Origin of the sequence: Paenibacillus marchantiophytorum, from assembly GCF_014640555.1 — a bacterium.
GTDB lineage: Bacteria > Bacillota > Bacilli > Paenibacillales > NBRC-103111 > Paenibacillus_E > Paenibacillus_E marchantiophytorum.
In genome coordinates, this window is record NZ_BMHE01000020.1 from 1 (window position 1) to 57,671 (window position 57,671).

Below are 57,671 nucleotides of genomic sequence, written 5' to 3' on the forward strand. Positions count from 1 at the left end.
GTTGGGTTGGGTTGGGTTGGGTTGGGTTGGGTTGGGTTGGGTTGGGTTGGGTTGGGTTGGGTTGGGTTGGGTTGGGTTGGGTTGGGTTGGGTTGGGTTGGGTTGGATCAGTCGGATCGGTTCGATGCTCCTCAACCTTACGAACTCAACAAGCCTTATTTGCTCAAAATGAAGCAATTTGAAATTGTTATGAACTCCAGATGCGTTATTGACAACAATTTGCCTTCATTATGCCCTGATTTTGCTGTATAACGCCAATTGAGTTCATTAGACCAAAAAAAAGGCTATTTTGGCGCGTATAAGCATGTTGAAGTTCGTTAGCCCGATCATGTGGACATGGCCCCGCCTATCTTGCTTATTCACCCAAAACATGAGCAATTGGGACAATTAAGCATTTTCAACTCTTTCAGCTGCCCTATTTTCGAAATCGAACCACAAAAAAGAGGCCCCACTCAAGGTTTTCAGCCTTCAGGGATGCCTCTTCTCATCGAATCAGAATCTGTTCCATCTACTAGCCCCGGGAAATGGGCAATTTTTCTCCTTGAGTTTCGCTGCGACTCGCACGATGCACCCACAGAACGAGCAAGTTGTGCCGCCGAGCAGCTTAGGACACGCGCTACACATTCGCAATCGCTCCAGGTAGACGCTTTCTGGAACACAGCTATCGCCTTGAAACATAGGTGAGCTTAGCATCCTATCGATTTGCGCTTCCGTAATCTTGTATTCTTCGCGACAACCTTTGCAAGACCGATCGCTTTGATTCATCGCAATTAATCCGTCATTAGTTCAAGTACGGTTACCGACATTGGAGACAGGTCTACTTTTAGCAGCTTGCCATCCCATGCAAACGAGGTGAAAGGCGCAGGCGCTACCCGATCCGGATTCTCAAATGTATTGTGACCATCTACTGAATCAGCGGTTAACGTGGTCCCACTCACACGAACATTCTCATTCGTCAAGCCACGAAGATCGAGATCAACTTTTGCGCTGGCCAGGTGATCCAAATTACACAAGCTGATATGAATTTTACCAGAAGCGTCGATGGAAGCTGAACTTGAAATTTGCGGAATCGCATCATCGATATCGCTCTTTAATTCTTTGGTTGTCAAATGGATATCGAGCAGTTGTGCATCCTGATGAACTTTGAACATGTTGAAAACATGATAAGTCGGCGTCAGCAGCATCTTCTCGCCTTCCGTCAAAATCACAGCCTGCAGCACATTGACTAACTGAGCAAGGTTTGCCATCTGCACCCGATCGCAATGCTGGTTGAACAAATGAAGGGTAATACCCGCGACGAGCGCATCACGAATCGTATTTTGTTGATAGAGAAAGCCTGGATTCGTTCCTGGCTCTACATCAAACCAAGTCCCCCATTCATCGACGAGCAGACCGATCCGTTTCTCGGGATCATATTGATCCATGATGGCGGAATGCTTCACGAGCAGCTCTTCCATATAGAGCGCTTTCTTCATCGTACGGGCCCACAATTGTTCCGGGAAGCCGGTTGCCGCCCCTTTTTCTTGCCAAGAGTCGCCTGTAATTGTGTAATAATGCAGCGTCGTTGAATCCATAAAGCGATGGGCTTGCTTCATCAAAGTTTCCATCCAATGATAATCATCACTGTTTGGTCCGCAAGCAATTTTGTGTATGCGGTTATCGCCATAATTACGCACATACGTCTGGAATTGGCGATATAGATCCGCATAGTATTCAGGACGCATATTGCCGCCGCATCCCCAGTTTTCATTCCCTACACCAAAATATTTAACCTTCCACGGCTCCGCTCTCCCGTTCAATTCACGAAGTTCGGCCATCGGGGAAACGCCTTCGAATGTCATATACTCCACCCACTCGGACATTTCCTGAACCGTCCCGCTCCCCACATTTCCATTGATGTAAGGTTCACACTCCAGCATCTCACACAACATCAAGAATTCATGAGTACCAAAATGATTATTCTCCACCACACCACCCCAGTGTGTGTTAATCATCCGCTTTCGTTGCTCGCGAGGACCAATTCCGTCTTTCCAATGATATTCATCGGCAAAGCAGCCACCCGGCCAGCGGAGAACAGGTATTTTCATCTGTTTTAACGCCGCGACGACATCATTGCGAATGCCTTTCGTGTTAGGAATGGGGGAATCTTCCCCAACCCATAAACCTTCATATATACAGCGTCCGAGATGTTCGGAAAAATGCCCGTAAATGTTGCGATTAATAGTACCTTTTATCCTGTCAGCATTAATTGTAAGGCGGTTTGTCATAGGGCAGCTGCTCCTTTAAATTAACAATAATATAAATCGATAAGTTTATTCATTAATCCATACTTTTATAATAAAAGCATCAACCAAATATTGCAACCGTTTTATTCACGAAAATAACATCGATGTGTGGGACAGATTCAATTGTTTACATGAAAAAGGAGCCAAGCGGCTTGTGTGCGCATAGCTCCTTTAGTTGCTTACAAAGGTTTGGGACCCCACCATAATGGATGCATGAGATTGCAGGGAATAAGTAGCTTGCCTATTCATCCCCTGGGATTAGACGCCTAGATAACTCAATCAATAAGCCAGGTTTTAATCTCATAAGGCATAATCTCACAAGTAATCGTCCCTGTCATGACGTCGCCGATCGGCTGTTCTCTTAAATCGGTTTCCTGCCAAGATGATACAGGGAATCCGGTTTCCACCGAAAGAGTGCCTCGCGCTCCGGCATATTCGTGAACACGAACAATCAAGCCGTGCCCATCCTCTGCCCATTTTACCGCATCAACCATGACATTCGGCAGCGATAAGCGCAGCAGAGAAAAGCTTTCTTGGGAAGATCTGCCGACCATGCTCGTAAGCGGATTATTCAATGCCCAAGCTTCCTGAACAGTTCCACCGGCATACCAGTCACCCAGATGTGGAAGCAACGAATACGTAAATACATGCTCCCCTTGATCCGCTATGGGGTCAGGAACCATCGCTGATTTAATAAGTGTGAGCCGCATGACATAGTCCTTGATATCATAGCCGTATTTGCAATCATTCAGCAGGCTTACGCCATAATCCCGCTCTGACAAATCGGCCCACTGATGCCCGACCGTTTCGAAACGCGCATAGTCCCAGCTCGTATTCCAGTGCGTTGGCCGCTTCACATTGCCGAATTGAATATCATAAGTCGCTTCCGTCGAGCGGACTACTACGGGAAAAGCCACCTTCAACAATTGCCGCTGTTCGTGCCAGTCTATGCGTGTCTCAAAATCAATGCGCCGTGAATGCGCATAGAGCCTCATCTGCTGCTCAATCGTCGAGTCGCCATATCCCCAGGTGAACGCAATGGTAGCTCGCAACGGGCCTGATTCGATGAGCTCGATACTGCGGCAGTCTTCTACAACCCTTTTCTTTTCTGTATAGAAAATGTCAATGTCCCACGCCTCATGCCGCCCTTTTGGCTTATCTTCGAACACTTGCAATTCGTTGCCCCGCTCGCCGCTCGCCAGTACTTCCCGCTGAGCCTGCTTGTCATACAAACGAGTCAAACTACCGTTGTCATCCCAATTCAGCACATAGAAAGGAGTCTCCAAACCGTTCATTATCGGCTGAAAAACTTCATCTTGGGATGCACCACTCCAAGCTTCAGCGGCAGTCAGCGTCAAATATCCCATCGCCGGCAGTTCCGGTGTCAACACAAGCCAGCCATTCTCTGTCCGCTGCGCATCGCACCGATCGCCAGTCGACGTTGCCCAGACGTCCTTATCGCTCGCCGCACTTATTTCCACAAGATCAGTTCGTGTCCAAGGCGAGCTGTTCAGCACAGTAATACAGGAATCTTCGCCATTGTTCGCCCATGATAACGCACGAACATCTCGCGCAATTTGTTCAGCCTCGTGATATTCCACCCAGCTGTCTTCGTAGACTTGGCGAATGGATGAACCTGGGATTATGTCGTGGAACTGATTGCGTAAAATGATTTTCCAGCCTGCTTGCAGCCTCTCAATGGGCTGCTGCTCTGCGATTGGAGAACCGGCTTGCAAGGCTGTCATCGCCTGAAGCCACTCCGTTTCCCGATACAACAGCTCCAGTTTGCGATTCATCCGTTTGTTGTAAGCTTGACTCGTATAGGTGCCGCGGTGCAGCTCTAGATACAATTCGCCATCCCACGTATGCACATAAGCATCGGACGCTTCTACGGTTTTCTCTAACTCGGCGAAAAAGGCATCTGCACGCCCCGTTGTCACCTGCGGCAGACCTGGCAGCTCATCTAACCGCCGCCTCATCTCAAGCATCTCGCGATTCACACCGCCTCCACCGTCACCGTAGCCATAAGCCAGCAGCAAGTTGTGATTCAAGTTCTTATCGCGATAGCCTTCCCAGATTCCATTCACTGAGTAAGGGGTAATTGCCCCATTATACGTATAGTAAAAGGCACCTTCACCTCCTCCTGGATCAGGCGTCGTGATGAAGTGCGTCAGCACCTCAGATCCGTCGATGCCCCGCCAACGAAATGTGTCGTGCGGCATTCGGTTGTACTGATTCCAGCTGATTTTCGTCGTCATAAACATCGTGATGCCGCTCTTCTTCAATATCTGCGGCAGCGCCCAGCTGTAGCCAAACACATCCGGCAGCCACAAATACGTGCACTCGACGCCGAATTCCTCTTTTAAAAAGCGAGTTCCATACAAAATTTGACGCACCAGAGACTCCCCCGAGGATAAATTGCAATCCGCCTCCAGCCACATCGCACCGCCGGCTTCCCAGCGTCCTTCCGCGATTCTTTCCTTCATTTGTGCATAAATATCCGGATAATCCTCTTTGATGTAGGCATATAGCTGAGGCTGGGTTTGCAGGAAAACATAGTCGGGAAACTGCTCCATCAGTCTCAATACCGTGGAGAATGAGCGGGCTGCTTTCTCTCTCGTATGCGCAAGCCGCCACAACCAAGCTACGTCAATGTGCGTATGACCGATACATTGAATAACAACGGGACTTGTTTTCTGCTGCTTCTCCAACCCTTCTCGCATAATCGCTCTGGCTGCGCAGATAGACGAATAAAATGTTGATGATCCAGGCCGTGACCAGTCTAATTGAAGAAAAGCTCTATCAACTATAGAGAGTAAACTATGCTTTTCAGGTTGATGTTCAGACAGCAAGCGAATCGTGTCAATGACTGCCTTCGCAGTAAAATACAAATCATCGGTTTCCTCATCCAACCAGCATAGCTGTGCTGTGTGCAACCAATGCTCCAAAGGGTCTGGCTTTTGCTGATAACCTCCTAGGCCAGACCATAGCCGAAACGAAAGATCCAGCTCTTCTCCAGCCAACGCCTCGGGTAGAAAAACCTCCTGATGATTGCTGTCCACCCCTTGGAAGGGCTGACCATTCACAAAAAGCAGCGATTCGAAACCGCTATTATGTCCGCCCCCCGTCGTGCCGAAATCAAAAAGACCGAGCACTTTTTTCCCCGACCAATGGGCTGGAATCTGCACAGATGCCGCTAACCAGGCGTATTGGTCATAGCCTCGCCAAGTATCGCCAAGCCGAATCGTTCCCCACTCCCCTTGCTCAGAAGGGTACTCTCCAATATGTCCATCTGCATCCAGAGCGAATCGGAATTCATTCAGTTGAACCGCATCACGATAGCGGTAAGGTTGAAGCTCCTCGACGCGTTTGGCAATCTTCTCATAAGTCCAGAGCATCTCTTTTCCTCCAAATCATTCTTTGATATAACGTGTTATCATTTAGGATGAGGCCTTAACCTCATTGTTCTATCACCTAGTTTTCACGAATTTCCAGGCGGCAAGGCACACGAATTGTCGTGGTATCTGCAAGAGAAACGTCACCGGTCACGTATTGCAGCAGCCTTTGTGCAGCAAGCTCCCCCATTTGTCTGTACGGAACTTCTACTGCGCTGAGCGGTGGTATCATGTATGCGTTGACTTGTTCCGTATTATCCGCCGCCATTACATAAACGTCTTTGCCAATCCGCAAATGTAATTCATGACAGGCTTCATAGATACGTCTAGCACCGTAAGACCAATTGCACACTACAGCGGCTGGCAGTTCCATTTCACGTAAAATGGACACCCATTCGCTCCGATTAGGTTCCCGATCATTTCTCATCCTATTCATCGTTGTCGGATTCAGTCCATGTTCTATCATCCATTCTTCGTAGCCTAATCGGCGCTGACGATCCCCCCAATTCAGCGAATATGCGGGACCGCTATATACTTCCATGTAGATTGGAGAAGAGGATGTTTTTTGCCAAATATGGTCTAAAGCGATTTTCATGCTTGCTTTGTAATCCATGAGTACCGAACAAACAGCTTCATTCTCGGCATAACCGTCAACGCTGATATACGGAATTTTGTTCTCCTGGATCGCCTGAGCCCAAGCTTCATCCGCGTACTGCGTCGCATCTTTGGACACGATCCCGTCGATACGGCGTTCTCGAAACATTTCGAGCAGTTCATAGCGAGCCGCCTCATCTTGATCCGTTCCATACAGCAAGACATGATAGCCAGCTTGTGTGCAATGCTTTTGAAAACCTTGAAGCATCTGAAGGAATAGTGGATTATCCATGTTGCCAAATGCAGCAAAACACTGACTCCGTCCGAGCCGCATCCCCCTCGCTTGGACATCGACGCGGTAGCCCAGCTCCTCAATCGCCTGCAAGACAGCAGCCCGCGTTTCTTCACTCACGCGAATGCCTGCCGTTTGGTTCAAAACGGCGGAAACCACGCCTCGCGAGACGCCGGCCTTACGAGCGACATCAAAGCTTGTAACTCGTTTTTGCATGTTAACTTCACTCCTCATAGAAACATATTAACACGTGTTATCAATAGGTGGGAAGAGGTAAGACCACGGAACGTGCTTATCTGCTGCAATGGTGCCACTCACCACCGGGTTAAGCCTCACTAAACCCAAGAAAACACCACCTGATCTAAGTGCACAAGCGGTGTTACTCAGGTTGCTTAGCCATCAATCACTACCTAGTCGCCTCAAAATCAAACTGACATTCGCTAACGAACTGTATGATGCTTATAGACCCGAAAATGGCCTCTTTGAAAATCAAACGAACTGAATCGTCCTTATGAAGCAGAATATTGCTGGAATCGTGATCTTTTACGTGAAATAACGCTTCTGGAATTCATTATTTTCCAAATTCAATGATTTTAGGTCAAATAAGCGTTATTGAGTTCCTTAGTCAACTTCGCTCAAAGTCACTGACAGCGCTCACCGGGTCCAATCGGCTTGCTTGGCGCACTCTTAACTCAGGCAGCAGCCGTTGCCGATTTTCTGGCAATCCGGATCGCCATCAATGCGGCAATCAGGCATATGAGCCCTGCGCTAAGGAATGGCAGCGTATAACTGCCCAGCCATTCACGAACAACACCGCCGCTATAGGCTGCGACAGAAGCACCCACCTGATGAGCCACGACGACCCAGCCAAAAATCATCCCCGCCTTTTCTCTGCCGAACTCTTTCGAGGCTAGTTTGACCGTAGGAGGAACCGTTGCAATCCAATCCAACCCATAGAAGACGGAGAAAATAATTAAAGATGTAGGACCTGACTCTAAGGCAAAAGGCAAAAACAACAGCGAAAGTCCGCGCAAGCTGTAATACCAGAATAGCAGCCAGCGATTGTCGAACCGATCTGACAACCATCCGGAAAGCGTAGTGCCGATTAAATCAAACAAACCCATCATCGCCAGTAATCCGGCTGCCATAATTTCAGGAATCCCATAATCGCCGCAAGCCGGAATCAAATGTGTTCCGATTAAGCCGTTGGTCGAAAATCCACAAAAGAAAAAGGTCCCCGCGAGCAGCAAAAATGTTTTATTTTTCAATGCGGAAATTAAGGTCTGAATCGGTGTTATGAAAATATTGCCTTTGAACACATCCGGTTTGGCAACTTCATCGGAGCCGTAAGCGGCGATTCCCAGATCATAAGGATGATTCCGCATCCATATGGCGACCACAACAACAAGAACAAGAATAGCAGCTACGGAGGTATAAATCGCATATCGCCACCCGATATCCACGATAATTTTGGCCAGCAGCGGCAAGAATAGAAGCTGTCCTGTAGCAGCGCTGGCTGTCAGCATCCCAACTACCAATCCTTTGCGTTTTACAAACCACAGATTCGATACAGTAACGCCTAGCACATTGGCCATCATCCCCGTTCCAAGCCCTGCAACGACACCCCACAGAATTTGAAATTGCCATAAGTGCGTCATGAGCGGCGTAATGGAAAGACTGCTTGCCAGAACGATCAGGGAGATCATCATGATTCTTCGAATCCCGAATTTCGCTAATAAAGCCGCAGAAAAAGGACCAACAAGGCCATACAGGAAGATCCCGACAGAAATAACACCCGAAATACCGCCACGCGACCAGCCAAACTCTTTTTCGAAAGGAAGCATTAAAATACTTGGCATCGCCCTGATGCCCGCGGCAACTAGCAAAGTCACAAAAGTGATCAATACGACCACCCAGCCATAAAATAGTTTGGGCGACCTGGTCCCCGTCTGCATTTGGTTCATTTGAAAGATCTCCTTTATTTTAGTTGTACATACAACAAAAGAATTAGCAACAATACAAATTTATTTCTCCAGTTGATCACTGGTTATCTCCAAGTTTTGAGACAATAACACCGCTGTTTCCTCGCCGAGGATCTCGCAATACCGTTGATGCAGGCGCTTCGAGGCTTTGCGAATTTCGGTTTCAAGTTCCGTCCCTTTGGGAGTTGGGTATACGAGCACTGTTTTACCTTGTACTTTACGTTCTACTAACTGTTTGCCTTCCAACTTATCAATGAAACGCGTTAACGTAGATGCTGCAATAGATAATTTCTCCGCTAATTCCTTTTGGGAGATTCCGGGCGTGTTGTTCACTAGTCGAATCAAATAGCCATACATCGGCGTTAAGCCCGTTGGCGCGAATTCCTCTTCGGCCATCTTGGTAATCAATCTGCTTAATCGATTCGTTGTGAAAAAGAGACAAGTGTGCAAGAAATCTTCATCCAAGGCGATTACTCCTATCTAAAATTAATATGTGCATGGGACAGGATTATTATTTACCATTCTGTATTTTGTATGTACAACTAATATATGTTGAACAGTTCATTTTGTCAACACAGAATTTCCACGTAAAGCCAAACAGACTCACTCCTATATTTCGCCAAGAATCATCACAATTCTACAAATGAATCATTGACTTTGCGTGAAATAAAGCTTATGATTTTCCCATTATTAAAGAATCTTAATTTAAAGATAAATAGGAGTGTGACCTTATGACTGATTTTGCATCCGTAGTGAAAGAACGTCGTTCCGCCAATAAATTTCTGCCTGATATCGAAATCTCGAATGAAGAACTCAACGATATTTTTAATACCGTTAAATTCGCTCCATCCGCCTTTAATCTGCAGCATACTCATTATATTGTAGTGAAAGATCCCACAACCAAAGACGCGGTTTATAACGCCGCTTATAAACAGTACAAAGTACAATCCGCTTCTGCGGTTATTGTTGTCTTAGGTAATCTGAATGCCTATCAAGACGTTGCCAAAATAAATGAAGGCTTCCTGCAGCTCGGGGTATTCAGCAAGCAGGAATATGATATGACCGTGGAATCCGTGACACAGTTTTATGAAGATCGCGGCCAAGCTTTTATGCGGGATGAAGCGATTCGCAACGCCAGTCTTTCCGCTCAATTGTTCATGCTCGCAGCCAAAGAGAAGGGTTGGGATACCTGCCCGATGATCGGCTTCGATCCCGCATTGTTGAGCCAAACTTTGAATGTTCCTGCCAACTATGTGCCAGTCCTGCTGGTTGCGCTAGGTAAAGAAGATACGGTCAAACGCAGACCTCGCGGTTATCGCAAGCCGGTTGGCGAGTTTGTAAGTTTCGATAGCTTCTAAAAGGCTGCTACGAATCACGAGAGGATCCAACAATAGCCTTCGCTTGTTGAATCACTTCAACTACAATCTCTGCTGCCGATTGGTCAGGCGTCAACAGCCGCGTCCCTTGCCCAGCCCACAACGACATATATTCCGCGTTTTCTTGCTGCGCGGCCGCATTGCGAATCTCGCGTGTGAGCGTATTCTGGGTTGGAAAAGGGAGCGGTTCTGTTCCGCCCTCCGCCCATTGGCGGATAAACGCATTCTGAATTCCGCGAGCCGGGCGTCCAGAGAAAGCCTTCGTAAGTACTGTGCTTTCTTCCGTACTTGCCAGCAATGCCCGCTTATAGGCTGGATTAGCGCCGCATTCGCTTGCCGTCAGGAAGCGCGTCCCCATCTGCACGCCTTGCGCGCCAAGTGCTAATGCCGCAACAAGCCCTCTTCCGTCCATAATCCCGCCAGCCGCAATAACTGGAATAGTTAGCTTGTCTACGATTTGAGGCACCAAAGCAAATGTACCGATATTCGCCCCCATTGGATGAGTGGTCATATCAAATGTTCCCCGATGTCCGCCCGCTTCACTGCCTTGAGCCACAACCGCGTCACAACCAGCTTCCTGTGCCATAAGCGCTTCTTGAACCGTCGTCACCATCGATACCACCATTAGCCCAGCGGATTTGGCCTGCCTCATATACGATTCAGGAAGCAGCCCAAATGCGGTGCTGATCACTGGCACCTTTTCTTCCAATAGAACCTGGATTTGCTCATCAAAATCGTTCGCTGACTGAATATCCCCCGTTGTAAGTTCCGTAAGGCCCAGTTCTTTCCTTATCGGAATCATAGCATGTCTAGCCGCTTCAATTCTCCTCTTATCATCGTGCATCTGAAGGCTAAACAGATTAACGCCAAACGGCGCGGCTGTTTGCTCGCGAACCTCACGAATGGCTGCTCGAATGGCATCCGGCTTCATATAAGCCGCTCCAAGCGTCCCTAATCCACCCGCATTGGATACTGCGCTCGTCAAACGGACAGTCGACGGACCGCCGGCCATGCCCGCCAGAAAAATCGGATAACGAATGCCGAATTGCTGGCATAGCGGGGTATCAAGTTGTAATTTCATCTGGATTCCTCCTAGGAGATCGAATTACCCATATTCAACCGTTTGCGGCTGCGATAAAGCAATACATCGACATGAATAGCAACGCCTACCGCTACCCCTTTGGCCAAATCGCGCGTTATGACAGATATGGCTGCTGTCGCAATCATAATAAGACCATCACTTTTGGGCATTCTACGCATGTCCCCTACATATTTCCAGTCGAAAATTTCGTAGCAAACCATCAGCATCACAGCGATTAAAGCAAGCCATAGGAATGAGCGCTACTACGTTGCCAAATGTCACAATAAGCAGCATGCCTACCATCGGATTCACGCCAGCTATGAAGGAAAAAGCAAGAGAGTCCGGAATAAGCGCGAGTGTCGCCGTTAAACCAGCGAGAACATCCGCACGCACGTTGAACATCAATCCTTGCAACCCCTTTACGATAAAACAAAGTTATCAAATACCGGTAAGCCCGCTCATGCGGCGGTATTCTTTCAACGGAATCACGTTTTTTGCGCTTTTTCGATTGTACTATGTATTCCTTTGCTAGTACAAAGTTAATTTGGGTTTAGGAGAAACCTAGCCTCACGCTTGATGCCACAGATAAGAAAAACGACTTCGCCGCCCTGAGAGGATCAGCCTCTAAGTAGCGACAAAACCTGTTAAGGGAACTAGAGGACGCTATATAGGCAAATAGCAGGGATGCTATGGTATTAGCGGAACTACAGGGTCTTATTTCCAAGAAAAATGCTGAATTTGCCTTGAAACAGCAAAATAGCGGACTGTTGTTCCCGCACCCCCGCGATATGGATACTTTTGGCTAGAATAGCGGACTGTTGTTCCCTCCCTCTGTTCGCACAAGGCGGCTGGAGTAACTCCACGCTCACTCCAAAACATATAAACTCTTATATTAAAATCTAGCCTGCGGCTAGGTCACCAAGTCAATGAACCTTGAGGCTAGCCCAAGCCCCCTTACGAACTCAATACCATTTATTCGGCCATAATCACTCATTCTGAAAATCTAATGAATCCCAGATGCGCTATTTCAAGCAAAGGATCACCATTTCGCCAATAAAGTGCCGGGTAGCGCCAACTCCGTTCATTAAATCCCCAAAGCAGCCATTTTCTCGTCTTTAAGCATCATACCGTTCATTAGATGCCCTTTGAGATCGAAAACCTCCAAAGCAAAGAAGTTAGTGGTGATGTCAATAAATAAGAGTAAGCTTCGCTCAACCCAAAAACATATAAATTCTTATATGTACATAGATAAAACGCCCTCCAGCTTGCAAAGCATGCAAGTTGAAAGGCGTTTTTTAAGGCTAGGGAGAGACTAGGCATGCAAGCGCAGCCAAATCCCGCTCTTATCATCGGACATTTTGAATCTTGGGAACCGTATGCATTCCGGATCACCCTTTTCCACTTCAATGAGCCAATCTGCATAGCTTTGCAGGCCGCCTGCCGCGATACGCTCAACCATCTCTTCCTCTATTTGTCTGCTGCCGCTTCTTGCCAAACCTTCAGGCAGAAACAGCCCGTCTGTGACGAGAAACAGACTCTCCAGCATAATCCGGTTCAGCTTCCCGCTTTCGAAGTACAGTTCGGCCGCCGGGTCGCCGTTCATGACGGAATAGCCGATCTGCGTATTCATCTTCTCTTTATTCGCCGCAATGCGCGGTTTCACCCTAGCCAGCAGTTCGTCTTTCTTCTGGATGCCGGCAGCAATGCCTTGTTCCCACAGCAGCTTCGACTCATGATCAATGTGTGCCACATGATCTCGCGTTACGCTTCGCACGGAGCCATCTGCGTACTTCGCATAAATCATGCAATCACCCGTTTGAACATATTCAATATGGGTTTCCGTTACCCGAATGAGCGCTATGCCAGCCGTCCATAACTGTTCCTTGGCAGCAAGATTAATGCCGCTGTCCGCCATCTCTTGGCGGAGTCTCTCATTAGCTTGCTTGAGCAGCTGTTCCAAGCTTGCATCACTTGAAACCGCCTGAGATTCAAGAAAATGCTTCAATAATTGCGCAGCCAGCCGGCCTCCTGTTTCCAGGTTCGGACCACGGAATGGAACTAGTGAGGTCGCACCATCGATGACGGCGTACAAGCCTTGTGATTCGTTAATTACGATTGCATCTTCATTCCATGCGGCGGTACCTTGTATGGATATCCATTCCATTTGCATAACGAAACCTCCGTTTTTCAATTCCATTTTCAAGGCATATAAGGAAGCAACTGTTCAATTGCCTCACTCTCCTCGGCAGCCGGATCACCTTCTATCCGTCCGAGTATGTCTGAGATCATTCGAGCGCGAGGACGATCTTGCGAACTTGGTTGCCAATTGGCGAATGATAAAGGCTTAGCCAGAAGCTGATTGTATTTATCAGGCAGCGCTGCATCTTTACGAAGTTCCTCCAGCACGCTTTGAAGCACTGGCAAATAACCAGTCAGTCCCAGCATCTTTTTTTGATTGTCTTTGGCGATCAAGAACTGAATCATCTGAGCCGCATGCTTGCTTTTATATTCACCTGCTAGGACAGCAAAGGCTGTTAACTTAGGAACAAACTTGTGATTCGTCGTGCCTGGCAGCGGAAGCAGTCCATAAGCAAATTTCCCTGCAATATAGCGATCAAACCATTCCACATTCTCACTACCTGCAGCGTAAAATAATGTCTTGCCCGTAATAAAATCGCTGGCAGCTAGATTATGCTGAAGCGGCTTCATAACCTTCGAATCATAGACTAATCCTTTCCACATATGAAGCAGTTCGGATAAGCGTTCTGTTCGTGTCTCCCCCCTAGCACCCAACCACAAATTCAAGAAGAGCGAGGGTAAATCTTTATCCATGGCCAGCTCTTGCTGCCAATCTTTTGAACCTGCTGCCGTCCATTCTTCGATGGTTGATCCCAGGTCAGCCAAGCTGTTAAAGGCAAGCTGCTGCGCGGAACCCATCCGATTAACCAAATCTCGGTTATAAAAAAGGACAGGAACTGACACTCCGATAGGAACAGCCCATTCCTTCCCTTTATAACTGAAGGACGTCGAAAAAGAAGGATCAATCTCATCAGAAGCAGCTTCAACCGCTGCTGCCATATAGACGGATTTGGGCTGTAGAGCGCCCATCTGTGCTAATTCCGCTACGCCATAGGAACTATTCAGCTCAACAAGATCAGGTGCGGTATTGGCTGACAAGGAAGTTAGAAGTTCATCATACAAGTCTTCATAAGAACGGAATACACGAACTTTCACATCTACCTGTGGATGTTCATTCTGGAACTGTGAAAGGAATGGCTCCCAGGTTTTGTTGTATACCCAGCATTCCAACTGCTCAACCTCCGAACTTCGCTGTTCAGGAAAGCTGCGCACTTGGGAGAAGTAGGTCGAATAAACCGCAAGACTTGCCAACACCAACATGATTAACACGATCCATACAACGGCGTTCCTGTTCATTGCTTACTCCCCTAACGGATCCTGACTTTATTCGCTACCTTTAGTATATAAGGAGTTTAGCAAAAGCCAAAATCAAGATCCTTTTACAGTGATAATCCCTTACCACCGGAGAGTTTGCTAGCAATAATGAGGGAAATCAAAGTCGTCATCGTAAGAATGGAGGCAAGCGCTGCGCCCGTTCCAAAATTCGATGTAATAACTTCGCTATAAATCGTTACAGAGATCGTTGCTGTCGCTCCATAGTAGAGCACTAGCGTAGAACTTAATTCATTGATCGTCGTAATCCAGCTGAGAATAGCTCCAGATAGGACTCCAGGCGCCATAAGCCTGCCTGTTGTTTTAAAAAATGTTTTCATCGGCGGAACGCCTAAACTGATGGAAGCCTCTTCAACGCTGTGATCCAGCTGATGCAAGATCGCCGTGCTGGATCTAATGGTATAGGGAATTTTGCGTACTACATAAGCAATAACCAATATAAACCATGTCCCTGTAAGCACGATTGGCGGCTTGTTGAAAGCAATGATTAGACTAATTCCCAGAACAGTCCCTGGCATAACGTAAGGAATCATGATAATTCCATCCAGAAACGCTGTCACTTTGGACTTGCGGCGCACCAGGATGTAGGCGATCAACATACCGGCAACGACCATAATGATGATGGATAAAATGGAATACGAATACGTGTTAATAATTGCCCGCGGAACCCGAAACAGCACTTCTCTATAGCTCCCAAGGCTAAAGCCGCTCTGGAAAACCGGCCCTTTCGTTTTAATAAACGAAGTAATAATTACGGTAATCTGTGGGAGGATCGAAATACATGCTGGAATAAAAGCAAGAATCGTAAATACCCATTTAAGAACTGGCTTCAACTCTTTGACTTTTGGCGTTCTCATGCCTGTCATAGAAAAGTTTTTGCGGGATACAAAGTACCGCTGAAAGAACAGGATTAGCGTCGAACACAAGATCAATATGATACTGAGTGTGCTCGCCATCGCTGGATTTCCGCCCATTTCACTGATGAATTGCTCGTAAGCAAGGATCGGCAGCACCTTAAAGCCTTGTCCCAGCAGCATCGGTGTGCCGAAATCAGCGAAGGAAGCCATGAATACCATCAGTGCTCCGGCGGACAAGGTGGGGAAAATAAGCGGCAGCGTGATGGTGCGAAGCCGCTGCCAGCTATTCATCCCCAAACTTTCAGAAGCTTCTTCCAGCGACGTGTCAATCGTCTTCAGCGCTCCTGACACATATAGGAAGATGTGTGGATAGAATTGCAGGGCGAACACAATCACAATGCCATGCCAACCATAAATCGAAGGAATATTAATCCCTAAGCTATGAATGAACCGTGTAATATAGCCATTATTGCCTGTCAGCAAAATCCAAGAGTATGCCCCGATAAAAGGTGGCGACAACAGCGAGGTAATGACCATAATTTGCAGCAGACCCTTGAATTTAATGGCGTATCGGCTTGTGATATAAGCGAGCGGTACGCCAATTAGAATGGCGAACACCGTCGCAACAGATGAGACCATGAAACTATTGATGAGTGCGCTGCGATAATATTTCAGTTTCATAAACAAAATGTAATTCTGGATCGTAACTTGCCCATCCTCGCTCAGAAAGCTATTCATCAACAGCGAAAAAAGCGGATAAATAATAAAAGCAAACATAAACACGTAAACGAGCAGTGTGACGACTGTCCAGAAATCCCACTTGATTAGCAATAATCGTTGTAAGGTAGTGGGCGGTGACTTACGACCAAGACTCGACTGCACGATACACCACCTCCTCGCCAGAGCCGTTGTACATGACCGATTGCTCAAGCTGAAGATCAATGTAAACCATATCGTTTTCTTGCAACATTTTACGGCTAACCGCCAAATGTTGGTGTGCCTCAATGACCTGTCCATTGATCAGCTTTATCGTATAGCTGACCTTCTCTCCTAAGAACGTAACCGTCTCAACCGTACCCTCATAGGTGTAGTCTGGTGAAGGAAAGACGCTGAGTTTCACAAGTTCAGGGCGAATAGAGAAGAGTGCCTTACCGGAGTACGGCTTAGCCAAATGCAAATTGGTCTTTTGATTCAGCAGCGTCACCACAATCTCCTCTGCTGCTCCCTTGGCCACTTCGCAGCTGGCATCCAGAAAATTGGATGTTCCGATGAAATTGGCGACAAATCGGTTCTGCGGGAACAAATAGATATCTTGCGGCGTAGCTATTTGCTGGACGCGGCCTTCACTGAGAACCGCGATACGGTCGGAAACAGCCAGCGCTTCCTCCTGGTCATGGGTCACGTAGATGGTCGTAATATTCAGCTCTTTCTGCAGCTTCCGAATATCCGTACGCATCTTCACGCGAAGCTTGGCATCGAGGTTGGACAGCGGCTCATCCATGAGCAGCAGGGAAGGGCGAATAACGACTGCCCTTGCCAATGCGATACGCTGCTGCTGCCCGCCGCTCATATTAGAAGGAATGCGATCACGCAGATGCGTAAGTTCCACCATCTCCAACGCTTCCATGACGCGCTGCTCAATCTCCGCTTTCCCCACATTGCGGGCCTTCAAGCCATATGCAACGTTATCAAAGACGCTCATATGCGGGAAAATCGCATAATTTTGAAAAACCATCCCAATATTGCGCTCATGGGTAGGAATATCGTTAATGAGCCTATCCCCGAAATAAATGTCGCCTTCTTCTTGCCGGTAAAATCCGGCTATCGTTCGCAGCAGCGTTGTTTTCCCGCATCCACTCGGCCCCAATAAGGTGAAAAATTCACCATCCTGAATCGTAAAATGGGCATCATTAACGGCTTTGCTCTCGCCAAAATATTTGGTTACATGGTCAAATACGACTCGATTCATATAGGGATTCTCCCTTCTGCTGATTATTCTTGCCCTGTTGTAATTTTGGAGAATCTTTTGATCACTTCATTCTTGTTCGCTGCAGACCAGATAAAGTCGTAGTTCACAAGCTTGATATCTTTGGTTTGCGGCAGTCCTTCTACAGGAGCAACATCCTTACGCACGGAACGGCGTTTGAATTCTTTTTGAATCAACTCTTGCACATCTTTGCTGACAAGGAAATCAATGAATTGCTTGGCTTGACTTAAATTTTTGCTCCCTTTGATAATGGCTGCTGCATCTGGTACTGCTGATGTTCCTTCCGAAGGATACAGCACCCCGATCTTCGATCCGCCTTCAATATAGCGAATGGCGGCATCTTCCAATGTGATCCCGAGGGCAAATTCTTTGTCAGGCACCCCGCGCTGTACGAGGCTTGAGCTAGAGAGGAGCTTGCCATCCAAATTGGCGTTCAGCTTTTTCACATAATCCCAGCCTTTGCCGTCATCTCGGCCAAAAGCGGTTAACATCGTGATCAACTGTGTATAGGAGGAACCTGATTTAGCAGGATCGGCGTAAGCGATTTTGCCTTTCCACTTAGGGTCAAGCAAATCCTTCCATGATTTAGGAAGATCATTCTCGCTGACAAGCTCTTTATTATACGTAATGACCATTGGCAAAGCATTAAAAGGTGTCCATACGTTAGTAACATCCACATAGGCCGGTAGAATATTGTCGATTTCCTTGGTTGTATAAGGCTCAAAGAATTGTTTGTAAGCCTCAAGCGAGTCCGCGCCGCCTGCCCAGAACACATCGCCTAACGGATTCTGCGTTTCTGCCTGAACGCGCTTGAGCAGATCGCCGGTTCCTCCTGTAATTAGCTGTACTTCAATCCCTGTTCTGTCCTGAAATTCTTTAATAATCGGATTATTAATTTCAGCGGCATTCGGTGAATAAAGTGTCAACTTGCCCTTACCAGCAGGTGCCGCGGTTGCCTTCGTCGTTCCTGCGTCTTTGGCAGACGGGGAGCTTGAAGCTGAACTTGCACCGCCTGTTGTGCTTGTCCCACATCCACTTACGATTGAAGCTAAAAGTACGGTTGCTGATACCCCTGTGATCCACGTTTTTCTCATTTTGTCGACCTCCGTTTGATGTAAGGTTTATTAACAATTCCTTATGATTTAACTATACGGATTACGCTTTAACTACACAATGCGACGAAATTTCCTAATTGTTTAAAAAAATGATCACTTTGTAACCGAATTCATTTGGATGACCATAGAAAAGCCCACCTTCAAACACGGTGGGCTTCTTTTTCAATGTACGTTTTACTTACATATATGTGCCATTCAAGCTAATTGTATCCGCGACCATTGCGAAATTCGGTCGGTGTTTTCCCGGTATATTTCCGAAAAATTTGACTGAAATATCTGGCATCCTGATAGCCGACAGATACCGAAACCTCGTTGATCCTAGCATCAGGAAGACCTAGTAGCTGTTTGGCTTGCTCCATCCTAATTTGCGTCACATAGTCAATGAAGCTCGTTCCGACGCGTTTGCGAAACAAGCGACTGAAGTGAGCTTCACTCATATGAAGCAGGGCAGCCAGCTTGCTTAACGAAATATCCTCGGCAAATCGACTTTGAATGTAGGCTTCAATCTGCCGGAAATTGTCCGCGTTAGGAAGTGCAGCTTGCCCTGTCCACTGCAGAATGTCACCGAATTCACTGATAGTTTGCTCCGCTCCGGGCCTTTTATTCCGCAGCGCAACCGAAGCTTCACGAAACGCCGTGCGCATATGTTCTTGCTTGTGATATGTCAGGCTTACGCCAAAACTCAATTCAAAATTGCCTTCGTACGCAGCCGCGATCTGCCGTAGATGCAGAATGATGTCGCCTGAACCATTGAGCATGATAAACGCTATCCGACTCTCATCGAATTGTATCGCTCTATTCAAGCTGCGGCTTTCCATTAACCCAACCACTTTATGCCACAGGGACATGCCTGGCGGGTTATTGAGTAGTCTCGCATCAACTTCAGTAAGCACAACGCGAAAACCTTCCTTCTCCAACTGACAGCCACGCAGCAGTTCCTCCAGCATTATGGAGGATGCATCATCCGCAATCCCAAGCATCTGATCATGCAGCAATTTCTGCATAATTAAGACCTGACCTTGCTCCAATTGTTCATGGAGATTCTGCAGCGTTGCAGCATGATCTCTGCTTTTGCCTATTTGTTCGCACACACGAGCGACGACCTTGATCAACTCATCGGGGTTCGTTGGCTTCAGCACGAAATCAGAAGCCTGCAATTTAATGGCCTGCTGCGCATAAGAGAAGTCATCGAAGCCCGTCAAGAAAATAACCATTAATTGCGGCAGCAAACTGCGCGCCTGAGCGACCAGGCTCAGCCCATCCATCCCTGGCATCCGAATATCGGTAATCAGAATGTCAGGCTTATGTTCCAGCACAACCTGCAAAGCCTCTTCCCCGTTAGCCGCTTCTGCCACAATGCTGCAGCCGATGTCTGCCCAATCTACGGTTTGTTTCAAACCCTCACGAATCAGCCATTCGTCATCCGCAATAACGATTCTATACATACGTATCTACCTCCGACGGATGAGTAATGACGGGAATACGCAGAAGCACCTTTGTACCCACCCCAACTTCACTTTCAATGCCAAGCTGATAGGAAGATCCAAAGTGCAGCGCAAGGCGTCGTCTCAAGTTGCTCAGTCCGATACCCGTCTTCCCTTCACGATCAGAGATATAGCTATCATCCTCAGCTAACGTCGCCAGCTTCCACTGGGCAATGCCTACCCCATTATCCTCCACGATGATTTGCACCCAATTGTCCACACGCTTCCCCTCAATCTTCAGAAAACCAGAGCCTTTCTTCATCTCAAGCCCATGGCTGATTGCATTTTCCACAATCGGTTGAATCAATAGCTTAGGAACGTACAGATCAAGAATATCCTCATGAATGTGCAGCTGCACTTCAATTTTGTCCCGGTATCTGACCTCCTGGATTTTCAAATAGTTATGAATTTGCTTGAGATCTTCGCGAATTTGGATAATAGGATGACCTCGGTTAATACTGAAACGCAGTAGCTCGCCCAAAGCGACAGCCGTATTACTGATCGTTTCTATTCGGTGGATGCGCGCCATCCAATTAATCGAATCTAGCGCATTGTACAGAAAGTGCGGAGTAAACTGTGCTTGGATCGCTTTGAGCTCCGCCTCCTGCACCTTCAATTGCTTCGCATAAATTTGATCGATCAAATGTTTGATCCGCTGCAGCATTTTATTAAAACTCAAGCCTAAATGTCCAACCTCATCCTGATATTTCGAAGTAAACACCACATCCAGATTCCCTTTCTCCACATCCTTCATCAATAACCTAAGCTTGCGAAGCGGACGAGTAATATATTCAGCTAGTAAATAAGCAAGACAATAGGAAATCAACATCCCGGACAAAACAATGAATATCGTCAAATTGCGAATACTTGAACTCTCTTGCGTCAAAGCATTGACGGGAATCACGCTTACAAGCTTGAAGCCCGAAGTGTCTGAGGTGTCATAAATCACCATGTTATCGGATTGGCTGTCCTTTACTTGGTTGCGGAAAAAGCCTTTCTTTCCTTGCAGCACTTCCGTCATATAAGGCTTGTCAAGGCGAGTCCCAACCTGCTGTTTATAAGGCAAGCTGGAGATTATATACCCATTGCTATCAAGCAAATAAACCTCTCCACCTGGATATTGATGAGCCTTATCGTACTTATAGGCGAGCGCAGGCTCCATAATATTGACAACAAAATACCCCAGCGGCAAGCCCGATCCGACCTGCTTCAACTGGCGCCCAGAGCTAAGCACCGCACCGTAATCCTCCATCTTTTTCAGCGAGTAATTCGTATCCCAGACAACACTGCCTCCGGCCATCCTTGCTTTGCGGATAAGCCCCCAATTCGGATTATAGTCACGATACACATTGGGCAGTAAATCCCCGGTAAAATATCGATCACCATTTTCTCCAAGCACATACAATTCGATATCCCATACCTTGAAACCTAGAAAGCTTTTTAATATTTGATTTACCGTCTGTTCATCCTGGTATTTCTCTTGCATGCTGCGGTCTGAGGGCTTCGCCAAAATCTTCTGAATGTCTCTATTGCTGTAAATATACATGGATAATTGCTCAATATCTTTCACGAAATAGGTTAAACTGTAGTTTACTTGCGATAAGTTTTCCAAAATAATTTCACAGGCTTTAATCTGAATTTCACTGGATGCCTTCCGATAAGAGAACGTTCCCAAAAACGCAAGCGGTATGACGGCGATGATAAGAAGCAGCAGCGTCAGCTTCGTTTTTAGCTCCAATGCATGCAATCGCCTACTCCACTGAGCCACTCATCTTCCTCCTCCACTCTTCTTCAATTTCTATTTTTCTTATCATAACGACTAGTCTTTATTTAAGCAATATGACCAAGTGCCCGCCACAGCCCTGACTCTATACATCCATGCATAAAATATCAATAGTAAATGGATACTAAGGATAAAGGTGGTAGGAATGAAATTACCGGGTTCTGTTGATATTTTCGAAGAAACACTAACGAAGCTGCAGCTTAATTGTGCAGATCTTATTGTTAAGCACGCCAAAGATGACCTAACTATCATTTATTTCGGGAATTTAGCTGACCCCAATCTCGTTAACAGTCAACTGCTCAGCGCGCTGCAGCACATCAAGCTGGAACCATTCACGATGGAAGACCTCTGTCCATTAATTCCTGTGGGTCTGACTGTCCTCACGTGTGAAATGGAACAAGCCATTACCTCGCTGCTTCGCGGTTGGACCGTGGTTTACAAAGCTGGATATTCCGATGCCATACTGGTTAATACCGCTAAACCACCGGAACGCACACCATCCATCGCCGAAATCGAAACGAATGTGATCGGGCCGCAAATTGGCTTCACCGAATCCATCGAGACGAATTTGGGGATTGTTCGCAGTTATATCGCCAATGAAAACCTATGTAATGAATCGTTGGAAATTGGCGTAAAAACGAAGACACAGGTGCAATTGCTGTACTTGAGCGATGTAGCAGAGGAGCAGACGGTCAATACGCTGCGCCAACGAATCACAGACCTCGAAATAGACGGAGTCATCGGAAGTTCCCTGCTGGTTCAGTTTATTGAAGATAATTCCATGTCGATCTTCCCGCAATTGATCTTAACCGAACGACCTGATCGAGTGGGCTTTAGCTTATTGGAGGGTAAAGTAGTTCTCCTTGTCAACGGCAGCAATTTTGCCATCGTAGGACCGAGCACCTTCCTTGATTTTTTCAAATCACCGGAAGATCATTACCTGCATTGGAATATTGCCGTATTCATCCGAGGATTGAGGTTTCTAGCTATCTTCATCTCGATCCTTATGACACCCGCTTATGTGGCAGCTTTAACCTTCCATTATGAGGTCATTCCGCCGAGTCTGCTCGTTCCATTAGCCCAGTCGCGTTCCAAAGTACCCTTTCCGCCTTTGTTTGAATCGTTATTTCTGGAGATTACGATTGAATTACTGAGGGAAGCAGGGGCTAGACTGCCTACTAAAGTAGGGCAAACGATGGGTATCGTAGGCGGTATTGTTATTGGACAAGCGGCCGTTCAGGCGGGTTTCACAAGCAATATTCTGATTATGATTGTTGCCTTGGCTGCTCTATCATCATTTACAACACCGATTTATTTAATGGGCATCAGTATCCGTTTCGTTCGTTTTCCGATGATTATTACAGCGGGGATTTGGGGTGGTATCGGCATCGTGTTCACGATTAGTTTGTTGATCATCCATCTTTTACGTCAAACAAGTCTGGGACATCCGTATTTGCACCCGATCTTTCCACCACGATGGCGGGACCTGATGGATACCGTTTTCCGACTTCCTTTTCCAATGCTCTCCGGACGTTCTACCTTTACCCGCATGCCGAATAAGCAAAGATTCAATAAGGAACAAGCGAAGCAGAAAAAAGACATTGACGAGTAGACGGGTGATAGCCAATGGAAATCTCGGATAAACCGAGGAAAGGACTACTATTTCAAGCTTTCTTACTTGTCTTTGTCATAAGTAAGGCTCAATTGGGCGTAGGTGTACTGGGATTCCAGCGCGTTATTTTTAAATCATCGGGCCATGATGCCTGGATCTCGGTCATCTTAGCCGGTTTGCTTACACATCTTTCCATATGGTTGATGATTCGCACGCTGGCGCATTATGATTCCGCGGACTTGTTTGGCATTCATTATGCCCTATTCGGAAAATGGGTAGGACGGCTTCTAAGCCTCGCCTTTATGACCTATTTCGCATTCTACGTCTTAACGATCTCCCATACGTATATCGAAACTGTGCAGTCGTGGATCTTCTCCGATTTCCCGACATGGCTCCTTATGCTGCTACTTATCATGCTAATCGCCTATGGGGTGACTGGCGGAATTCGAGTAATTATTGGCGTGTGTCTGTTTGGTTTTGCAGGTTGGATCGTAACCACCCTATTTTTTTATGCGGCGGTGCAGCATGCCCATTGGAGTTTTTTGCTGCCGATCATGGAAGCTACCCCCTCTCAGGTGTTAGAAGGAGCGAGCAAGATGCCGCTGACGGTCGCTGGGTTCGAGATCATCTTCTTTCTGTACCCGTTTATTCGCGACCCGCAAAATACGAATCGCTACGCACAAATCGGCGTACTTTTAAGCAACCTGTTTTATTTGTTCGTTATGACCATCTCGATCGTGTACTACAGTCAAAATCAGATGCCAAAAACGATTTGGGCTACTTTCAGCTTTTTGAAAATTATCCGTTTTCCGTTCCTTGAACGCTTCGAATACATTGCTATTCCAATTTGGATGCTGATTCTTGTATGCAATTTGATGCTATTCACATGGGTCATTTTACGCGGAATGAAGCGTGTTTTTCAAATAAATCAAAAGCGGTCGCTAGCCGTGTTCTGTGTCCTTCTCTTCGCTTCCTCCTTTCTGTTCCATAAACATGGACAAGTATACAAGATGAATTCCCTCATGAACTCCGTGTCGACCTATGTGATCTTGTACTATCCCCCCCTTCTTTTTCTACTGGTGAAAACCGTGCATGCCATTAAGAAAAGAGCCCTTCTTCGCTAGGATGATTTACGAGGAGTGAAATACGTGAGAAAACGCTTTTGTCTAACTATGTTGTTGAGCACAACCGTTTTGTTCTCGGGATGTGTCAAACCATCCATTTTGGAAAACTTGGCACTCGGCATTATTATCGGGTATGACGCTCTGGAGAACGAACGCATACTGACAACCTCAGTTTTGCAAAAAATCGATCCAAGCGCCCGAGAAAAGACGCAGGTCGTAGCTAGTACAGCTTTTACCAGTAAAGGTTCGCGCATTTCTTCGAATCGAGAGCTGAGCAAAAATTTGGTTGGCGGGCAGGTGCGAGTCGTCATGTACGGCAAAAAACTTGCCTCCAAAGGGATCATCGATATGGTTGATACGTTATCCCGTGACCCCACCCTTGGCGATATGATTTACCTATGCGTAAGCGATGATGAAGCTTCACACATTTTAACCCATCGCTATCGGGAAATTTCTAATATTGGCATGTACCTTTATGAAAATTTAAAACAAAATTCAGAGCGGGAGGAACTCCCTTCCCCAACTCTGCAAGATTTTCTGCGTGATTATTACAGTGTAGGCAAAGATCCCGTTATACCTCTGCTGAAACGAAGGGGAAACGAGGTTTATATCAAGGGCCTCGCTTTATTTCATGATGACCGCATGGTCCATGAAGCTTCGCCACGACAAGGATTCCTGCTTAAAGTAATTTGCAATACCAAGAAGGCGGGATACTACGAGCTGATTGTTGGCACCGAAAAGTTAGCGCAGTATTTGGAACATCCAGATACAGAGGTCAAGCTTGTCTTTGCCAATGCGCGAAGCAGCAGTTCCATTAAGCTTCTTGACACGAAAAAGCCAGAGTTTGCATTATCAGTGTCCATCCTTGGCGATCTACAAGAAATCTCCGTCCCCTATCCACTTGACAAGGCCGAAGCCATTGCTGCGCTGCAGCAAGAAATCGAAAAGAAACTCAAGAAGGAAATAGAAGCCTTCCTGACTAGTTTGCAGACGAATGAATCGGATGCTGTTGGGTTCGGTGAGGTTTATCGCTCTCACATCAGAAACGCAAAGCTAACCAAAGACAAGTGGCATCTCATGTTCAAAGAAGCAAAAATCAACGTGCACGTAAAATTCAATCTGCGGCATACCGGTGCTATCGAGTGAAGCATAATGCAAAGAGGCTGTCTCCAAAGGTTGAAAACCTGGTGAGCAGCCTCCATTTTCACTTCACCTTACTCCATTAACTATAAGTATCCGGTCTTCTTTCACGAGCGAACAAGCTGCGTTTTTCACCAAAAGTTGGCCCTACCGACATCCAATACTCCATAAATTTGGCATTTAAATTGATTTCTACCCCTAACACTTTAGAATCATCTGGACCGATTTCACCTAAAATGTCTCCATTAGGGTTAATAATTCGACTAGGCTTACTCCTAGGGTTACAGACCCATTTGCCGGTTCCATCATCTACCATATCACCATTAATTCCAGCAACTACCACATACATGCCATTATCAACGGCTCGAGCGATCTGTTGGATCTTCGATTCACCTGCCGTAGAAATACAGAGAATTTCCGCACCCTTCATCCGAAGGCACCGCGCAGACTCTACAAAACTCTGATCCCAACAAATCAATAGGCCTATTATTCCGAAATCCGTAGTAAAAACGGGATAATCACTTCCCGGTGTTATACCGTCTTGAGCTTCAAACAGGGGAAGATGAACCTTGCGATAAAGACCAACAATTTCTCCGCTGCGATCAATTAATAGGCTTGTATTATACAAACAAAAACCATCTTTTTCATAAAGATTAAATACGACATAAGATTGGATCTCTTTCGCTTTTTGGCAAATAGCCTTCACAACTTCACCATTCAGAGTTTGTGCGATCTCTTCGACACTATAGCCAGAGGAACGATCATACAAGGTCTCAGATAAACAAACCAGATCTGGTTGTTCGTGTCCTGCAAGCTCAAGTGTATTTAGCAGCTCCTGTAAATTAGCGGAAAGATCTGATCTATGATCACCATTTGGATTCACATAGGTGGTCACCAGCTTAACCTTACGTGACCTAGCTGCCTCAACTGGACGAAGTGATACTTGCCTGAAAGTAACCGAGCCGCCTTGGGACCAACGAAATTCAAGTTCAATCTTCACTGACCTCGAGCCTGCTGGCGGATCCATTCTTTGCTTTAGTCTTGTAAGGCCGTCGTCCGTAATTTCGTACGTATCTATATACCCTCTACCTAACCATTTGCCTGATTGATCCATCCACGTCACAATTACATTTACAGATACGGATTCATAATCGACCTGCTTCGTTTCATAGTCAGCCATGATTTCATATGAAGTACCATCAAGAACACCATGTATTTCACAATACCAAGCCCCATAAGCTTGAAAAGAGTCCTCTGATGATATGATCAGCAACGTCTCGTTACATTCTAACCTTTTATCAAATATCGGAGCTATTTCCTGTCTTGGTGTCCACGATTGCCAATTTTCAGAAGAAAACGGAGGCAATATGTTGTTATCTTGTACATTTACTTTCATTCGTATCTCCCTCTAGATGAAGTACAGCAGATCCTCATGCACCTCTACCGTACGCCAACATTACTTCATTAGTCATGTATGCATAGTTCATTAGTGAAGTTTATTCCAAATCCTTAGCATGATCACAGCGGATTCAGCTCTAGTTGTTACGCCATAAGGAACAAACTGGTTACCTGCCGCTCCCTCTAGAAGTCCATGTTCATAGACAGCCTCTACATAGGATTTTGCCCAGCCTGGAATCTGGTTATCATCAGCAATAGCCTGTTGGGTAGTGCCCTTCTCCAATTTCATTGCTCTTGAGATTATAACCGCCATTTCTAATCGGTTAATACGCTCTTGTGGACGGAATGTCCCATCCGAATATCCTTCGATCCATCCCATAGCTGCTGCTGTATGGATAGCAGATCGTCCCCACTCCGGAATGCTGCTGCTGTCAGTGAATGAAGATAAAGCTGATTCTTTAGCTGTAGATAGTTGAAGGGTCTTCAGCAGCATGACAATAAACGCTGTTCGTGTTACCTGTCCGTCAGGATCATAGTTATTTACAGATACACCTTCGACAATTCCAAGCGCCGCTGCTTTACATATATCAAGCTTAGCCCAGTGATGTTCGATATCCGTAATCGAACATGCCAAGGTCGGAATTGAAGGGTCTTTAGCCGCAATACGTTTAATGCTTAGCGTATAGGTCTTCGTGGACCCATCCTCAGCTTTAACGGAAACAATCAATTTATTGTCTCCGATTAGTAATGGCACTCTTTTTACAGAGCCAATCGTTTCATCTTTCAGCTTTACAACCGCTTTCGAATCTGTGGCAGCTAGTTGAAGCTCTATCCATTCCGCATCCGTCTCCCCTGTATATTGAACAATGTCCGGTGAAAACGCTGGAGATAGTCCCAGCGTCTTCCCATCGGCTACAAGGTTCATTTGGGATAAATTCGTATCTTTACTTGCCAACACGCCTGATGACACTTCGCCATCCGAGGTATGACCTGCCATACGGGTTACCTTAATGGTATAGGTATTCATCGTATTGTCCTCCGCAGTAACTACCACCTCAATGGTATTCAACCCTACACCAAGTGAGATCGGTTGGCTCGCCTGACCGCTCGCAACTGCTATACCGTTTACTTTGACCCTTGCCGAGGTATCCTCCAAATTTGGCGTGACCTTTATACTTGTCACAAGGTTAGCAACATTTTGTGTGTAGCTTTTCGTTCCTGTGGCAAAATCCTCGTTAAGGGCTCCACTATCGACATTTAAGCCACTTAAGTTCGCATTATTCGATACCCCGGGTTTATACAAGACTGCTTCCCATATTGAATTCCAATCACCTTTCCCAACTACCCGAACATACCTTGCTCCGATCGGTGTAAAGAAGATATCCTCCATGCCTCTCGTGGTTCCGCTGTTGCTGCCTTGGAATACAGTCGTCCATTGCTTCTGATCATCTGAGACCCACACTTCGAATAAATGCTCTTCTCCTACGTACCAAGAACTGCCCAGTCCGGCCACCGTGTAGGATGCACCCAGATCAAATTCGATCCATGAACCCTTATCTTCGGCCGTCCACATCGTTCCCAAAGTGCCGTCAATGGCCTCTTCTCCCTTGCCTCTAGAGGACCGTACAGCTTCAACCTTGTAATACGGCGTAGCAATGCGCATCTCTTTGAGCGATACTTCACCGCTTCCTCCCAGATCTGAGCGATATCCGTTCCCAATTAGCTTAACGAATCTAGCAGATACAGGGGCAAAATACATTGCTTCATAGGTATCATTGCTTCCTAAACTCTCCCCTGCATATCTGGATGTCCAATTGCTGCCATCCGGTGATGTCAACAGCTGGTATTGATAGTAACGATCCAGCCCATTGAGCCAGGCGAGATCGATATGATCGAACTTCCGAGTTTCACCGAGATCATAGACCAAGTAGGCGCCCGGTACACGATCGGTCCATACGGTATTCAGATCTCCATCAGCTGCTTGTAAAGCAACATCTGCGGTCGTACTGGAATCGATCTCGACTACTTTATATTCGGTCACCGGTAGAACCGAAAATACTTTCGCTTTCAGGGAGTATTCATCCCACTTGACCACCGCCCAATTGGCTATAGAGGCGACCTCAAGTGGAATATAAACGACTCCATTTCTAAGGGTTACCGGTGTTGGCAGCGTTGCGGATTGACCATTGATGGTGATCACATTGCTAGAAATGGTCATCTCAACCGTTGTTCCTCGGCGACTCATTGTCAAAGTCGATCCTTGCAGATTGGTTGTCAGACCAAGCTCAGCAGCCAGCCGTTCATAAGGAATAATTACCTGACCATCACTTAAGGCCAGTTCTGAATGAAAAGCGAAATCAACGCCATTAACTTGCATAACTACGGCATCCTTCTCAGCTTGTACCGGTAATGTTACAAGCGCTACTGGTACGGATAAAGTTCTTGTTGGAGAATGCTGTAAGATATACGTACCTCCGGCAGTAGCAGCAAAATATAACGTACCCTCATCAGGCGTTACTTCATATTCGACTGAAGTCGTTTCCCCAGCTTTAGTTACCGTCCAATAGCCAGTGCTTAGGTCAGTCACCAATACTCGGACATCCTTGTTCGATACTGGCAGTTCAAAGCTGGCTGTGTTGGTTATATCAACACCACTTTTGGAAAAAAGCACAGCTCGATCTTCAATTTTCACACCAACCATCTCATTCGAAACGATTGATTCCGTAGCCAGCGGCTGAGGACCATCCACTGCATCCATCACCTGCATGACATTCAAGAATACATCTGTTTCGGCGTTAGCCTTCGGAGAAACTTCCACACGCCAGGCACCCGCTTCTGTGCTATCCTCAGACCAGGGTGCTTGCGGATAATTGACACCATTGACGATAAATTCTTTATCTGTTCCGCCAATCTTGGTGATTTCAGCATTATTGCTAGCCGGCAGTAAGGTGCGATTGACCAATTTGCCATTATAACCTTTCTCTGTGCGTTCAAGGGTGACTGTATCGCCTGATATGTCAGGTTCGTTCTCGCTGTGCAGCAACCAAGTTTTCTTGAAGTTGGCATCAGCAGAAGTTACCTTATCGAATACAACCAACGCAGCAGGATGATCATCATTCTTCAGGTTAAGAAATACAAAAGAACGTTTGAAATCCTCCATCTTGGACGTATACGCTTTAGTAAGGTCTCCCTTTATGTAACTATAATCTGGTGTAACTGCATCCGGACCGAACTGATGTTTGACGACGTCAGCAACTTCATAATTATTCGTGGGATTAAGCAATTCTTGCATCGTAGCAGGTTCTTCATATAAGAAACGCTGACCGCCATCATTCGAACCAGCTGGAAAAGTTTCGTTAGGGTCATAGACTAACATCGTATTATGCGCAATCGTGCGTTTATTGTAATTAAGATCGTGGGAACCAAAGTATCCCCCCATCGTACCATCATAAATGCCCGAATCAATGGCCAAACCACCTTTGTAATACAGTTGGAACTGTCCAGAATCCATATGCTGGTGGTTCGTGAACAAGGTGGTGCCAACCTTCATCGTCGCAACGACGGTAGAAGACTGTATACCTCCTGTCCAACTCGTACGAGCCGTCATCTGGCCAGAAGGCTCGGGAAAATATTTGGTGAGCGGAAGCGTTTGTTCATTCATTGTCCCCAACTGAGGGTCATCAAATAATATAACCCACAGATCATCCTTGGCTGATTTGTTGTAACTATTTTGCCTCAGAAATTCATTCTTCAAAAAAGGATCATGATAGTAGCTGGCAGGCAGCATGTTCGGCATAGGCTCAGACCAATATTCGCCGAATGGCCTTTGTGATTGAAACGTGTCACCGTTACGCATGAGCTGCCCATCGGGACGACGCGCATAGATCCATTCATAGGGGGTCTTCCCTTGATCGGAATTAAATACGTCACCAGCACCCATCCGCTTGAATATCCATGAGGCAAACACATCCCATTGATAACGATAAGGTCCGTAGGAATCACCCTGATGCTGAGCATTAGAAGCGTATACATAATTACGCGGCTCCACATACTCAGCGAAGAACCGCCCAGCTACTAGGTTATATATAGCTGGATTCTCGTCATAAACCGCAATACCAACACTTAACTGATCACGCATCAGTTGCGCTTCGCTGCCATGTCCAACTACAGCACCCTGTCCAATCGCAGGATAGCCAATCTCCATACCTTCGGCTATAGTCTCAAAGCGCTGAATGAAATGCAATCGCTGTGATGCGGTCATCAGCGGGTAACACCAGTCATATACAATGGAACCCAATGTAAGAGCTTCACCAATCGGACGATAATCGTGACGTGGGAAGACGACAGTGTTCAAATAATTAGTCATCATGCTGACGGCCTGCTGGCCACTTGTTTCGTCTGCTTGCAGTAAATACAACAAAGCCTTAGCTTGGATCGTCTTCATAATAACATTGTCCTGATTATTTTTTTCTTTGGAACTTGGAGCTGGAAGTTCTCCGGTAAAGCTTTGTCCAGCAGCATCCAGCATATGTTCCCAAGCATCCTTTACTTCTGCATGCGCTAGGCGGCTGCGGATCTCATCCAGATCAGTTGCCCTAACGAACAGACGTGGATGTTCGGCTGGCGGCAGCACAGGAGGGGCCGGGTATGGATTATCAGTTGGTGTTGGACCGCTATGTTTTCTTAGCACAAAATCATCCAAATAATAATTACCAGTTGGAAGATTTGTCCATGTCCAGATTTGAATCTTCACTGTACCCGGCGGTGCAGTGAAGATTGCAGATCGCAGCTTATAGTCTGTCGATGCAATTACGAAATTACTCATTGAAGTTGTATAGAGATCCTGATTATTTGAATCACGGCAAGTAACAAAAATGCGACCATCTTGACCGCTATCGACCTTTCCATAGACTTCAAAATAGTAGGTTTCATTCTCTGCAACACCCGTGGTAATATTCTGAGCAAATCCTGTATTTCCGGCACTTACCACTACACTGTTTGTACCACTGTTGGCATTGTTACTGACAACGGAGGAGGCACCATCCCAAAATTCCCAACCTGTATCTCCGGATTCAAAGCCTGGATTTACCACTAAGTTTTCCGTTGTCGGAGCGACAGAATAAGTCTGACTAAATACGCTTATATCACTGACATTACTTGCCTCAACTGCTTGAACTTCCTGACTGCCCAACAAACCGTTGGAAATGGAGAGAACCATGAGAAAGGATAAGAGAAGCTGCAAGTTTGACTGCCACTTAAGTTTCATCAGTTAACTAACCCCTTTTCAATAAAGTAATATACACCTACTAAACATTAACTGGATTACAACATACCGCTGGATACGACCAGAAAAAAATACCCCCCTCTCATGCACTCACCATATCTAATTTATTGGGAACTGAATATCGTCGTTATTCTAGTTACTTCATCGTTTTTACGAAAATCATAAATTGGTGAAGTAGTGAACATATCGATGTAAGCGTGTGCAAAAATTCACGGATGCTTGCAATCTCGTATTTGCGTGAAACCATTTACGACAAGCGTTTCGTAAGCATGTATACTAATGGAACATCCATGAAGGCCTTACCAAAGCTTAAAAGCTAACAATATGTGAAAAAGTAAATGATATGATGATATCAAACTGTTGCTATTCATGTTTAAATGAAAAATATATGATGAATGAAGGAGACTTTCATGCCTACCCACCATGTTCAAATATGGGCCGTCAATGCTGGCGAGAAAATACACCGTGAAGATCTAACCAACCCGAATCGACATTCAAATCGTGTATGGAACGATCAGGTGAATATCGAAAGAAAATATCTGATTTTATTCAGTCTTAAGGCAGGTGAGGCATATGCCCAATCATAAATTCCCATTAAAAGCATTGTTCAAACTTAGGCTCAAAGAGAAAACCTCCTCTTTATTCATCCGATTATTCCTCAGTTTTCTAATCATAATTGCTCTATTGGTTTCGTTTATTTTATTTTCCGTCGTCTACTACAGGGGGGGGATTAAAGATGAGATCATTAAATATAATACACTCAGCTTGCAAAAAACAACCGAAAACTATGAGAATCTAATAGCTGTCATTCATAGTTCCGTGCTAGCCATTTCACTAGAACTAGAGGAAGTGCAAAATCCGTCCATTAATTATTTGAACGCGCTTTCTACGATGCAGAAGCTTCGATTAGTGATGTCCAATCGACAATTATACTTGGAAAATATATTATTAATGTATCAGAATTCTGGCTATACGCTTGAAAAAAGCCGTGGGACTGATGTCAACACCATGTTCGATCGCTATTACAATAGCAAGGATTACAACGCCTCTTTCTGGAACGATCAATATGCTTTACCGTATAAATTTCAAGTATTTCCTGCTTCTTCGTTTGCTGAGTCCGATTCTACAGGACGAATGGGTGAACGGACGTTACTGCCCATTGTCGTCAAGAATGAACAGCTTCCGAACTTTTATTTAATCGCTATGGTCGAGGCAGACACCATTTACGCCCAACTGCATCAGACCCTCGACGACCAGTTTTATATCATAAATGAAGCTGATCAACCCATGTATCATTCTCCAGGCGCCAATCAAGTCTCATTACCCAAATTCAAATATCATTCAGGTTATATGATTAAGGATAATATCTACTACTTCTATAAAAAAGGCGCGAGCGGACTAACTTATATTCATGTGGTTCCAGATAACACAATCTCGAGTCAGGTGCGTTGGAATTTCTCATTTGTGTTGTTGCTCATTCTCACCATTGCTATTAGCTTGATTGCTTCCTTCCTGCTTAGCGTTCGACTCAACACACCTGTTAAGCGGATTATTGAAGGTATTCAGAAGTGGAATAGCCATCCACCTTGGGAGAGTGGAATTAATGAATTTAATATCATCCATCACAAAATAAGTGACATTCTCAAAACTAACCAGGATATGCATCAGGATATGTCAGAGAAAGAGTCTCTGCTGCGGTACTACGCTTATTCCAATGTATTAAAGAAGATACGTCATCAGCAAGGGGATAGTACACCTTGGCTTCCATCGGATCGCCCCTTTGTTCTGGTATTGTTTAAAGTCAATTACAAAGCTAATCTGTATCGTTTGGAGGTAGATGAGGAACGCGCCACAGTGTTTATCAGAGAATATATCAATCGGATTATTGTGGAGACTTTTTCGGACTCCTTGACCTTCCAGATGGAAAATGATCAAATCCTGTCTATTATTTTCACAGAAATCACAGATCCGAATATCAATCACACACTTAAACAAATTAATCACATGATGGAAGCAGAAAGGGAATATTGCTTCCTTACGATCACGGCTTCAGGTGGTAGCGAGGATTGGAATGACGCGTATCAGAGTGGGCTTGAACAGCTTAAAAAGAGGAAGTTCGATGATGAAACTCAGATTATCGTGGAAACTGAGCTGCAAGCTGCGGATATTCGATTAACACAAGCGCAAGAAGAGGAACTAGATGCCAATCTATACAACGGGAATGATGTTGTTGTTCTCCAATTGGTGAGACGGGTGCTCGCTAGAATAAGAAAAAGTAATGAGAGCACTCAAAGTGTCCATCAATTCGCTGAATACATCTTGCTTCATACACAAAGAAATCTTCAACAGCGTAATATCGACCACACGTTTCTCCGCCAGACTTTCACTGAATTGCAGAACTGTCATACTTATGAGCAACTAGACACACTTTTGTCCTCCGTTATCAAGAGATCAGCCCTGCTTGTCAGAGAACTCAAAGATAAGCGAGACCACATTATTCACTACGTTTATGAGTATCTTGAGAATAACTATGAGAAGGATATCACCTTGGATATCATGGCAGATAAGCTGCATATCACTCGCAGTTACTTGTCTACGTATTTCAAAGAAAAGACGGGCAATAACTTTGTTGATTATGTCAATTCAGTTCGAATCGATAAAGCGAAGAAGCTGCTGCTTAATCCAGACATTCGTATTCAAGATGCTGCACAGTTCGTAGGCTACCAGAACATTAACTCCTTTAACCGAATGTTCAAGAAATCCACAGGCTTCACGCCCAGTGAATTTCGCAGGAATGAACAACAGTAAGCTTTCTCTGTATAACGCAGCATCGTCCAAAAACCGTCCGATCTGATCATCGGACGGTTCATTGCGTGCTTTAATGAGATGAGCTTATTTCCACTCGCCCTTGATCCCAGACGTCAGTAACACCTTATTGACATCATCGATCATTTCTTTACCACCCTTTTTCATATATTCGTCGACCATCTTACTCCAGTTGGAAATCGGCTCCTGCCCTACGATCATCTTCGTTTGCCATTCCTGAGTAATCAAGCTCAACTCTGCTCCCTTGGCCGCGAAAACCTCTGAATAAATGCGGTCTATAGGATTAATATAAAATTTAGTATTCTTTAACAATTCAACAGATGAATTCACGAAGCTCTTGGCAAATGGATTAGTCAACACTTTTCCAGCTTCATTGGCTTCATCGTTTGGTGCCCAACCACTTACACCACTAAAATAACCTGTAGGCCGCTGTTCCACGGTTGAAATGTCGATTAACGGAAGTCCATCCACCATCTTATACCCTACGCCTACCCCTCCGTTTGCCCAGTCGAACTCAGCATTCTGAGGGTTACGATTGTCAACAGGTATGAACGTGCGGAAGTAGTCTTGCATTTGCAGAATCCGATTAATTTTATCGGGATCGCTCTTTATCTTAGCATTCAACATGGTCAGCGTATAGTATCCGGAAAGTGCCATAAAGCCTTGTCCACCATCCGCTTGTTTGAAAGCTGGAATAACGGAAAGCTCAGCTGTGGGCATCAATTCTTTCATACTCTTGAGGAGATCTTCAGGAGTCCCAATAGGCTGCTCATACCAAATCCCGTATTTCCCAGCATAGAAGTCTTTACGGATGTCGACATTCTTAGAGATTGCCCAATCCTTGTGAATCGCTCCCTCTTTGTACAAGTCAGCAAGAAATTGCGTCTGCTGCTTGAACCCTTCCGATATAATTCCTGGAATTAATTGACCTTGCTCGTTTTTGTTATACCATCCCGAATCCCACGCAGCACCCATTTGGGCACCATATACGATCTGCTTAGACAATCCAAAGCCATAAGTATCGTTTTTCCCATTCTTGTCCGGGTCATCCTTCGTAAACGCGATTGCCACTTTCTTTAATTCATCATAGTTGGTTGGCATCTTAAGACCGAGATTATCTAGCCAGTCTTTACGAATAATGGGTTTTTTTCCATATTTCGCAGGGAAATATTGCGGAATTGCATAAATTTTCCCGTCTACGGTAACAGCATCCCACACACTTTTGGGAACCAATTTCAAAGAAGGATACTTGTCGATATATTCATTCAATGGAAGGAACGCACCTTGCTTCGCCCATTTGAAAAAATTCGCATCTGCGCTCTCCATTCCGATGACATCAGCCAAATCCCCAGCAGCCATAACGACCGGTAATTTGCTTCCATATTCATCGAAAGGGACATACTGCGGCTTGTATGCCACATTGAACTTCTCGTTGATTTTCTTCAAACCGTCGCCAGTCGCACCCGGAATTTGAGGCGACCATGTGCCCTCGATAGAAGTAACCGTAATTTTCTTGGTTGTCGTCGTATTGGCTGACGGGGTTGAAGATGTTGTCGCAGCGCTTGATTCAGGCTGCTCCTTCGTGCCCGATGTGCATGCGGCCAAGCTTGAAGCTAAACTCACGGTAAGTCCTAACGCTAGTAATTTTTTCATTTAAGTAAATCCTCCTCATATTCGTTGTCAACTCTTCTTTATGACACCCTTACATTGTGATTGCTAGACACCTTTAACCTTTCACAGAACCAAGCATCACCCCTTTCGCAAAATGCTTTTGCAGAAAGGGATATACGATTAAGATTGGCAAGGTCGCTAATAAAATGGCTGCCATTCCAATCGTCTCTGCGGGAGGAAGTTGGCCTGATCTAGCAGCATCTCGAGCCGCTGAGCCTAGGGAATTCGTCGGGTCGCCCAGAACCACTATTTGCCTCAGAATTACTTGTACTGTCCATTTGGCTGGATCATTCAGATATAAGATAGCCGTGAAATACGTGTTCCAATGGGCTACCGCGTAGAACAATCCGAACGTGGCGAACGCTGGCTTGGATAAGGGGACTACGATTTTCGTGAAAATCTGCATATCGTTGGCACCATCAATGAATGCCGATTCATTCAGTTCACTCGGAATGTTAAGGAAGAACTGGCGCATGACAATAAGGTTAAACGAATTGATGGCACCGGGAATAATGAGCGCCCAATAACTATTAATGAGACCCGTAGCTTGAAGCATCAAATAAGTTGGAATCATACCTGCATTGAATATGAAGGTGAACAGTACTAAAAACAAGTATACTTTTTCTCCCCAAATATTTCGAGTGATCGCATAGGCCATCGTTGCAGTCAAAATTAAATTGACAAGGCTCCCAATTACGGTGATGTAAATGGTTACACCGATCGAGTGAATAAACGCTTTGGATTCAAGAATGTATGCGTACGCATCTGTAACCCACTTCTCCGGCCATAAGATGAGCTCGCTAAGCGCGTATTCTTGATAGGAAACAAAGGAGACTACGAAGATGTAGTAAAAGGGAAAAAGCATAATCAGGGCTAACAGGCTCAGCGCAACGATATTGATGATATCTGCCGACCCTCCAGACATCGATTTCTGTTTATACATAGATGGACACCTACCTTATTATATAAGTAAAGCGATTGGAGCAAGACATAGACTTTCTTGTAGGTTAAAAAACTCCCTCGTCTCCAAACTTTTTGGCAACACGATTTGCAACTAGGATTAGAATTAATCCAATTACACTCTTGAATAAGCCAACCGCCGTACCAAAGCTAAAATCTGCCTTTTGAATACCTTTAAAATAAACGAAAGTATCCAATACATTCCCAACATCCATCGTGAATGGATTTAACATCAGGAATACCTGCTCGAAGCCTGAATCCAACACAGTGCCAAGACGGAGGATGAACAAGATAATGATGGTGCTGCGTAAGGCTGGTAACGTAATATGCCAAATCTGACGCCATCGGTTTGCTCCATCCACGACTGCCGCTTCGTATAAAGCTGGATTAATACCCGATAACGTAGCCAGAAATATGATCGTTCCCCAACCGGCCTCTTTCCAGATGACCTCCAAAATGATCAAAGGCATGAACCATCCTGGTTGCTGGAGAAATGAAATCGGCTCCATGCCGAACAACGGGTCTAGAATCCGATTAACCATTCCCTCCGTCTTGAGGAATATGGTTACAATTCCGATGACGACAACCCAGGATAAGAAATGAGGTAAATAAATAATGGATTGAACGATGCGCTTAAACTGCTCATTCTTGATCTCATTGAGCATAATCGCCAGAATAATTGGAACTGGAAACGCGAATGCAATTTGTAAAAGAGACAATAAAAGTGTGTTCCACAATACACGGATAACTTCCTGATCGCTAAATATCGTCTTGAAATGCTTCAATCCTACCCAATCACTGTTCAAGAACCCGCGGAATGGACTATAATCCTGGAAAGCAATGATATTTCCTAGCATAGGGACATACCGGTATATGATGAAATAAAGCAGTCCTGGCATTAGGAGTAGGAATAAGTATCGCTCTCTCCACAAGCGGTCCTTCAGTTTCCTGCCTTTTCTAGCTACTATCAGCTTAGGAGCCGGTGCTGTTTGAACAGTCGTTCCATTCGTTGTTTTCATGATGTCCCTACACGCCTTTCCTGCAGAATATATCTGAGTCCGCTTACAATAATAATAACTTTCTCAGACCACCCATCCTCTTGCTCCATCTCAACATCTTTTGGGTTGAATCGATGTCTAGGCTGCTTGTTTACATTCATATCGGTGAACTCTCACTCCTTTATACCTTCACCTTATCGGAATTAGCAGGAGCTGAACATCATCGGTATTCTAATTAATTCACCGTTTTTACGAAAACCATAATAATGATGAGAAGTGAACATATAGATGACGATTGGAAAAGGCTCAGCTAAGCTTAGGGATCAGGACCAAAAGGAGTTAACAAAAAAAGATCGCCCCTTAACTTGCACGCTTTGCAAGCTGGCTGGCGATCTTTTTTATGTTTTGTGCTACCGCGGTCATAAGCGCTTTTTCTTGAACATTCGCTCGCCCCGATATATACATTTTCTCCGTGTGAAAATCAAAGCTTTCCTTCGACATGCCTTCTGAAGTCGACGTGGAGTGGCGCCCACCAATGACTGTGTAAATCTCCCACTAATTCCGAGTAAAGTCGCTGTTAGGTAGAAATCAGCAGAAATAGCGGGAGGTAGTTATAGACCGTACATTTGATCCAGATTCAAATAGTTGTTGTTGCCTTTGGACGTATCATAGCCAAGCTCAATCGTATTCGAACCTGCTTGCAGAGCTACTGTCACAGAAACTGTGTTCCACGTGCTCCAGTTGGATGTGCCTGTGAAGGTCAAATTGTTCGTGACAACGGCACCATTGACTTTGACATAACGGCCCGCATTGCCAGCGGCGGCTGCATAGCGGAATGTGATGGTTTTACTGCCAGCGGCGTTCTGGTTCACATAGAAATTAAGCGAAGTGCCATTCGTATTCCACCCGGCCACATAGCCACGGCCATTAAAGCCCGTTTGTAAACTTTCGTTGACCATACCTGCGGCGCTGACCAACGTGCGTCTCGCATTTTCCGCTTCATATAGGCCATTTCCTGCTATATTCCCCGTAAAATTATCAGCTGGCACGAACTGCAGAATCGACGTTCCAGCTGCCGCCGCCAAGCTTTGAACATATGATGAACCTGTAGGCGCCGTCCAATCACTGCCAATAATGCCATCTGAGGTTCGTCGATGATTCCAGGCTTGCGTCGCATTTTGCTGTAAAAAAGTGAGGTACTGCGTTTGATTCGCTTGTACGCGGAGTTGATTGAGATTTCGTGCAAAGATCATTTTGAACCCTGGAGCGTCATTTTCACCTTCATAGAGGAGTGTCGTGGCAGAGGTCATTTTGTTGATGACATAATTCGCTGCATTATTCGCATCGGTTAGGTAACTGCTGGTTCCTGTCGCCTGATAAAGTGCTGTGGCAGCACCTAGATAAGTGCCATAATTGTAAGTAAAATCCCAATCTTTCACGGTTCCTGCGCCAGTACCTTCCACATGGTCATTCACTTTGCTGCCGTTAATCAACTTGCTTTGAATCCAGCTATATATTTGTTGCGCTTTGGTTAGGTAATTGCTGTTATTATAAGCATTCTTCAATTTTATAGCCGCCATGACCATCGGGGCATTGGTAGCCATATTTTTCTGCGAGCTAGCGTTGGTTGCTGGATTCATAGCGTCCGCTCGCCACCAGATTCCGCCTCCGTAGTAAGTCGTATCCCAACTGGCGTAAACATGATCAAAGAGAAAGGAACCTCGGTTCAAATATTCCTGCGTTCCCGTAAGTTCATAGGCACGCAAGCAGGCAAGTGCCCACCAGCCGAGATCATCATTGAATTGGTTATCCACCATATTCGCATATTTCGCATTGAAGCCTGTATAGATATCGTCGATCATCGTGCGGTAAGTGCTGCTTCCCGTGCGTTGATACGCATCCATGACCGTCTCCCACAACTGGGCTTCCCACCAGAAATCCGTGTACAGCCCGCCATTCGGACCATAGGCATGCGCCGCTTGGATCTGATGATCACTGTTTGTGTAAAAATACTTAGCCGATGCATCATAAAAGACATTCACGAATGAACTCATCGCTGCATCAGCATTGGATGTGGTAAAAGCAGCAGCACGTTGATCGCCTCCCCATGCTGTCACCATGAGAACTGTCGCGAGGCTTGCCGCCAGCCATTTTGCTGTCGCTTTTTGAACTAGTTTCACACCAAACATCTCCTTCACGTATAAAATGAATTTCGTTAATAACAATGAATTCGCTTACATTTATTGCGATTTCACCCCCTTTCCGATTCAAGTTCATCCTTGTCGTTTGTAAGTCGTGCATACGCCTCCAATAACATAACGCCGCTCCCGGATCACATAATCGAATCACGACGGGCTCAGCTGTTTGACGCGCATCCATTAGGTAGGACTGGTCGGCCGTGCAAGCGAATAATTCCAGGGAAGCCCCAAGATATACCCCCTGACAATAGGTGAACTGCCAATCTTTGTCGATCTGCTGATCGCCAAGACGATTGCTGCCTTCCCAGATGAACCCGTCGCCGGGATCGCGCAAAACCGCTTTATTCCAAGCGAAAATTTTCTGCGCCCAAGCCAAGTCTTCCGCATCGCCAAAGCGCTGAAATAAACGCGCAGCCAGGATCGCCGCAGGCGCATTGGCCGGCGTATTCTTGTAATCAAGCTGGTCTTTTCGCCAAGCGATACCTCCGCCCATGTGGTCATTCCAACCGCCACGGATGTCTGCCCATAAATCGGTCGCGCTTTCCCGGTATTGGAAATCACCCAAAATGTCATAGGCTCACAGCCATGCCAAGGCCATCCAGACACACATCTACGGCATGAGCTTGCCACCAATAATAGTAGTTTTCGTCTACTCTGGGATTGGTCAAGCTGTCATCCCACTGGTTCATCAACTGTGTTTCTGTATTCCAGTACAGTCTGCTTAATGTGGATTGAATTTGATCTGCATATGCAACTGCATACATCTTAGCAGTACTCCTTTCGTATTGGGCAGATCTCCAAGCACGCACCTGGTCGATTTGGCGGCTTGAGAATCTGCCTCGCTTTCATTTCGGCTGGGAGGCTGAACTTCCATTGGATTTATCCAATGTAATCGACTCCAGAGACCTGATTTGGATGCTTTTATTGGATTTATCCAATGTAATCGACTCCAAAGACCTGGTTTGGATGCTTCCATTGGATTTATCCAATGAAATCGACTCCACATACCTGATTTGGAGGCTTTCATTGGATTTATCCAATGTAATTGACTCCAAAGACCTGATTTGGATGCTTTCATTGGATTTATCCAATGTAATTGACTCCAGAGACCTGGTTTGGATGATTTCATCGGATTTTTCCAATCAGATCAGTTCAATCCCATCAATTCATGGCTCGTTAACAGCCTATTTGCTTCCCGAATGCAGCAAACCTCGCTTTTCCAGAAGCGCCATCTGCTCCATTAGCATAACTCCGCTCAGATTGACGCTTAAATCCTCCGCTGGGTCGGGCGCAGTCGTCCAAGACTTGCTAAATAGCTGGCGCTGTTCGTCCCTTCCTGCATGCCAGAGAGTTTGAGCATTGGTTTCCAGCAGCTCCCGTGCCGCCGCCTGACTGGGGTCAACCAACACCAGCTCCGCCAAGTATCGGATGAATATGCCTTTGAACAACCCGCCGTCTCCATTGCTCTCACTAGGCAGCATGCCTGTGATCGGGCTTGCCAGCCTTTCCTGCGCCGCTTGCGCTGTTCTGGCAGCATCCGTCAAATACCTTTTATCACCCGTCACGCGATAAAGTTCAACCCCTGCGCCAATATAAACCCCTTGGCAGTATGAGAATTCCCAGGCCTTATCAATGCGGCCGTCGCCTTCACGATTCAGCCCATCCCAGACGAAGCCTGTGTCTGGATCAACGAGATGGGCCTTCTGCCAATCATAGATTTTCTGGGCCCATGCCAAATCTTCCTCATGGCCGAATTTTTGATACAGCCTAGCGGCAAGAATGACGGCCGGAGAATTGGCTGGCGTATTTTTGTAATCAAGCTGCGGCTTGCGCCATGCAATGCCTCCACCTTGCAGCTCATTCCAACCGGTTTGAATATCTGCCCAGAGAATAAGCGCTGCTTCCTTATATTTCTCCTCGCCCGTTGCTTCGAAAGCCCTAAGCCAAGCTAGTGCCAACCATTCCATATCGTCATAAAATTCATTAGGCCAAACCCCTGCATTACGATCCAGCATGCCTTGATACATACTAGATATATAGCCTTTGGTCTCACTGCTGCCCGTTCGTACATACGCATCAACCAAGGTATCTACGCCATGCGCCTGCCACCAGTAATGAAACTTCTCATTGCACAAGTCATTGCAGGGCGATAAGTTATTGAATAAGTTCAATTTGCTGTTCCAATAGTGCTCGATAAGCCCTGCCTGCGCCAATTCTGCTCTCTGCTCCCAGGAACCTTTTCCGTGCTCTTGGCTCACTTTTGCCTCCGTTACTTTCTGTTCATTCGCCATTTTCTCCACTCCCCCAATTACTCCTAGTAGGACTCCGATTCCAATTACCGTGATAGCTATTGCTCTGATAAGTTGAATTTGTAACATGGTTCACCTGAAAATCTGACATCCAACTTACCCTTTGGTCCCTGTAAAAGCGATCCCTTGCACAAAGTATTTTTGCAACAAAAGAAACAGAATCAAGATCGGGACTACCGCAATTAAAGCGCCTGCCATCAACGGTCCGAAATCAACTTGTTTGTTATAGGCAAAAGCTGCTAGGCCCAACTGAATGGTTTTCTTGGCGGGATCATTAAGCATAATGAGCGGCCCTAGAAAGCTGTTCCAGCCTGCCTGAAAAGTAAAGATGCCCAGCGTCGCAAGTGCCGGTTTCGCCAAAGGAATGTAGATATTCCAGTAGATCCGAAACTCACCGCTACCTTCAATACGTGAAACTTCCTGCAAATCACTAGGCAGCGACACGAAAAACTGCCGCATAAAAAATACCGCAAATGAACCCGATGCACCAGGTAAAATGATGGCCCAGAAAGAATTCAGCAAGCCATTTCCGCCAGTGCCCAACCAATCATTTCCGCCCAGGAACGGCATATGTTTCAGCACAAAAAATTGCGGAATTAATGTTACAACGCCGGGAATCATCAAGGCAGCCAGCAGAATTTTGAACAGCGTATCTCTACCCGGAAATTGCAGCTTTGCAAAGGCATATCCGCTCAAGGAGCCGAGCAATAGATTGAATAAAACACCCATGAATGCCAGGTAGAAGGAATTCCAGAAATACAAGCCAAACGGCACGGTTTCAAACGCTTTGCGGTAATGGTCCATCGTCACACTGGACGGAATCCACTGGATCGGCAATAGAAATATCTCTTCATCCGGGCGTATCGAGGTAATTAAACTCCAAACAAAAGGAACAACCATGACCATACAAACAGCGATGGAAATGATATACAAAATGGTTCTCTGCCAATAGCTTTGTTTCACGCTCCACCCCTCCTAAATCATGGAATCTTCTTCTTTGTTTAGCTTCATATTGATCAATGAAAACACTAGGATGATCAGCGAAAGGGCAAAAGCCATCGCATCCGCATACCCCATCTGTAGTTGCCCGAAGCCCTGCGTGTAGATATGATAAACAGTCGTTTTCGTGGAATTGGCTGGGCCGCCCTTCGTCAAAACAAAGGCCTGATCGAAGAGTTGGAGCGCCCCGATAATCGCCATCGTGCTGACAAAAAAGGTCGTCGGCCTGAGCACAGGCCAAGTAATATAACGGAAAGATTGCCATCCGTTAGCGCCGTCGAGCTTAGCCGATTCATACAGATGCTCGGGAACGCCGTTCAAACCAGCTAAGTAAATCACCATATTGGCGCCTACGGATTGCCAGAGGGTTACGAAAACGATAGAGATCATCGCATAGGGCATTTCAGCCAGCCAGGAAGGGCCGGCAATACCGAACTTGCTGAGGATATCGTTGACCAAGCCGAACTCTGGATTCAGCAGCCAAATCCACACGGTTGCAGCTGCTACCCCAGATGTCAGCGTTGGTAAATAGCCGGCTGTCCGAAAAAGCTTAACGCCGATGCGTTTGCGCATAAACAAAACCGCCAGCGATAAGGAAATTGCGATATTCAAAGGGATATAAAGCACCGAGTAATACAGCACATTTTTCAGAGTCGTCCAAAAGATGTTGTCATCTACCAAGCGCTTGTAGTTATCCAAGCCAACAAAATCATTCTTGCTCACAATGTCATAATTCGTAAAACTTAAATAAAACGCCATGATGACCGGAATAACCGTAAAAATCACGAATAACAACAGGGTAGGTGTAATAAAAAAGTAGCCCATTCTTGCTTGATGACGACTGAGTTTGGTTATCGATGCCATAGGTACCCTCCTTGCCAAAAAAGGGGAAGGATCGCCTTCCCCAATGATGTCCAATTACTTGCCGGATGCGTTCTGCTCGAGCAATTTGTCTCCTTGTTCCTGCCCCTTCTTCAGTGCCGTCGCCGCATCTTGTTTGCCCTGAATGAACAGCTCAAGATTGGGCATCAGGCCATCGACTTCCATAACGGAATAACCGGGATGCTGCGGGCGAATCTTCGCGAAGTCCAGCGTATCCATGAACGGCTTCCAGAGCGGATCGTCCTTGAAGAATGGATCTTGCAATGCTGGTTTGAAGCCTGGCAAATTCAAGCTTGTTTTGGCCCAGAGCAGCGCGTTGTCTTTGTTAGCCAACCACCACTTCTCAAACTCCCACGCCTCGTCTTTGTGTTTGGAACCGGTCGGAATTACGAGTCCGAAGCCGCCCATCACGCTTCCTTTGCCACCGCTTGGACCTGTTGGAGGAGGGACAACCCCGAAATCAAGATCTTTTCCATATTTCTTATATGTGGACAGCATCCATGGACCCGTGTAGGTCATCGCGACTTTCCCTGTTACGAATGCATCGGTGCCTTCGCCGAGACCTTTTTCAAAACCAACCTTGTAGACTTTATCCTTATTGATTAACTTATCCCAGAAATCCAGCACTTGCTTCCCTTGATCTGTGTTGAAATTGGTTTTCTTCAAATCACTGGTCATCATCGAGCCGCCAGCTTGCTGCAGCCACATATTATACAAGCCGTTATCATTCATGCTCATGCCCGAACGAACCAGCTTATCGCCTTCCCAGATCGTTAGCTGTTTAGCTGCATTTTCCAATTCGTCCCACGTTTTGGGCGGCTGCAATCCTTTTTCGGCAAATAATTTCTTATTATAAAAAAGTGCGCGTGCGTCAACAGTCAAAGGAAGTCCATACAATTTGTCGCCGGAAGAAAGCTCTTTCAACGCTTCTTCGTAATAATCTCCCCGGTTGATGCCGTCTTTCTTCACATACTCATCGATGGGCTGAAGCACATTCTTGGAAGCATACAACGAGGTCCGCCATCTGTCCCAAAACATGATATCCGGCGAACCGCCTGAGGTCGCTGCCGTCAAAAACTTCGTGATCATATCTTCTTGCAGCACATATTTCACTTTAATTCTGTCTTGGGATTTGTTGAAGGCATCCGCCATCATCACGAACTGCTTCTCGCCTTCGCCTCCCCAATCACCCCAAAACGTGATTTCAACTGGGGCCTTTTTGGCAGCAGCAGCCGTTGGCGCTGTCGTGCTCTCTGGCTGCTTCGTTGTATTAGTCTGATCTGTTGGAGTTTTGGTCGTACATGCTGCCAAACTTAGCGAAAGTGAAACGGCGGTTATGACGGTCATCCATTTTTTCATGATCTTTCCTCCCTTTTATATGTAAAAAAGTAGTCATGAATTGCTATGTTACAAGGGGATTCCCCCTACTATAACCATGCGGATTAAAGAAATTTCTTCAAGGAGAGCCCGCATACATCCAGCACCAATTCACTGAACATCGAGTTCGCCCAGGAGAACCAAGGTCGTGTGAATTGCCCTGCATCGTCAGCATGGAAGCCCTCATGCATCAGTCCGGTGCCACCGTCTGTGGCCGCCAAAACATCCAGAATGCGCAGCTTCTCTTCCTGTGCGGAAGCCGTCAAGCCCTGCACAGCAAGGGCAATTGGCCAGATGTAGCTATCCGGCGTGTGGGGGCTACCGACACCTTGAGCCTCTTTTCCCGCATAAAAACAGGGATTTTCTTCACTTAGAATAAAGTTTCTTGTCCGCTGATACATAGGATCGGATTCTGCTGCGTACCCCAGATAAGGAATCGAGAGCAAGCTGGGCACATTGGCATCATCCATCAGATGAACGTTGCCAAAACCATCTGCTTCATAAGCATAAATAGAACCAAATTTCGGATGCTCCGTTATCCCGTAAGTTGCAATGCCCTTATTAATCTCCGCTGCCAGATTCAATGCTTCTCTCTGCACTTCCGCGTCTTGCCAAACATGCTCGGCAATTTCCGCGATATAACCAAGCACCACAACCGCAAACATATTGGATGGAATCAAATAGCCATATGTGCAGGCGTCATCACTGGGACGGAAGCCCGACCACGTCATGCCGGTATAACGGACAGGACTGCCCAAGCCCGCTCTTGTCAATGTATCTGTCGACGGACAATCGGATCTTTGGAAACGGTATGGCGACTGTGCTTCATGCTCCTGTTCTACTTTCCACAATTGCAGAATCGCAAGAACAACTGAGCGATACTCATTGCTGAATTGAGCTGTTCTACCTGTCGCTTTCCAGTGCAAGTAGCTGAGTTGGATCGGATAACATAGGGAATCAATCTCATACTTCCGCTCCCAAATCCATGGATTCATCTGAGTGTGATCCTGCTGATGCCCAGCACCGTTCGGTCCTTTGTTAAATGCGTTCGCATAAGGATCCAAAGCGATATAGGCAATTTGCCGCTCAATAACGCCCGCAATCATATCAGCAAATTCAGCATCCTTATCTGCAAGGAGCAGGTACGTCCGAACCTGTGCGGACGAATCGCGAAGCCACATCGCAGGAATATCCCCTGTGATCACAAATGTCGAACCATCCTCTTCGCGTTGAACCGTTGTCTGATACGTATTCGTGAAACATTCGCGAAACATCGCTGCCAGCTTAGGCCGTTCCATTTTCAGCAACTCGTCATTTACAAAATCAATGAGATTACACATCGATTCAGGTAACCGTGTTGTTTGCGTCATCGGGTGATTCATCTCCTTAAAATGTACAATAAAAAAACGCTTACATTTATGATTATAGGGGATGAACAAACATTATGTCAATATGTATTTATTATATTATTTACATACCATTTAATTTAAATAATATATCAACCAAAAAGAAAGAGACTGCTAGATTAGCAGTCTCTTTTGTTAATAAACATTGTGGGCCTTCTCATTTGGCCGGCCCCGTGGAATCCCCAATGATCAGCTTGGCGTCTAAGCTAGTCTTGTTAGCGACCTTTTCGCCGCGTTTGAGCTTCAATACATTCTCAACGGCCAGCTTGCCGATTTCTTCTTCATTTTGAATCAAGTGCGTAAAACGGTAGCCGCTCCCTAATGTAGTTGGCGGACTATCAAAACAAATAATCGATATATCCGCTGGGATCTGCAGTCCCATCTGCTCCACGGCAGCTTTGGCCAACAGCGCTATATTGTACTCAATGGCAAATAAGGCCGTAATCTGCGGATGGTTGCGTAAATGATCCACGATCATTCGAATATCCTGATCGATATTAGGCTGATGAAAGGAATTCGGAAGCGTGGAGGTAATTTCATCCAGCCATAGTGAACGATCCACGATCACGCCACGTTCCGCATGCGCACGAACGAAGCCTTCAATACGATCTTCAACCGCCGTCGTATCTATTGGCGGAGGCGTGAGTAAACAAATCTGTTTATGACCCAAATCCAGTAAATAATCCACACCCGTACGCGCAGCGCTGATGTTATCGGTGCTAATCGAAGCCGCCGCAACCCCTTTGAGATGCCGGTCCACCAACACTAAAGGAAATTGTTGAATGACTAATTTCAAAATTTCAGCATTATAGAACTCCCCTTGCGCAGGAAGCACGATAATCCCATCCACACCTAAATCCATAAATGTGCGAATCGCCTTTTCTTCATTCTCTGGCACGCCAAATGAGCGGCGCAGCACGAGAAAGCTTTCATGCTCGGCAGATGCGCGTTCCATGCCATAAATCATTGCTGTCCCGAATGTGTTGCCAAAATCCGTCATAACCAAACCAATCAGCGTATGTCTCGCTCTCTCGTCGGTCGAAGCCATCTCTGTCACAGCTGCGCCTTCTTCCGCGACAAACGAGCCTCTCCCCGGCTTCCGCACGATCAGACCAACTTCCGCCAGCATCTCCAGCGCTTTCTTGCTCGTGATACGGCTCACATTATATTCATCAGCCAGTTCCTTCTCTGAAGGAACACGGTCTCCAATATTGTATTTCCCTTGTAATATTTCTTCTCTTAACGTTTCATAGATCCGCTCATAAATGGGTCTTGAATCTGTTGACATGCGCCCCACCCCCTATGCCCCAACAAATGTTATATCATACAATGTAAATAATATATCATGTTATATGAGTTTTGGGAAGAATGAATCGTGTTGATCTAAATCTAAACCTCGCCCCAATAAACAAGCGTCTCATAGTCAAAATGCACAACACCATCTTGATTCGTCCGCTCATATATCAGCTTCAACTCGGCGATCATCGGTTCATAATTTGCATGCCCTGGCAAGGGACTATAGGACGATGATAGCAGTCTGCCTTCCAGCGCCGCGGCGTCCAGCGCTTGACTCATCTTGAACTGTGCTTGGTGCATAGCGTCCTGCTTGAAAAACAACGCTAACTGTTCCGGAGACACATTTTTGTGCTTCACTTGCTCATAGTCGGTTCCGAATGTTTGAAGCAAGTGCTCGTAGGATGCGAGAAACGGTGTGCCGCTCGTTAAGCGTGCGTTCCAGATAAGGATAACTTGACCGCCTGGTTTTAAAATCCGGCGAAACTCAGCCTGCGTCGCTGCACGGTCAAACCAATGAAAAGACTGCGCGCAAACGATAAAATCAACAGACTGATCCGGCAGCCCTGTTGCTTCCGCCGATCCAGACACCGCTTGAAAATTCAGCTGATTAGCCAGTGATTGAATGGCAGCAGAGCGCATAGCCTGATTCGGCTCAACCGCTGTAACAAGACTGCCGCGTTCCAGTAGAAGACTCGAGAAAATGCCTGTTCCTGCTCCGACATCCGCAACCCTGCTCCCCGCTTGCAAACCAACAACTGTGTACAAATAATCCATCATTGCCAATGGATAGGTCGGGCGATATTTCACATATACATCTACCCGATTCGAAAAACGTTCTGTATTCTCCATCGTTAACACGCTCCCTGTTTTATGAATGCTGCCCATATTCCAGAAACTCCAAACGATTTCCAAACGGATCATGAAGATAAAAACGTTGAATGCCTTCATCAGCTCTAACTGCATCATCGACTACTGTCAGGTTATGCGCAACTAAATGCTCTCGAAGTGCTGCTAGATGCATTACGGCAAAAGCAGGGTGGGCTTTGGCCGCGGGCATGAAGTCCTTCTGCACACCTACATGCAGTTGATGCGTGCCGCACGCGAACCAAACGCCACCCCGGCTTTTCAAACTTTCTGGCTTGGCAATTTCCTTCCAGCCTAACAAATCAGCGAAGAATTCTCTCGCCACTTGTTCACAACCCTCAGGCGCAGCGAGCTGCACGTGATCGATGCCCAAAATAGCATAGGACATAGTGTCACCACCTCATTGTTAGTTTCATTAGATGAAATCAAGTTTCACTATACAACTTTATTCTAATGGATTTACGGCTGAAAAGCTACATTTGCTTTCCGTTTTTTTACGGCGGCTCCTCTTCGCAGGCTAAAGATAGCTGCTCATGTTCAATTGCCACAGAAATAAGAAAAGTGGCTTTGCCGCTCAAAGAGATGTGCGTCTTCATAGCTGTTTTCAGCAAACTAGCAGATCCTTGTTCCCTTTGGGCTTTGCAATGACAGAGAGCGTCGTGTGAAAAGGAACTATGATCCTCTATATGGCAGGAACTGGGGTAAACGTAGCCTGAAAGGGAACTGAGAACCGCTATTTAAGCGGAACCTGCCGATTCCAACTGGGAAATGGTGAAATAGCGGATCGTAGTTCCCTCTGGCGTGGAATATGGCGGTTTTCAGAATTATAGCGTACTGTAGTTCCCTTAAAGGATGTCCTGTTTCATACTCTAAATGTACCAAAAAACTAAAAAGGGAGAATCCCTTATTTCCACGCAAAAACTTATACTTTCTATTATTCCATACGAAAAACCTAGCCAGCGGCTAGGTTCTCACAATTGTATGCTCTGCGTTTGAATAGACAAGTCAAATCGTCTTAGGACAGCCTTAGGACCGCGCACCTACAACAAATGAAACTGCGTTGTATCCTTGCCTTTCAGATTATAGCGTTGGTAGTGCTGGTAGTGGGCTTTGTACAAATCGCCATTCTTGCTTGGCGAATATGTTAAGTAAAGCTGTTTGCGGCTGACATCCGACACGTTGGCTCCACTTTGGTGCGGTGTAAACGAGTGGAAAATAATGATATCCCCCGGATTTGTTTCTACAATAACTCCGGTACCGAGATCAATCTCGGCAATTTCTTCCGCATTCATATTCCGCAGTTCGCCCGGTGTAGAGCGCAATCTTTCATGATAGCCTGGAAACAATTCAAGCCCGCCGTTAACCGTTGTAGCTCCATCAATCGCTACCATAACGGAAATCAAACCCTCGATCGGGAATCCTTGCCACCAGGAGGCATCTTGATGCATGGAATAGCCATTCGCTCCTGGCAGTTTGAAGATTAATTTATCCTTGAAAAGCGTCGGTTCGTCCAAATAGATGTCACGGAGCGGAGCCAAAATGCGTTCATCTTTCACGAGATCCGCAAATACGGCGGAAATATCATGAACGGGATCCAAACGCTCGATAGCCACTCGGCCATCCGCATAGGATTTGTGCCCTGCTCGAATATTAAACTTATTCGTATAGGCTTCTAACGTTAGCAGTTGGTCGCATTCGGATTGAATCACTTTCGCTTCTTGCTCTGAAAACACGCCTCGCAATACGATATACCCCTGCTCGTTATATGTTTGCAATTGCTCTTCCGTCAAAATATTCAAGGAGTTCTGTTTCATAATAAATCATCCTCCATTTGTTTTTTTGCCGTTTCACTCATGTGATCGGCTTGGTTATAACCTAATAATAAAGCCACTTATTCCTTTTATCCATGCACTGGGTTATACTATTTCATATACTTTTTTGCACGAATTGGAGGCGATTCTATGAGTTGGAATATAACCCTTAAACGCTACTATTTTGGGAAAGAGCGCGAGCAATTTTCGCTTGCGGAGGATACCTATTCAGGTTGGTGCATGCTTGCCGCCGATTCGGGACGGTTCAACTTTTCATTCGCAGATGACAGTCAAGGTGAGCAGGCAGCCGAGTTTGGCGAGCTCGTTTTTTGCCCTCCGGGTCAAACCTTCAAGCGACATGCATTGGAGCGAATCTCCTTTCATTTCGCCGAATTTATAGTTGAAGGCCCCTGTCAGCTTCCGAGTAAAGTACGCATGAAGGATGTCGGCAGACTCAGCTCATCTTTTCGTTATTTGCAGGAATGGCAGGACGAGGATAACAGTGGGCAAGAACTTGCGGACGCACAGCATCTACTGCAGGACTTGCTGTTCATGGTCCACCAAGAGCGGGTGAAAGCAGATCGCAAACCAGCCAGTTCCCTTGATCCTTTAATGAACCGCGCTGCCGCTTATTTGGAATCTCATGCTCTTGAACACGGACTGTCATTGCAGGAACTCGCTGTGACCTTAGGCATTGGCGCTTCCCAGCTCACCCGCAGGTTTCAAGTCACTTTCGGCATATCTCCCGTGAAGTATTTAACCCGTGTCCGTTTGTCCCGAGCCCGCTTGCTGCTCATTGAAACCACCAAAACACTGGATGCCATCGCCGAACAATGCGGCTTTCAAAATGCCTTCTATTTCAGCCGCGTATTCTCACAGCACATGCAAATAAGCCCTTCGGCTTACCGAAGGACTTTCCGTGTGTAATCATTGCGTTGAGCTACCTACTTCTCCGCCACCGAAACTACAATTAGTTAAACCCAGGAAAATCTGCTAAGTCCGATAAGCGGATGAAGAAAACTATGAAAGAGAAGATAGCGAGCAACACAATCATAAATGTATCTTTAAAGGAATCTTTCTCTTTGAGGTGAATCAAAATACCGCCGATTGATGTGATACCGAGGACAAGTGCTCCTGCCGCTGCCCAACTTGGTTCCCAAATACCGATAATGACTGCAGCAGCACCAACGAATTCAATAATCCCGGTAACAACCCGAAACCATTGCGGCAGTCCCCACTTTTTGAAGCCTTCGATATGCATTTTGGAGCCCGCTATCTTCCCAACTCCTGCCATCAAAAACATGAGCCCCAGTAGAATTTGCAAAACAATAGAAACGATAGTCATTGCGATCTCTCCCTACATCTAATTTTTTGTTAATTGCTGATGGCCGGAGGCTCCCTCCTCTTATTCGGCGCTTGCAGAAGGCACATATTAAATCAAAAGAAAAGCGCAGTTAAACTGCAACTTTGATAAGCACATTATAGACGCTTTCCACAGGTTTGAATAGTGGCATCGCCAAAAAATTTAAACGGTGAAGAAATCCACCCGATTCATAACACTCGTTATAGTAAAATGCTTCAAATATTCAATCGTTTGCTGCTCGGCCTCCAAGAGAATTTTCTCTAATTCCGCATCCAGCAATTCGCCCGCTTCACCGCAGTCCACTTCCATTTCAGGCTCTGCCGCTCCCAACTTAACTGCGGTGTAGATGTCACCTAGCGTAATTTGCTCAGCAGGCTTTTGCAGCATATACCCGCCCTCGCGGCCTCCTTTGGACTCCACAATGCCGGCGTCAGCCAACGCTTGCATCACTCTGCGCATAAAGGTGGCATGCGAATCCACTTGATTGGCTATCGTTGCACTGGACAAAATGCTGCCGCTTTTCGCTAACCACACAATGGCGTGAACGGCTATTTTAAAACGAGGAGGACCAATATTTACTCCCCGATTGGCTGTACTCATACCCATGACTCCTTTAAATGCAATTTAATAAAGCACATTATAGTGTAGAAATCATGTCTATGCAAGAAACAATAAGGAAAGAAGCTGTCTCCAAAGGTTGACCTAGGAGAGCAGCTTCCAATAGCTGTGCGAACGATTGTCTATTAGAATGGCCAGATTGACAGTCAGCTAAGGTTCCCTATGTATCCTTAACTCATCACTTCATGATGCTTCACTTGTCTCTGACCTGCCATAACAACAGGCGCAGCCTCAATCGTCGGGATCATCGTTTCTCCAGCTTGCTGCATGCGGTTAAGCAATCTGGTTTGCATGACATCACATACTGCGCGATGAGAGGCTATGCCGATTAAATTTGTTAGTTCATAAGGGTCCGATTGCAAGTCATATAAGTAGGATTCAACATAATGATTGGAGCCAGGTTCCGCAAAACCATCTTTGTCTGGTGCGGTTACGCCATATTTCCATCTTCTCGTTCTAACTACGCGGCCCACTTGCGTTTCACTAATTTGTACAAATACTTCCTCAGGCCATCCTTCTGCTATCCCCTTCACCAGCGGAAGGATGGAACGCCCCTGCATATCTTCAGGAACGGGAATTCCCGCAGCGTCCAATAAAGTTGGCGGCAGGTCAATTAAACTGACTAGTTCCCGAATCTGCCGCCCGCCAAAGAATCCCGGACCTGTAATCGCTGTTGGCACGCGGATCGAGGCATCATGCCCAGACCGCTTGTATTCCCCATTTCGCGTTTTGAAATGGTTGCCGTGATCCGATGTGAAGAGGACAATCGTATTCTCGTCAAGCTGCAGTGATTTCAAGGCGTCAAGCACTCGGCCGAGCGCTTCATCAAGCCGTTTCACCATCCCATAATAACCAGCGATATGTTGAAAGGTTGATCCCCCAAGGGCGGCGAGATCTGGCGGGATCCAAGCTCCGGTATACCGTTCTTGGTAACCGTCCGGAGCCGGATAATCATCGCGATGGTTCTGATGATGCGGCTCAAGGAATGATACAAAGAGGAAAAACGGATCCTCTTGATGACGATCGATATAGCGAATAGCCGCATCCGTCATCGCATCTACCCGATAGCCTGGCAGCTTAACAGCCTTATTCTCGTTGTTGTACAACACGGTATCATAGCTGTCCGAGCTGAATTCCAACACATCCGCTGCCAGCCATTCCTTGTACCCTCCGCGTTTGTCCACAGGCACTGGCTCCTCGCCAGCCAAATGCCACTTCCCGATATAGCCTGTCTCATAACCGGCTTCATTGAAATAATGCGCCATCGTCTTCGTATCCGCCGGCAGCGGAATACCGTTGGCAAAACAACCAGTTGTTGTTGCATATTTGCCGGATTGCAGGCACGATCTTGCCGGACCACACACCGGTTGGCAGGTAAAAGACTGCGTTAGATGAGCACCATGCATCGCCATCCGATCAAAATTGGGCATCAATCCGAGTGGATTGCCATGCAAACCGGATGTATCCCAGCGCTGCTGATCTGTAAAAAATACAATGACATTCGGACGTTGCTGCTGTGACATAAGTTATCCCTCCTGATTTCTCTCTAAATCTCTACTCCTTGACGCCACCCGCGGTCAAACCTTCAACCATGTATCGCTGCAGGAACATAAAAGCAATGAGCAGCGGGATCGTTGCAGCTGCCGCAGCCGCCGTAGCTCCTGACCAATTGGCCGAATATTCGCCCAGGAAGGTCAGCGACAATCCAGGGCTGAGCGTTCTTTTGCCAATATCACTAACCAGCGTTAACCCGAATAAGAAGTCATCCCACGCAATCAAAAACGTGTAAATCGCAATCGCCATAATCCCCGGTTTCGAAAGAGGGACAATAATCGTAAACAACGTTTTGAACCGAGAAGCCCCATCGATTTCCGCTGCTTCCTCCAAATCCTTGGAGATGCCATTAAAGAAAGTCCGCATCAGCATGATACTGAAAGGCAGCGAAGTCGAAGTTGATGCTAGAATCAGAACATACAACGTATTCAATAGATGCAAAGCCTGATATTGCGAATAGAGGCCAATAACCAAGGTGACTGTCGGGAACATTTGAGCGGACAGGAAAAGCAGCGTCAATAAATTGCTCCCTTTGAATTTGAACCGTGAGAGCGCGTACCCAGCAAATATCGAGACGAAAATGCAGAGCACGGTCGCTCCAACGGCGACGAATATGGTGTTCTTGTAGAAGGTCAGAAAAACAGACGAACGTAAAATTTCTATATAGCTGGCCAAGGTCATATGCACAGGAAACCATTTGGGCGGAAGCTGCAATAATTCGCTATTCGTATGCAGGGACGTCACCAGAATCCAGTACACAGGGAACAACAGAAAGATCAGGATGATCCCCAGAAAAACGTAGCTCCAGCCCTCGCGTCTGCGAGGTTTTTGGTTGCGCTTACTTGAAAGGCTTGTTAGCGGCATTGCTTTTGCCATAGGCATGTAAAATCCCTCCTATCTGTCGTCCCGATTCATGATGCGGGTGAAAATGATGGAAAAGACGAACAACAGCACAAGCCAAATGACACCGATTGCCGAAGCTTTCCCCATTTCATATCTTGAAAATGCCGTTATATAAGTGAGAATGGCAAGTGAGCTCGTGCTGCCCGCCGGTCCTCCATTGGTAAGGGTGAAGAATAAAGTGAACATCTGAAAATTATTCACAATCATAATGAGCGAAACGCTGCTAATCACAGGTTTCAACATGGGCAAGGTGATTTGGGTGAACAATTTCCATCCACTCGCGCCGTCGATGCGAGCAGCCTCATACAAGCTGGCTGAAATACCCTGCAAGCCTGCCAGAAGCATGACCGCTACAAGCGGTGTCTGGCGGAATATGGCGACTACGATAATAGAGGGAAGCGCGAAACGCGTACTTTGCAGCCAATTGATATTATCGTCAATAAGGCCCAGATGAACCAAAGAATAGTTGAGAACCCCATAATCGCTTTGATAAATCCAAAGAAAAATAAGCGCGGTTACGATGGTCGGAATTGCCCAAGGAATCATAATAATACTGCGATAAAAAGTGCGGAATCGGATATCCCGATTCAATACCACAGCCAGCGCCATACCGAGAAGCAAATCGATCGTCACAGTTATCAGAACGTAAACTAATGTAACGCGCAAGGAATGATAAAATTCCGAGGATTGCAGCAGTTCCGTATAGTTGGCGAAGTTATTCCAATTTTGTTCCGACGAGAGCAGTGAATAATCGGTGAAGCTCATGAGGACTGATTTAATTAGCGGACTGATGATCGTTAAAGCTAATAAAATGATAGAAGGCAGCAGCAAAATCGCTGCGAATGCGAAGTTTTTATGTTGGCGGGTTAGCCTTAGATTCAATTTTTCTCACCCCATCCGAATAGGTCTAAAAGGGAAAGGCGAAAGGGTCGAGGCACTCCCGCCTTCACTTGAGCGTTATTTCTTGTACAATTCTTTGATTTTCGGCATGACAGTTGCAATCGCTTCATCGGGGCTTTTTCCACCCTCTGTGACGATAACGATCATATCTGTGGAGCTTTTCATGGCGTTATCAAACTTAGGATTCGTCGCCGGAACTGGTGATGCTGTTTTCATTTGCGCGTTGAACACTTTGGAATAATTGTCTTCATTCATTTCCGGCAGGGCAGAGACCGATTTGCGCGACGACATCACGCCATTGAGCTTGTGATAGATGGCCATCGCTTCTTTGGATACCAAATATTTCACTAATTCGGCGGACTCCGCTTTATGTTTGCCTTCTGCGGAAACAACGAGTTGATGCTCCGTGAAGAAAGTCTCGCTGCGTCCTGTTTTCCCCGTCGGAACGGTGGCTACGCCCCATTCTTTATCGAATTC

At 46.1% G+C, this 57,671-nt stretch carries 48 protein-coding genes (1 of these 48 running past the window's edge); 8 read left to right on the forward strand and 40 right to left on the reverse strand.

Features of this window, described 5'->3' with window-relative positions; translation table 11 throughout:
* A partial coding sequence (locus IEY34_RS36870) for a hypothetical protein (RefSeq protein WP_229757720.1) occupies positions 1-251 on the forward strand: 251 nt, incomplete at its 5' end.
* Between the two features lie 518 nt (positions 252-769).
* Here the strand turns inward: IEY34_RS36870 and IEY34_RS18850 are convergent.
* The 5 genes from IEY34_RS18850 to IEY34_RS18870 form a co-directional block, all read right to left on the reverse strand.
* Positions 770-2,266 (reverse strand): alpha-N-arabinofuranosidase, encoded by a 1,497-nt coding sequence (locus IEY34_RS18850; protein ID WP_189013998.1) that lies wholly within the window; start codon positions 2,264-2,266, stop codon positions 770-772.
* Positions 2,267-2,559: 293 nt separating this feature from the next.
* Positions 2,560-5,682 (reverse strand): alpha-mannosidase, encoded by a 3,123-nt coding sequence (locus IEY34_RS18855; RefSeq protein ID WP_189014000.1) that lies wholly within the window; start codon positions 5,680-5,682, stop codon positions 2,560-2,562.
* 76 nt (positions 5,683-5,758) lie between these two features.
* Complete coding sequence (locus tag IEY34_RS18860) at positions 5,759-6,781, reverse strand: LacI family DNA-binding transcriptional regulator (protein ID WP_189014002.1); 1,023 nt, start codon at positions 6,779-6,781, stop codon at positions 5,759-5,761.
* A gap of 476 nt (positions 6,782-7,257) precedes the next feature.
* The gene (locus IEY34_RS18865; protein ID WP_189014004.1) at positions 7,258-8,529 is read right to left on the reverse strand and encodes an MFS transporter; all 1,272 of its coding nucleotides are present in this window, start codon (positions 8,527-8,529) and stop codon (positions 7,258-7,260) included.
* 60 nt (positions 8,530-8,589) lie between these two features.
* The gene (locus IEY34_RS18870) at positions 8,590-9,012 is read right to left on the reverse strand and encodes a MarR family winged helix-turn-helix transcriptional regulator (protein ID WP_229757722.1); all 423 of its coding nucleotides are present in this window, start codon (positions 9,010-9,012) and stop codon (positions 8,590-8,592) included.
* A 266-nt stretch (positions 9,013-9,278) separates the two neighbouring features.
* Here IEY34_RS18870 and IEY34_RS18875 point away from each other — a divergent pair, with 266 nt between their 5' ends.
* Positions 9,279-9,905: a nitroreductase family protein gene (locus IEY34_RS18875; protein ID WP_189014006.1), complete on the forward strand. Its 627-nt coding sequence runs from the start codon at positions 9,279-9,281 to the stop codon at positions 9,903-9,905.
* Between the two features lie 7 nt (positions 9,906-9,912).
* Here IEY34_RS18875 and IEY34_RS18880 read toward each other — a convergent pair whose 3' ends face one another.
* The 10 genes from IEY34_RS18880 to IEY34_RS18925 all read right to left on the reverse strand — a co-directional run bounded on the left by IEY34_RS18880 (position 9,913) and on the right by IEY34_RS18925 (position 21,686).
* Positions 9,913-11,004, reverse strand: a complete 1,092-nt coding sequence (locus IEY34_RS18880; RefSeq protein ID WP_189014008.1) for an NAD(P)H-dependent flavin oxidoreductase — start codon at positions 11,002-11,004, stop codon at positions 9,913-9,915.
* A gap of 11 nt (positions 11,005-11,015) precedes the next feature.
* Positions 11,016-11,174, reverse strand: coding sequence for a hypothetical protein (locus IEY34_RS18885; protein WP_189014010.1), 159 nt, complete (start codon positions 11,172-11,174; stop codon positions 11,016-11,018).
* A 1-nt stretch (position 11,175) separates the two neighbouring features.
* On the reverse strand, positions 11,176-11,406 hold the full coding sequence (locus IEY34_RS18890) for a SulP family inorganic anion transporter (RefSeq protein ID WP_189014163.1): 231 nt from the start codon (positions 11,404-11,406) through the stop codon (positions 11,176-11,178).
* Between the two features lie 910 nt (positions 11,407-12,316).
* Positions 12,317-13,174 carry a protein phosphatase 2C domain-containing protein gene (locus tag IEY34_RS18895; protein ID WP_189014012.1) on the reverse strand — a complete coding sequence of 286 codons (858 nt, stop codon included), beginning with the start codon at positions 13,172-13,174 and terminating at the stop codon, positions 12,317-12,319.
* A 29-nt stretch (positions 13,175-13,203) separates the two neighbouring features.
* On the reverse strand, positions 13,204-14,439 hold the full coding sequence (locus tag IEY34_RS18900) for an extracellular solute-binding protein (protein WP_189014014.1): 1,236 nt from the start codon (positions 14,437-14,439) through the stop codon (positions 13,204-13,206).
* A gap of 83 nt (positions 14,440-14,522) precedes the next feature.
* Complete coding sequence (locus tag IEY34_RS18905) at positions 14,523-16,214, reverse strand: ABC transporter permease (protein ID WP_229757723.1); 1,692 nt, start codon at positions 16,212-16,214, stop codon at positions 14,523-14,525.
* A complete protein-coding gene (locus tag IEY34_RS18910; protein ID WP_189014016.1) occupies positions 16,192-17,301 on the reverse strand; it encodes an ABC transporter ATP-binding protein in 1,110 nt (369 codons plus the stop codon). Before IEY34_RS18910 ends, IEY34_RS18905 begins: the two co-directional genes overlap by 23 nt.
* A 23-nt stretch (positions 17,302-17,324) precedes the next feature.
* Positions 17,325-18,413, reverse strand: a complete 1,089-nt coding sequence (locus tag IEY34_RS18915; protein ID WP_189014018.1) for an ABC transporter substrate-binding protein — start codon at positions 18,411-18,413, stop codon at positions 17,325-17,327.
* 221 nt (positions 18,414-18,634) lie between these two features.
* Entirely contained in the window at positions 18,635-19,879 is a 1,245-nt protein-coding gene (locus tag IEY34_RS18920) for a response regulator (RefSeq protein ID WP_189014020.1), read from the reverse strand.
* Positions 19,872-21,686 (reverse strand): cache domain-containing sensor histidine kinase, encoded by a 1,815-nt coding sequence (locus IEY34_RS18925; RefSeq protein WP_189014023.1) that lies wholly within the window; start codon positions 21,684-21,686, stop codon positions 19,872-19,874. Before IEY34_RS18925 ends, IEY34_RS18920 begins: the two co-directional genes overlap by 8 nt.
* A gap of 160 nt (positions 21,687-21,846) precedes the next feature.
* Between IEY34_RS18925 and IEY34_RS18930 the strand changes: the two genes are divergently transcribed.
* From IEY34_RS18930 to IEY34_RS18940, 3 genes are read left to right on the forward strand one after another with little or no spacing between them, the layout of a single operon-like run.
* Positions 21,847-23,313, forward strand: coding sequence for a spore germination protein (locus IEY34_RS18930; RefSeq protein ID WP_189014025.1), 1,467 nt, complete (start codon positions 21,847-21,849; stop codon positions 23,311-23,313).
* 14 nt (positions 23,314-23,327) lie between these two features.
* A complete protein-coding gene (locus tag IEY34_RS18935) occupies positions 23,328-24,437 on the forward strand; it encodes a GerAB/ArcD/ProY family transporter (RefSeq protein ID WP_189014027.1) in 1,110 nt (369 codons plus the stop codon).
* 24 nt (positions 24,438-24,461) lie between these two features.
* On the forward strand, positions 24,462-25,583 hold the full coding sequence (locus tag IEY34_RS18940; protein ID WP_189014029.1) for a Ger(x)C family spore germination protein: 1,122 nt from the start codon (positions 24,462-24,464) through the stop codon (positions 25,581-25,583).
* 76 nt (positions 25,584-25,659) lie between these two features.
* Here IEY34_RS18940 and IEY34_RS18945 read toward each other — a convergent pair whose 3' ends face one another.
* Both IEY34_RS18945 and hepB read right to left on the reverse strand, forming a co-directional pair.
* A complete protein-coding gene (locus IEY34_RS18945; protein ID WP_189014031.1) occupies positions 25,660-26,973 on the reverse strand; it encodes a carbon-nitrogen hydrolase family protein in 1,314 nt (437 codons plus the stop codon).
* 90 nt (positions 26,974-27,063) lie between these two features.
* On the reverse strand, positions 27,064-32,241 hold the full coding sequence (gene hepB / locus IEY34_RS18950; RefSeq protein ID WP_189014034.1) for a heparin/heparin-sulfate lyase HepB: 5,178 nt from the start codon (positions 32,239-32,241) through the stop codon (positions 27,064-27,066).
* A 428-nt stretch (positions 32,242-32,669) separates the two neighbouring features.
* Here hepB and IEY34_RS18955 point away from each other — a divergent pair, with 428 nt between their 5' ends.
* Positions 32,670-32,846 carry a hypothetical protein gene (locus IEY34_RS18955; protein WP_189014035.1) on the forward strand — a complete coding sequence of 59 codons (177 nt, stop codon included), beginning with the start codon at positions 32,670-32,672 and terminating at the stop codon, positions 32,844-32,846.
* Positions 32,833-35,067: a helix-turn-helix transcriptional regulator gene (locus IEY34_RS18960; RefSeq protein WP_189014037.1), complete on the forward strand. Its 2,235-nt coding sequence runs from the start codon at positions 32,833-32,835 to the stop codon at positions 35,065-35,067. Before IEY34_RS18955 ends, IEY34_RS18960 begins: the two co-directional genes overlap by 14 nt.
* Before the next feature lie 84 nt (positions 35,068-35,151).
* On the opposite strand, the gene IEY34_RS18965 is transcribed toward IEY34_RS18960, so the two are convergent.
* The 17 genes from IEY34_RS18965 to IEY34_RS19045 form a co-directional block, all read right to left on the reverse strand.
* Positions 35,152-36,738, reverse strand: coding sequence for a type 2 periplasmic-binding domain-containing protein (locus tag IEY34_RS18965; protein WP_189014039.1), 1,587 nt, complete (start codon positions 36,736-36,738; stop codon positions 35,152-35,154).
* A 73-nt stretch (positions 36,739-36,811) separates the two neighbouring features.
* Positions 36,812-37,699, reverse strand: a complete 888-nt coding sequence (locus IEY34_RS18970) for a carbohydrate ABC transporter permease (protein ID WP_189014042.1) — start codon at positions 37,697-37,699, stop codon at positions 36,812-36,814.
* Between the two features lie 64 nt (positions 37,700-37,763).
* Positions 37,764-38,735 (reverse strand): ABC transporter permease, encoded by a 972-nt coding sequence (locus tag IEY34_RS18975; RefSeq protein WP_189014044.1) that lies wholly within the window; start codon positions 38,733-38,735, stop codon positions 37,764-37,766.
* Positions 38,732-38,875, reverse strand: coding sequence for a hypothetical protein (locus IEY34_RS18980; RefSeq protein WP_189014046.1), 144 nt, complete (start codon positions 38,873-38,875; stop codon positions 38,732-38,734). The genes IEY34_RS18975 and IEY34_RS18980 overlap by 4 nt, the downstream gene beginning before the upstream one ends.
* 450 nt (positions 38,876-39,325) lie before the next feature.
* Complete coding sequence (locus IEY34_RS18985) at positions 39,326-40,894, reverse strand: glycoside hydrolase family 76 protein (RefSeq protein ID WP_189014048.1); 1,569 nt, start codon at positions 40,892-40,894, stop codon at positions 39,326-39,328.
* Positions 40,776-41,477 (reverse strand): glycoside hydrolase family 76 protein, encoded by a 702-nt coding sequence (locus IEY34_RS18990; RefSeq protein ID WP_229757724.1) that lies wholly within the window; start codon positions 41,475-41,477, stop codon positions 40,776-40,778. The genes IEY34_RS18985 and IEY34_RS18990 overlap by 119 nt, the downstream gene beginning before the upstream one ends.
* A 4-nt stretch (positions 41,478-41,481) precedes the next feature.
* Positions 41,482-41,676, reverse strand: a complete 195-nt coding sequence (locus tag IEY34_RS18995) for a hypothetical protein (RefSeq protein ID WP_189014173.1) — start codon at positions 41,674-41,676, stop codon at positions 41,482-41,484.
* A gap of 81 nt (positions 41,677-41,757) precedes the next feature.
* A complete protein-coding gene (locus IEY34_RS19000) occupies positions 41,758-42,003 on the reverse strand; it encodes a hypothetical protein (RefSeq protein ID WP_189014050.1) in 246 nt (81 codons plus the stop codon).
* 93 nt (positions 42,004-42,096) lie between these two features.
* Positions 42,097-43,203 (reverse strand): glycoside hydrolase family 76 protein, encoded by a 1,107-nt coding sequence (locus IEY34_RS19005; protein WP_189014052.1) that lies wholly within the window; start codon positions 43,201-43,203, stop codon positions 42,097-42,099.
* A gap of 114 nt (positions 43,204-43,317) precedes the next feature.
* Positions 43,318-44,127: a carbohydrate ABC transporter permease gene (locus tag IEY34_RS19010; protein ID WP_189014167.1), complete on the reverse strand. Its 810-nt coding sequence runs from the start codon at positions 44,125-44,127 to the stop codon at positions 43,318-43,320.
* Positions 44,128-44,196: 69 nt separating this feature from the next.
* Positions 44,197-45,084, reverse strand: coding sequence for a carbohydrate ABC transporter permease (locus IEY34_RS19015; protein WP_189014054.1), 888 nt, complete (start codon positions 45,082-45,084; stop codon positions 44,197-44,199).
* 54 nt (positions 45,085-45,138) lie between these two features.
* On the reverse strand, positions 45,139-46,461 hold the full coding sequence (locus IEY34_RS19020; RefSeq protein ID WP_189014056.1) for an ABC transporter substrate-binding protein: 1,323 nt from the start codon (positions 46,459-46,461) through the stop codon (positions 45,139-45,141).
* An 83-nt stretch (positions 46,462-46,544) separates the two neighbouring features.
* The gene (locus tag IEY34_RS19025) at positions 46,545-47,849 is read right to left on the reverse strand and encodes a glycoside hydrolase family 125 protein (RefSeq protein ID WP_189014058.1); all 1,305 of its coding nucleotides are present in this window, start codon (positions 47,847-47,849) and stop codon (positions 46,545-46,547) included.
* A 193-nt stretch (positions 47,850-48,042) separates the two neighbouring features.
* A complete protein-coding gene (locus tag IEY34_RS19030) occupies positions 48,043-49,173 on the reverse strand; it encodes a GntR family transcriptional regulator (protein ID WP_189014060.1) in 1,131 nt (376 codons plus the stop codon).
* A 101-nt stretch (positions 49,174-49,274) separates the two neighbouring features.
* Positions 49,275-50,030, reverse strand: a complete 756-nt coding sequence (locus tag IEY34_RS19035) for a class I SAM-dependent methyltransferase (RefSeq protein WP_189014169.1) — start codon at positions 50,028-50,030, stop codon at positions 49,275-49,277.
* A gap of 19 nt (positions 50,031-50,049) precedes the next feature.
* Positions 50,050-50,433, reverse strand: coding sequence for a VOC family protein (locus IEY34_RS19040; protein ID WP_189014062.1), 384 nt, complete (start codon positions 50,431-50,433; stop codon positions 50,050-50,052).
* 652 nt (positions 50,434-51,085) lie between these two features.
* Positions 51,086-51,859: a phytanoyl-CoA dioxygenase family protein gene (locus tag IEY34_RS19045; protein ID WP_189014064.1), complete on the reverse strand. Its 774-nt coding sequence runs from the start codon at positions 51,857-51,859 to the stop codon at positions 51,086-51,088.
* 147 nt (positions 51,860-52,006) lie between these two features.
* Here IEY34_RS19045 and IEY34_RS19050 point away from each other — a divergent pair, with 147 nt between their 5' ends.
* The gene (locus tag IEY34_RS19050; RefSeq protein WP_189014066.1) at positions 52,007-52,783 is read left to right on the forward strand and encodes a helix-turn-helix domain-containing protein; all 777 of its coding nucleotides are present in this window, start codon (positions 52,007-52,009) and stop codon (positions 52,781-52,783) included.
* A 43-nt stretch (positions 52,784-52,826) separates the two neighbouring features.
* Here IEY34_RS19050 and IEY34_RS19055 read toward each other — a convergent pair whose 3' ends face one another.
* The 6 genes from IEY34_RS19055 to IEY34_RS19080 all read right to left on the reverse strand — a co-directional run.
* Positions 52,827-53,201, reverse strand: coding sequence for a DoxX family protein (locus IEY34_RS19055; protein ID WP_189014068.1), 375 nt, complete (start codon positions 53,199-53,201; stop codon positions 52,827-52,829).
* Between the two features lie 180 nt (positions 53,202-53,381).
* Positions 53,382-53,819, reverse strand: a complete 438-nt coding sequence (locus tag IEY34_RS19060) for an RrF2 family transcriptional regulator (RefSeq protein WP_189014070.1) — start codon at positions 53,817-53,819, stop codon at positions 53,382-53,384.
* A gap of 188 nt (positions 53,820-54,007) precedes the next feature.
* Complete coding sequence (locus IEY34_RS19065; RefSeq protein ID WP_189014072.1) at positions 54,008-55,360, reverse strand: sulfatase family protein; 1,353 nt, start codon at positions 55,358-55,360, stop codon at positions 54,008-54,010.
* Positions 55,361-55,391: 31 nt separating this feature from the next.
* The gene (locus IEY34_RS19070) at positions 55,392-56,273 is read right to left on the reverse strand and encodes a carbohydrate ABC transporter permease (RefSeq protein ID WP_229757725.1); all 882 of its coding nucleotides are present in this window, start codon (positions 56,271-56,273) and stop codon (positions 55,392-55,394) included.
* Positions 56,274-56,285: 12 nt separating this feature from the next.
* On the reverse strand, positions 56,286-57,176 hold the full coding sequence (locus IEY34_RS19075) for a carbohydrate ABC transporter permease (protein ID WP_189014074.1): 891 nt from the start codon (positions 57,174-57,176) through the stop codon (positions 56,286-56,288).
* Positions 57,177-57,251: 75 nt separating this feature from the next.
* On the reverse strand, positions 57,252-57,671 hold the end of the coding sequence (locus IEY34_RS19080) for an ABC transporter substrate-binding protein (protein WP_189014076.1). 936 nt of this gene lie beyond the right edge of the window; the window shows 420 of its 1,356 coding nt (coding positions 937-1,356); the start codon falls outside the window, past its right edge; its stop codon occupies positions 57,252-57,254.

Bases quoted from the DNA above. Each gene is read 5' to 3' on its own strand.
- IEY34_RS18850 (WP_189013998.1), bottom strand. From the start codon at position 2,266: ATGACAAACCGCCTTACAATTAATGCTGACAGGATAAAAGGTACTATT.
- IEY34_RS18855 (WP_189014000.1), bottom strand. From the start codon at position 5,682: ATGCTCTGGACTTATGAGAAGATTGCCAAACGCGTCGAGGAGCTTCAA.
- IEY34_RS18860 (WP_189014002.1), bottom strand. From the start codon at position 6,781: ATGCAAAAACGAGTTACAAGCTTTGATGTCGCTCGTAAGGCCGGCGTC.
- IEY34_RS18865 (WP_189014004.1), bottom strand. From the start codon at position 8,529: ATGAACCAAATGCAGACGGGGACCAGGTCGCCCAAACTATTTTATGGC.
- IEY34_RS18875 (WP_189014006.1), top strand. From the start codon at position 9,279: ATGACTGATTTTGCATCCGTAGTGAAAGAACGTCGTTCCGCCAATAAA.
- IEY34_RS18880 (WP_189014008.1), bottom strand. From the start codon at position 11,004: ATGAAATTACAACTTGATACCCCGCTATGCCAGCAATTCGGCATTCGT.
- IEY34_RS18885 (WP_189014010.1), bottom strand. From the start codon at position 11,174: ATGCCCAAAAGTGATGGTCTTATTATGATTGCGACAGCAGCCATATCT.
- IEY34_RS18890 (WP_189014163.1), bottom strand. From the start codon at position 11,406: ATGTTCAACGTGCGTGCGGATGTTCTCGCTGGTTTAACGGCGACACTC.
- IEY34_RS18895 (WP_189014012.1), bottom strand. From the start codon at position 13,174: ATGCAAATGGAATGGATATCCATACAAGGTACCGCCGCATGGAATGAA.
- IEY34_RS18900 (WP_189014014.1), bottom strand. From the start codon at position 14,439: ATGAACAGGAACGCCGTTGTATGGATCGTGTTAATCATGTTGGTGTTG.
- IEY34_RS18910 (WP_189014016.1), bottom strand. From the start codon at position 17,301: ATGAATCGAGTCGTATTTGACCATGTAACCAAATATTTTGGCGAGAGC.
- IEY34_RS18915 (WP_189014018.1), bottom strand. From the start codon at position 18,413: ATGAGAAAAACGTGGATCACAGGGGTATCAGCAACCGTACTTTTAGCT.
- IEY34_RS18920 (WP_189014020.1), bottom strand. From the start codon at position 19,879: ATGTATAGAATCGTTATTGCGGATGACGAATGGCTGATTCGTGAGGGT.
- IEY34_RS18930 (WP_189014025.1), top strand. From the start codon at position 21,847: ATGAAATTACCGGGTTCTGTTGATATTTTCGAAGAAACACTAACGAAG.
- IEY34_RS18935 (WP_189014027.1), top strand. From the start codon at position 23,328: ATGGAAATCTCGGATAAACCGAGGAAAGGACTACTATTTCAAGCTTTC.
- IEY34_RS18945 (WP_189014031.1), bottom strand. From the start codon at position 26,973: ATGAAAGTAAATGTACAAGATAACAACATATTGCCTCCGTTTTCTTCT.
- hepB (WP_189014034.1), bottom strand. From the start codon at position 32,241: ATGAAACTTAAGTGGCAGTCAAACTTGCAGCTTCTCTTATCCTTTCTC.
- IEY34_RS18955 (WP_189014035.1), top strand. From the start codon at position 32,670: ATGCCTACCCACCATGTTCAAATATGGGCCGTCAATGCTGGCGAGAAA.
- IEY34_RS18960 (WP_189014037.1), top strand. From the start codon at position 32,833: ATGCCCAATCATAAATTCCCATTAAAAGCATTGTTCAAACTTAGGCTC.
- IEY34_RS18965 (WP_189014039.1), bottom strand. From the start codon at position 36,738: ATGAAAAAATTACTAGCGTTAGGACTTACCGTGAGTTTAGCTTCAAGC.
- IEY34_RS18970 (WP_189014042.1), bottom strand. From the start codon at position 37,699: ATGTATAAACAGAAATCGATGTCTGGAGGGTCGGCAGATATCATCAAT.
- IEY34_RS18975 (WP_189014044.1), bottom strand. From the start codon at position 38,735: ATGAAAACAACGAATGGAACGACTGTTCAAACAGCACCGGCTCCTAAG.
- IEY34_RS18980 (WP_189014046.1), bottom strand. From the start codon at position 38,875: ATGAATGTAAACAAGCAGCCTAGACATCGATTCAACCCAAAAGATGTT.
- IEY34_RS18995 (WP_189014173.1), bottom strand. From the start codon at position 41,676: ATGTATGCAGTTGCATATGCAGATCAAATTCAATCCACATTAAGCAGA.
- IEY34_RS19005 (WP_189014052.1), bottom strand. From the start codon at position 43,203: ATGGCGAATGAACAGAAAGTAACGGAGGCAAAAGTGAGCCAAGAGCAC.
- IEY34_RS19010 (WP_189014167.1), bottom strand. From the start codon at position 44,127: ATGGTCATGGTTGTTCCTTTTGTTTGGAGTTTAATTACCTCGATACGC.
- IEY34_RS19015 (WP_189014054.1), bottom strand. From the start codon at position 45,084: ATGGCATCGATAACCAAACTCAGTCGTCATCAAGCAAGAATGGGCTAC.
- IEY34_RS19020 (WP_189014056.1), bottom strand. From the start codon at position 46,461: ATGAAAAAATGGATGACCGTCATAACCGCCGTTTCACTTTCGCTAAGT.
- IEY34_RS19025 (WP_189014058.1), bottom strand. From the start codon at position 47,849: ATGACGCAAACAACACGGTTACCTGAATCGATGTGTAATCTCATTGAT.
- IEY34_RS19030 (WP_189014060.1), bottom strand. From the start codon at position 49,173: ATGTCAACAGATTCAAGACCCATTTATGAGCGGATCTATGAAACGTTA.
- IEY34_RS19035 (WP_189014169.1), bottom strand. From the start codon at position 50,030: ATGGAGAATACAGAACGTTTTTCGAATCGGGTAGATGTATATGTGAAA.
- IEY34_RS19040 (WP_189014062.1), bottom strand. From the start codon at position 50,433: ATGTCCTATGCTATTTTGGGCATCGATCACGTGCAGCTCGCTGCGCCT.
- IEY34_RS19045 (WP_189014064.1), bottom strand. From the start codon at position 51,859: ATGAAACAGAACTCCTTGAATATTTTGACGGAAGAGCAATTGCAAACA.
- IEY34_RS19050 (WP_189014066.1), top strand. From the start codon at position 52,007: ATGAGTTGGAATATAACCCTTAAACGCTACTATTTTGGGAAAGAGCGC.
- IEY34_RS19055 (WP_189014068.1), bottom strand. From the start codon at position 53,201: ATGACTATCGTTTCTATTGTTTTGCAAATTCTACTGGGGCTCATGTTT.
- IEY34_RS19060 (WP_189014070.1), bottom strand. From the start codon at position 53,819: ATGAGTACAGCCAATCGGGGAGTAAATATTGGTCCTCCTCGTTTTAAA.
- IEY34_RS19065 (WP_189014072.1), bottom strand. From the start codon at position 55,360: ATGTCACAGCAGCAACGTCCGAATGTCATTGTATTTTTTACAGATCAG.
- IEY34_RS19070 (WP_229757725.1), bottom strand. From the start codon at position 56,273: ATGCCTATGGCAAAAGCAATGCCGCTAACAAGCCTTTCAAGTAAGCGC.